Origin of the sequence: Bacillus sp. FDAARGOS_1420 (assembly GCF_019344915.1) — a bacterium.
Taxonomy (GTDB): Bacteria; Bacillota; Bacilli; order Bacillales; family Bacillaceae_G; genus Bacillus_A; species Bacillus_A mycoides.
The window spans coordinates 870,001-920,000 of sequence record NZ_JAHWJB010000001.1; the positions used below are offsets into that span (position 1 = coordinate 870,001).

50 protein-coding genes, 2 tRNA genes and 2 rRNA genes (2 of these 54 only partly in view) are annotated in these 50,000 nt (G+C 37.0%); 1 reads left to right on the top strand and 53 read right to left on the bottom strand.

The features are described from left to right. The 42 genes from lysS to metG form a co-directional block, all read right to left on the bottom strand. Nucleotides 1-1,116 carry the 5' portion of a lysine--tRNA ligase gene (gene lysS / locus I6L50_RS04635; protein WP_002009709.1) on the bottom strand. 384 nt of this gene lie to the left of the window's left edge, so 1,116 of the gene's 1,500 nt are visible here — the first part of the coding sequence; the start codon lies at nucleotides 1,114-1,116; its stop codon lies beyond the left edge, outside the window. A gap of 160 nt (nucleotides 1,117-1,276) precedes the next feature. Continuing rightward, complete coding sequence (dusB, locus tag I6L50_RS04640; protein WP_219300679.1) at nucleotides 1,277-2,275, bottom strand: tRNA dihydrouridine synthase DusB; 999 nt, start codon at nucleotides 2,273-2,275, stop codon at nucleotides 1,277-1,279. 23 nt (nucleotides 2,276-2,298) lie between these two features. Further along, nucleotides 2,299-2,502, bottom strand: a complete 204-nt coding sequence (locus tag I6L50_RS04645) for a helix-turn-helix domain-containing protein (RefSeq protein ID WP_219300681.1) — start codon at nucleotides 2,500-2,502, stop codon at nucleotides 2,299-2,301. Next, a complete protein-coding gene (gene folK, locus I6L50_RS04650) occupies nucleotides 2,454-2,969 on the bottom strand; it encodes a 2-amino-4-hydroxy-6-hydroxymethyldihydropteridine diphosphokinase (protein ID WP_002138868.1) in 516 nt (171 codons plus the stop codon). The genes I6L50_RS04645 and folK overlap by 49 nt, the downstream gene beginning before the upstream one ends. Continuing rightward, nucleotides 2,966-3,328 (bottom strand): dihydroneopterin aldolase, encoded by a 363-nt coding sequence (gene folB / locus I6L50_RS04655; protein ID WP_000358063.1) that lies wholly within the window; start codon nucleotides 3,326-3,328, stop codon nucleotides 2,966-2,968. The genes folK and folB overlap by 4 nt, the downstream gene beginning before the upstream one ends. Beyond that, on the bottom strand, nucleotides 3,329-4,189 hold the full coding sequence (gene folP, locus I6L50_RS04660) for a dihydropteroate synthase (RefSeq protein WP_113938516.1): 861 nt from the start codon (nucleotides 4,187-4,189) through the stop codon (nucleotides 3,329-3,331). Beyond that, the gene (gene pabC / locus I6L50_RS04665) at nucleotides 4,164-5,036 is read right to left on the bottom strand and encodes an aminodeoxychorismate lyase (protein ID WP_219300683.1); all 873 of its coding nucleotides are present in this window, start codon (nucleotides 5,034-5,036) and stop codon (nucleotides 4,164-4,166) included. Before pabC ends, folP begins: the two co-directional genes overlap by 26 nt. After that, nucleotides 5,030-5,617 carry an aminodeoxychorismate/anthranilate synthase component II gene (pabA, locus tag I6L50_RS04670; RefSeq protein WP_002113273.1) on the bottom strand — a complete coding sequence of 196 codons (588 nt, stop codon included), beginning with the start codon at nucleotides 5,615-5,617 and terminating at the stop codon, nucleotides 5,030-5,032. Before pabA ends, pabC begins: the two co-directional genes overlap by 7 nt. Before the next feature lie 5 nt (nucleotides 5,618-5,622). Then, nucleotides 5,623-7,020: an anthranilate synthase component I gene (gene trpE, locus I6L50_RS04675; protein WP_219300685.1), complete on the bottom strand. Its 1,398-nt coding sequence runs from the start codon at nucleotides 7,018-7,020 to the stop codon at nucleotides 5,623-5,625. Nucleotides 7,021-7,243: 223 nt separating this feature from the next. Next, the gene (gene cysK, locus I6L50_RS04680) at nucleotides 7,244-8,167 is read right to left on the bottom strand and encodes a cysteine synthase A (protein WP_219300687.1); all 924 of its coding nucleotides are present in this window, start codon (nucleotides 8,165-8,167) and stop codon (nucleotides 7,244-7,246) included. 117 nt (nucleotides 8,168-8,284) lie between these two features. Beyond that, the gene (gene hslO / locus I6L50_RS04685) at nucleotides 8,285-9,160 is read right to left on the bottom strand and encodes a redox-regulated molecular chaperone HslO (RefSeq protein WP_002091564.1); all 876 of its coding nucleotides are present in this window, start codon (nucleotides 9,158-9,160) and stop codon (nucleotides 8,285-8,287) included. Nucleotides 9,161-9,166: 6 nt separating this feature from the next. Then, a complete protein-coding gene (locus I6L50_RS04690; protein ID WP_002009692.1) occupies nucleotides 9,167-9,955 on the bottom strand; it encodes a type III pantothenate kinase in 789 nt (262 codons plus the stop codon). A gap of 221 nt (nucleotides 9,956-10,176) precedes the next feature. Then, nucleotides 10,177-12,078 carry an ATP-dependent zinc metalloprotease FtsH gene (ftsH, locus tag I6L50_RS04695; protein WP_002091565.1) on the bottom strand — a complete coding sequence of 634 codons (1,902 nt, stop codon included), beginning with the start codon at nucleotides 12,076-12,078 and terminating at the stop codon, nucleotides 10,177-10,179. Nucleotides 12,079-12,163: 85 nt separating this feature from the next. Then, complete coding sequence (gene hpt, locus I6L50_RS04700) at nucleotides 12,164-12,706, bottom strand: hypoxanthine phosphoribosyltransferase (RefSeq protein ID WP_002124550.1); 543 nt, start codon at nucleotides 12,704-12,706, stop codon at nucleotides 12,164-12,166. Next, entirely contained in the window at nucleotides 12,703-14,133 is a 1,431-nt protein-coding gene (gene tilS, locus I6L50_RS04705; RefSeq protein ID WP_219300689.1) for a tRNA lysidine(34) synthetase TilS, read from the bottom strand. The genes hpt and tilS overlap by 4 nt, the downstream gene beginning before the upstream one ends. Nucleotides 14,134-14,336: 203 nt before the next feature. Next, nucleotides 14,337-16,808: a stage II sporulation protein E gene (gene spoIIE, locus I6L50_RS04710; protein WP_113710291.1), complete on the bottom strand. Its 2,472-nt coding sequence runs from the start codon at nucleotides 16,806-16,808 to the stop codon at nucleotides 14,337-14,339. A gap of 261 nt (nucleotides 16,809-17,069) precedes the next feature. Further along, nucleotides 17,070-17,141: transfer RNA gene (locus I6L50_RS04715), tRNA-Glu, on the bottom strand. Nucleotides 17,142-17,154: 13 nt separating this feature from the next. Continuing rightward, nucleotides 17,155-17,228: transfer RNA gene (locus I6L50_RS04720), tRNA-Met, on the bottom strand. Nucleotides 17,229-17,387: 159 nt separating this feature from the next. Then, nucleotides 17,388-17,876 (bottom strand): S1 domain-containing RNA-binding protein, encoded by a 489-nt coding sequence (locus tag I6L50_RS04725; RefSeq protein WP_002063394.1) that lies wholly within the window; start codon nucleotides 17,874-17,876, stop codon nucleotides 17,388-17,390. 87 nt (nucleotides 17,877-17,963) lie between these two features. Next, nucleotides 17,964-18,323 (bottom strand): cell division protein DivIC, encoded by a 360-nt coding sequence (divIC, locus tag I6L50_RS04730; protein ID WP_002124547.1) that lies wholly within the window; start codon nucleotides 18,321-18,323, stop codon nucleotides 17,964-17,966. Further along, the gene (yabQ, locus tag I6L50_RS04735; protein WP_113938522.1) at nucleotides 18,320-18,973 is read right to left on the bottom strand and encodes a spore cortex biosynthesis protein YabQ; all 654 of its coding nucleotides are present in this window, start codon (nucleotides 18,971-18,973) and stop codon (nucleotides 18,320-18,322) included. Before yabQ ends, divIC begins: the two co-directional genes overlap by 4 nt. Further along, complete coding sequence (gene yabP / locus I6L50_RS04740) at nucleotides 18,970-19,278, bottom strand: sporulation protein YabP (protein ID WP_001059101.1); 309 nt, start codon at nucleotides 19,276-19,278, stop codon at nucleotides 18,970-18,972. The genes yabQ and yabP overlap by 4 nt, the downstream gene beginning before the upstream one ends. A 58-nt stretch (nucleotides 19,279-19,336) precedes the next feature. Next, on the bottom strand, nucleotides 19,337-19,612 hold the full coding sequence (locus I6L50_RS04745) for an RNA-binding S4 domain-containing protein (RefSeq protein ID WP_002009677.1): 276 nt from the start codon (nucleotides 19,610-19,612) through the stop codon (nucleotides 19,337-19,339). A gap of 14 nt (nucleotides 19,613-19,626) precedes the next feature. After that, nucleotides 19,627-21,087, bottom strand: a complete 1,461-nt coding sequence (yabN, locus tag I6L50_RS04750; protein WP_219300691.1) for a bifunctional methyltransferase/pyrophosphohydrolase YabN — start codon at nucleotides 21,085-21,087, stop codon at nucleotides 19,627-19,629. A gap of 12 nt (nucleotides 21,088-21,099) precedes the next feature. Beyond that, the gene (locus I6L50_RS04755; RefSeq protein WP_219300693.1) at nucleotides 21,100-22,701 is read right to left on the bottom strand and encodes a putative polysaccharide biosynthesis protein; all 1,602 of its coding nucleotides are present in this window, start codon (nucleotides 22,699-22,701) and stop codon (nucleotides 21,100-21,102) included. Between the two features lie 231 nt (nucleotides 22,702-22,932). Then, nucleotides 22,933-23,469 carry a stage V sporulation protein T gene (gene spoVT / locus I6L50_RS04760; RefSeq protein ID WP_002009670.1) on the bottom strand — a complete coding sequence of 179 codons (537 nt, stop codon included), beginning with the start codon at nucleotides 23,467-23,469 and terminating at the stop codon, nucleotides 22,933-22,935. 135 nt (nucleotides 23,470-23,604) lie between these two features. Next, nucleotides 23,605-27,135: a transcription-repair coupling factor gene (mfd, locus tag I6L50_RS04765; protein WP_219300695.1), complete on the bottom strand. Its 3,531-nt coding sequence runs from the start codon at nucleotides 27,133-27,135 to the stop codon at nucleotides 23,605-23,607. Between the two features lie 105 nt (nucleotides 27,136-27,240). Beyond that, nucleotides 27,241-27,465, bottom strand: coding sequence for an anti-sigma-F factor Fin family protein (locus tag I6L50_RS04770; protein WP_002091576.1), 225 nt, complete (start codon nucleotides 27,463-27,465; stop codon nucleotides 27,241-27,243). A 70-nt stretch (nucleotides 27,466-27,535) separates the two neighbouring features. Continuing rightward, a complete protein-coding gene (gene pth, locus I6L50_RS04775) occupies nucleotides 27,536-28,096 on the bottom strand; it encodes an aminoacyl-tRNA hydrolase (RefSeq protein WP_002144538.1) in 561 nt (186 codons plus the stop codon). Nucleotides 28,097-28,168: 72 nt separating this feature from the next. Beyond that, nucleotides 28,169-29,122 carry a ribose-phosphate diphosphokinase gene (locus I6L50_RS04780; protein ID WP_002091580.1) on the bottom strand — a complete coding sequence of 318 codons (954 nt, stop codon included), beginning with the start codon at nucleotides 29,120-29,122 and terminating at the stop codon, nucleotides 28,169-28,171. Between the two features lie 18 nt (nucleotides 29,123-29,140). Further along, nucleotides 29,141-30,520 (bottom strand): bifunctional UDP-N-acetylglucosamine diphosphorylase/glucosamine-1-phosphate N-acetyltransferase GlmU, encoded by a 1,380-nt coding sequence (gene glmU / locus I6L50_RS04785; RefSeq protein ID WP_002091584.1) that lies wholly within the window; start codon nucleotides 30,518-30,520, stop codon nucleotides 29,141-29,143. Nucleotides 30,521-30,847: 327 nt separating this feature from the next. Continuing rightward, entirely contained in the window at nucleotides 30,848-31,141 is a 294-nt protein-coding gene (gene spoVG / locus I6L50_RS04790; RefSeq protein WP_000454042.1) for a septation regulator SpoVG, read from the bottom strand. Nucleotides 31,142-31,293: 152 nt separating this feature from the next. Then, complete coding sequence (locus tag I6L50_RS04795) at nucleotides 31,294-31,668, bottom strand: RidA family protein (RefSeq protein ID WP_000869819.1); 375 nt, start codon at nucleotides 31,666-31,668, stop codon at nucleotides 31,294-31,296. Between the two features lie 123 nt (nucleotides 31,669-31,791). Continuing rightward, nucleotides 31,792-32,640: a pur operon repressor gene (purR, locus tag I6L50_RS04800; protein ID WP_002091587.1), complete on the bottom strand. Its 849-nt coding sequence runs from the start codon at nucleotides 32,638-32,640 to the stop codon at nucleotides 31,792-31,794. 54 nt (nucleotides 32,641-32,694) lie between these two features. Then, the gene (gene ispE / locus I6L50_RS04805) at nucleotides 32,695-33,564 is read right to left on the bottom strand and encodes a 4-(cytidine 5'-diphospho)-2-C-methyl-D-erythritol kinase (RefSeq protein WP_012260164.1); all 870 of its coding nucleotides are present in this window, start codon (nucleotides 33,562-33,564) and stop codon (nucleotides 32,695-32,697) included. A 196-nt stretch (nucleotides 33,565-33,760) separates the two neighbouring features. After that, nucleotides 33,761-33,940: an acid-soluble spore protein SspF gene (gene sspF / locus I6L50_RS04810; protein ID WP_002094215.1), complete on the bottom strand. Its 180-nt coding sequence runs from the start codon at nucleotides 33,938-33,940 to the stop codon at nucleotides 33,761-33,763. Nucleotides 33,941-34,032: 92 nt separating this feature from the next. After that, nucleotides 34,033-34,296 (bottom strand): biofilm formation stimulator Veg, encoded by a 264-nt coding sequence (gene veg / locus I6L50_RS04815; RefSeq protein WP_002009653.1) that lies wholly within the window; start codon nucleotides 34,294-34,296, stop codon nucleotides 34,033-34,035. A gap of 238 nt (nucleotides 34,297-34,534) precedes the next feature. Then, on the bottom strand, nucleotides 34,535-35,398 hold the full coding sequence (gene yabG, locus I6L50_RS04820; RefSeq protein ID WP_113938526.1) for a sporulation peptidase YabG: 864 nt from the start codon (nucleotides 35,396-35,398) through the stop codon (nucleotides 34,535-34,537). 117 nt (nucleotides 35,399-35,515) lie between these two features. Next, the gene (rsmA, locus tag I6L50_RS04825; RefSeq protein ID WP_002091590.1) at nucleotides 35,516-36,394 is read right to left on the bottom strand and encodes a 16S rRNA (adenine(1518)-N(6)/adenine(1519)-N(6))-dimethyltransferase RsmA; all 879 of its coding nucleotides are present in this window, start codon (nucleotides 36,392-36,394) and stop codon (nucleotides 35,516-35,518) included. Next, nucleotides 36,391-36,948 (bottom strand): ribonuclease M5, encoded by a 558-nt coding sequence (gene rnmV, locus I6L50_RS04830; protein WP_002029323.1) that lies wholly within the window; start codon nucleotides 36,946-36,948, stop codon nucleotides 36,391-36,393. The genes rsmA and rnmV overlap by 4 nt, the downstream gene beginning before the upstream one ends. A gap of 260 nt (nucleotides 36,949-37,208) precedes the next feature. Continuing rightward, nucleotides 37,209-37,976: a TatD family hydrolase gene (locus tag I6L50_RS04835; protein WP_002091591.1), complete on the bottom strand. Its 768-nt coding sequence runs from the start codon at nucleotides 37,974-37,976 to the stop codon at nucleotides 37,209-37,211. Nucleotides 37,977-38,141: 165 nt separating this feature from the next. Continuing rightward, on the bottom strand, nucleotides 38,142-40,151 hold the full coding sequence (gene metG / locus I6L50_RS04840; RefSeq protein ID WP_219300697.1) for a methionine--tRNA ligase: 2,010 nt from the start codon (nucleotides 40,149-40,151) through the stop codon (nucleotides 38,142-38,144). A gap of 493 nt (nucleotides 40,152-40,644) precedes the next feature. Between metG and I6L50_RS04845 the strand changes: the two genes are divergently transcribed. Next, the gene (locus tag I6L50_RS04845; RefSeq protein WP_000843037.1) at nucleotides 40,645-40,929 is read left to right on the top strand and encodes a transition state genes transcriptional regulator AbrB; all 285 of its coding nucleotides are present in this window, start codon (nucleotides 40,645-40,647) and stop codon (nucleotides 40,927-40,929) included. Between the two features lie 20 nt (nucleotides 40,930-40,949). On the opposite strand, the gene rsmI is transcribed toward I6L50_RS04845, so the two are convergent. The 11 genes from rsmI to I6L50_RS04900 all read right to left on the bottom strand — a co-directional run. Then, complete coding sequence (gene rsmI / locus I6L50_RS04850; protein WP_219300699.1) at nucleotides 40,950-41,825, bottom strand: 16S rRNA (cytidine(1402)-2'-O)-methyltransferase; 876 nt, start codon at nucleotides 41,823-41,825, stop codon at nucleotides 40,950-40,952. Next, nucleotides 41,794-42,084: a GIY-YIG nuclease family protein gene (locus I6L50_RS04855; protein ID WP_002130207.1), complete on the bottom strand. Its 291-nt coding sequence runs from the start codon at nucleotides 42,082-42,084 to the stop codon at nucleotides 41,794-41,796. The genes rsmI and I6L50_RS04855 overlap by 32 nt, the downstream gene beginning before the upstream one ends. Then, nucleotides 42,071-42,811, bottom strand: coding sequence for a tRNA1(Val) (adenine(37)-N6)-methyltransferase (locus I6L50_RS04860; protein ID WP_002138893.1), 741 nt, complete (start codon nucleotides 42,809-42,811; stop codon nucleotides 42,071-42,073). Before I6L50_RS04860 ends, I6L50_RS04855 begins: the two co-directional genes overlap by 14 nt. Before the next feature lie 120 nt (nucleotides 42,812-42,931). Continuing rightward, nucleotides 42,932-43,282, bottom strand: coding sequence for a DNA replication initiation control protein YabA (gene yabA / locus I6L50_RS04865; protein WP_002009639.1), 351 nt, complete (start codon nucleotides 43,280-43,282; stop codon nucleotides 42,932-42,934). A 14-nt stretch (nucleotides 43,283-43,296) separates the two neighbouring features. Then, nucleotides 43,297-44,124: a PSP1 domain-containing protein gene (locus I6L50_RS04870; RefSeq protein ID WP_002009637.1), complete on the bottom strand. Its 828-nt coding sequence runs from the start codon at nucleotides 44,122-44,124 to the stop codon at nucleotides 43,297-43,299. Between the two features lie 5 nt (nucleotides 44,125-44,129). Then, nucleotides 44,130-45,113 (bottom strand): DNA polymerase III subunit delta', encoded by a 984-nt coding sequence (gene holB, locus I6L50_RS04875; RefSeq protein WP_113938530.1) that lies wholly within the window; start codon nucleotides 45,111-45,113, stop codon nucleotides 44,130-44,132. 35 nt (nucleotides 45,114-45,148) lie between these two features. Further along, on the bottom strand, nucleotides 45,149-45,775 hold the full coding sequence (tmk, locus tag I6L50_RS04880; protein WP_002009634.1) for a dTMP kinase: 627 nt from the start codon (nucleotides 45,773-45,775) through the stop codon (nucleotides 45,149-45,151). Between the two features lies 1 nt (nucleotide 45,776). Further along, complete coding sequence (locus I6L50_RS04885) at nucleotides 45,777-47,198, bottom strand: aminotransferase class I/II-fold pyridoxal phosphate-dependent enzyme (protein ID WP_219300701.1); 1,422 nt, start codon at nucleotides 47,196-47,198, stop codon at nucleotides 45,777-45,779. Nucleotides 47,199-47,277: 79 nt separating this feature from the next. Continuing rightward, nucleotides 47,278-47,457 (bottom strand): sigma factor G inhibitor Gin, encoded by a 180-nt coding sequence (locus I6L50_RS04890; protein WP_002091596.1) that lies wholly within the window; start codon nucleotides 47,455-47,457, stop codon nucleotides 47,278-47,280. A 199-nt stretch (nucleotides 47,458-47,656) separates the two neighbouring features. Next, nucleotides 47,657-47,772, bottom strand: a 5S ribosomal RNA gene (gene rrf / locus I6L50_RS04895). Nucleotides 47,773-47,821: 49 nt separating this feature from the next. After that, nucleotides 47,822-50,000 (bottom strand): 23S ribosomal RNA (locus tag I6L50_RS04900) (it continues 743 nt past the right edge of the window).

Here is a 50,000-nt window from a genome sequence, read left to right on the forward strand (position 1 = left end):
TTTTTGTTCGAAGAACTCATTAATAATATGACCAACTTCCATTGTATTCTTAATTTCCACATTATGTTCTTTTGCAAGTTCACGCGCTTCTTCTACACTCATTGGATTCCAGAAATCTGCTCCAGAGTGTTGCTTAATTGCATCTACCATATGAAGACGTGTCCATTCTGGCTCTAAATTAATTTCATAATCACCATATTGGATTGTTGTTGTACCCAATACTTTTTTCGCGATATGAGCAACCATATTTTCTGTCAGTTTCATAATATCATTATAATCAGCGTACGCTTCATATAATTCAATCATCGTAAACTCAGGGTTATGACGAGTTGATACACCCTCATTACGGAATACACGGCCGATCTCATAAACCTTTTCTAATCCACCCACAATAAGACGTTTTAAATGAAGTTCAATTGCGATACGCATATATAATTCCATATCTAACGCATTATGGTGTGTAGTGAAAGGACGAGCAGACGCTCCACCTGCAATCGCGTGCATCATAGGCGTTTCTACTTCAAGATAACCGTTGTCATCTAAATATCTTCTCATTTCACGAATGATTTTACTACGGGTAACGAACGTTTCACGGCTTTCCATACTTGTAATTAAGTCCAAGTAACGTTGACGATAGCGTTGTTCAACATCTTTTAATCCATGGTATTTATCCGGTAATGGACGAAGGGATTTCGTTAAAAGTGTAAATCCTATTGCTTTTACTGAAAGTTCTCCAACGTTTGTTTTGAACACTTTACCTTCAATACCTACTAAGTCACCTAAATCTGCTGTCGTAAATAACTCGTACTCTTCATCTCCAACAGTATCTTTACGAACATAAATTTGAACTTGCCCCTGTAAATCTTGAATATGCGCAAATCCTGCTTTTCCTTTACCGCGTTTTGTCATAATACGACCAGCGATAGAAACAGTGATTTCTTTCTCTTCTAATTCTTCTTTAGAGAATTCTCCATATAGACTTACTAAGTCAGTTGTTGAATTTGTGCGTTCAAATCGTTTACCGAACGGATCGATTCCTTGCTCACGCAAATTATGTAGCTTTTCACGACGAACAAGCAATTGGTCGTTTAATTCTTCGTGGTTCATGTTATCCATGATATTAATATCACTCCAGCTCTATTAATTTTTACAATATATACAGTATAGCATTTTCTACTCAACTAGAAAAACTGCCAGCAACTAACTGGCAGTTCTTCTTTCTTTCACGTAATTATAGGAAGTGTATAGAAGAATGTCAATCTCCTATGCCCCCTTATTAACCAACATAAATTGTTTGTTGTTTCGCTTCTACTTCTTCTACAAATGCACCTAATACATTCGCAAGGTCTTCACGTGTGTCGCAAGTATTGATACCATTACGCACACCCGCATTACCACGAACACCTTTTAAATACCAAGCTGCATGCTTTCTCATCTCTCTTACGGCAACATTTTCGTTCTTTAAATCGATAAGACGATCTAGATGCAACATACATACATCAATTTTCTCACGCACTGTTGGTTCCGGCATTAACTCACCTGTCTCTAAATACTTTACCGTACGATAAATCATCCACGGATCTCCAAGAGCAGCGCGACCAATCATAACACCATCTACACCAATTTCATCAAGCATACGCTTTGCATCTTGTGGTGTTTCGACATCACCATTTCCGATAACCGGAATATTTACAGCCTGCTTTACTTGTTTAATAATATTCCAATCCGCTTTACCTTCATACATTTGTACTCGTGTACGCCCATGAACCGCTATCGCTTGTCCACCAGCACGCTCAACAGCTCTAGCATTTTCTATTGCGAAAATATGTTCTTCATCCCAACCAATACGCATTTTAACTGTAACTGGCTTTTCAACAGCATCTACAACCGCCGCTACCATCTCATATATTTTATTCGGGTCTAAAAGCCACTTTGCTCCTGCATCACACTTAGTGATTTTCGGTACTGGGCACCCCATATTAATATCAATAATGTCTGCTGTCGTATATTTATCTACGTATTTCGCAGCATCCACAAGAGTTTCTTTCTCTCCACCAAAAATTTGCAAGCTTAATGGCTTTTCTCTCTCATCGATATATAGCATATCTAATGTTCTTTTGTTATTAAGTAATATTGCCTTATCACTTACCATTTCGGCACAAACTAAACCTGCACCAAATTCTTTTACTGTCAAACGGAATGCAGAGTTACACACTCCCGCCATCGGTGCTAATACAACCGGATTTTTCATCTCAATATTTGCAATCTTTAACACTCGATTTACTCCTTCCTTCATAGTCACTTCGGCATTAGTTCATCTATCGAGACCTTTAATGCTCTAGCAACTTCTACTACAAAATCTTGGGAAGGCGATCGATTCCCTCTCTCAACTTCACCTAAAACAGATACAGATACCCCTAATTCTTTCGCAAAACCTTCTTGTGTATAGCCTTTTAGCTTTCGAAAAGCACGAATGCGTCTTCCCCATTTTTCTGCTTCCATACCGTTACTCCCTCTCGCCTTTTCATTTCTTCTACTTGTGAACGTGAAATGTCTTGTTTTATATCTTGATTGATTTCTAACAACGGAACGATAACAAAAGCTCTTTCGAACATCCGCGGATGCGGAACAATAAGATTCTCTGCTTCAATATTTTCTTGATTATATAGTAAAATGTCAAGGTCGATGGTCCTCGGGCCCCATCTAATTTCCCTTTTTCTTCCTAGGTCATTCTCTACCCTTTGTGTTACTTTCAATAATTCTTGCGGTGATAAATTGGTAGAAATTTTTATAACTAAATTTAAAAAGCAATTTTGGTCAGTATAGCCAACCGGATCGGTTTCATATACAGACGAAACATCATCAACTTGGATATGCTGGTTTTTATTTAAAAACTGAATTGCTTCAGTTAAATAAGTATAACGCTCCCCAATATTGGAACCTAATGCAATGTACGCTATATTATTCATGGACGCTCTCTCGTAATTTCTACCGCTACAGCACGATAATGTCCTGGTATCGGCGGATCCGGTTTAATTACCTTAATTGTACACCGTGAAATACTCTCATATTGTTTCAATATATCTGTAGCGATATTTTCAGCGATACTCTCTACAAGCTTATACGTTCTATCTTCAACAACTTTTCTACACAGCTCAAAAAGTTCCCCGTAATTGACAGAATGCTCTAAGTCGTCACTTTCTCCTGCGCGTTTTAAATCCAACTCCACCGTTAAATCTACTTTAAATCTCTGACCTAATTTATTCTCTTCTGGGAATACACCATGATAACCGTAAAACTCCATATCATGGATATAAATTTTATCCAATTACTTTACCCCCTTACCAATCATCGCATCCATCATCTTAGCCATACGCGCCATTTCTTTCACATCATGAACACGGATAAATTCACAGCCCTTTTCAATACCAAGACAAACGGTAGCACCCGTTCCTTCAAGACGCTCCTCCACTGGCAAATCTAATACATGACCAATAAAGGACTTTCTTGAAGTACCTAAGAGGACTGGATAACCCAGTACATTTAACTGTTCTAAATTACGCATCGCTTCTAAATTTTGTTCAGGTGTTTTCGCAAAACCGATACCTGGGTCTAAAATAATATTCTCATCTCGTACACCAGCATCTTTAGCAATTTTAATACTTTCATACAAATCAGCAATCATATCAGCCATTAAGTTGCGATAGTTCATATTATCTCGGTTATGCATTAAGATAATAGGTACATCATAATAGGCTGCAACTTCAGCAATCTTCGGTTCCGCCTTCGCTCCCCAAATATCATTAATAATATGAGCACCAGCTTCAATCGCTTGTTTTGCAACTTCAGCTTTATACGTATCGATAGAAATAGGTAATTTCGCTTCTTTCGAAACCGCCTGAATCATCGGAACGACTCGCTTTATTTCTTCTTCTACCGAAACTTTAGCAAAACCCGGGCGGGTAGATTCGCCGCCAATATCAATAATATGAGCACCTTCATTTTTCATTTCTTTCGCATGTCGCACCGCAGCATCTACTTCGTTGTAACTCCCACCATCAGAAAATGAATCTGGCGTTACATTTAAAATCCCCATAATTAATGTCTTTTCATTTAAGTTCAATGTATATTCGCCGCAGCGCAAATCATAATCCCACTTCAAACTACACATCTCCTCTTCGCAATTCATTTCTGCTCCACAATTTCTCTCTCTGCACTCCATAAAGATCCATAAGTCTTTTTGTAACCACTGCCACTTTACCCGGGAAATCTTTCTCCTCTATACGATAAAGGGGGACAATCTCTTGAATAGAGTTCGTTACGAACACTTCATCCGCTGAAAGCAATTCATCTTTTGTAAAGAAACCTTCCTTTACTTCTATATCTAGCTCTTCAGCAGCCTTTATAATAAACGCACGAGTGATTCCGTTTAAAATCCCTGTTTCTAATGAAGGAGTATATAAAATACCTCCTTTAACAAAAAAGAGATTCGAAACAATACCCTCTGCAACATAACCTGTTTCGGTAAGAAAAATACCTTCCTTATTCACAACATTTCCAATTTCGCGTTTCCCTAAAATATTATTTAAATAATGATGGGACTTCAAGCGAAATGCACCCTCAGGTGTATTTCTCACTTGCTTTAAAATAACTCCTTCTTTTTCCACTACATTCCCTGGAGCTGCTAAAGGTTTTATAAAAACAATAACAGACGGTTCTTCATATACTTCCGTTTGTAATCCTATTTCATCTATACCCGCCGATACATTTAAGCGCACATACGCATGCTTTAACTCATTCTTAACAAGTAGATTCTTTAAAATAAGCATCACTTCATCTTTTGTCATTGTCCATTTGATTTGCAATATATCGAGCGCATCCATTAAGCGTTCATAATGATCATCCAATAAAAAGGGATGACCATTATAAATACGAAATGTCTCAAAAACCCCAAGCCCATATAGGTAACCGTGGTCATAAGGAGAAATTTTCGCTTCACTTGCTTCTACATACGCGCCATTTACGTAAATTAACACGATGTCACACTTGGGCTATATTTGCGAATGAAATTCTGTAGCAACTCTTTCCCATGAGAAGTCATAATAGATTCCGGATGGAATTGTACCCCTTCAATCGGCAACGTTTTATGACGAAGCGCCATAATTTCACCTTCTTCAGTCCAAGATGTTATCTCTAAACAATTCGGTAACGTCTCTTTTTTAACGATAAGAGAGTGATAACGTGTCGCGGTAAATGGATTTGGGATATCAGAAAAAATCGTCTGCCCATCATGATGCATTAAAGATGTTTTTCCATGCATCAAACGCTCTGCCCTGACAACATCCCCTCCAAATACTTGTGCAATTGATTGATGTCCAAGACAGACCCCAAAAATCGGAAGCTTACCTGCAAAATATTTAATAACATCCATACTGATTCCCGCCTCATTAGGACTACATGGACCTGGCGAAATCATTAAAAAATCTGGTTTCATATTCTCAATATCCGAAATAGTCACTTCATCATTACGCTTAACAACAAGCTCTTGTCCAAGTTCTCCAAGAAATTGCACTAAATTAAACGTAAAAGAATCATAATTATCAATCATTAATATCATTTCTCTCACCTAACCGTTTCTTCGCTACTTTCTTTTGCACGCCATAAAGCGATTGCTTTTTTTAACGACTCTTTATATTCATCTTTTGGATTTGAATCAATTACAATACCCGCTCCAGCTTGCACATGCGCTTGTCCATCTTTAGCAAGTAGTGTTCGGATTACAATATTCAATTCCGTATCTCCAGAATAACCAATCCAACCAATTGAACCCGTATAAATTCCTCGGCGAACAGGTTCTAATTCTTCAATAATTTCCATCGTACGTATTTTCGGGGCGCCAGTAATTGTCCCACCAGGAAATACAGCCTTCACCAAATCGAAAGCATCTTTATCTGCTTCCACCTCACCACGCACATTAGAAACAATATGCATAACGTGTGAGTATTTTTCAATTACCATAAATTCATCTACTTCAACAGTGCCATATTTACAAACCCGACCCAAGTCATTTCGTTCTAAATCCACAAGCATTACATGCTCTGCTCTTTCCTTTTCATTTTCAATTAATTCTTTCGCTAATTCTTCATCCTCTTGCTCACTTGCTCCTCGAGAGCGCGTACCAGCAATCGGTCTTGTACTCACTTCTTTCCCTTGCTTTTTAATTAGCAATTCAGGCGAAGCACTAACAATTTGAAAATCTCCAAACTCCAAGTAACCCATATATGGAGATGGATTAATTTCACGAAGACTTGTATATATTTCTAATGGATGTGTTTGTAATGTTCTTTCTTGTCTTGTCGACAAGTTTACTTGAAACACATCACCCGCTCCAATATATTCTTGAATACGTTCAACGGCCTTCATAAAGCCCTCTTCCGTAAAAGCGACTGCTTCATTTTTCTTTTCAGGACATTCAAACGGCATAGTCACTTCGGGGGCTTCTTTCATCCAAAGACCCTTCCATTCATTTAATCGTTCTTCTGCCTCTTCACACTCATCTACATAATGCGTAATAATCCATAATACTCTCTCCTGTTGATCATACACAAACACGTCATCAAATAACAAAAAGAATATGTCAGGTATATTAATATCATCCTTCGCAAGAGAAGAAAGTTTTTCAATATAACGGATACAATCATAACTAAAGTATCCAATTGCCCCACCCTGAAAAGGTGGGTACTCCGGATTATAATCCGTTTTCCATTTCTCCATATACGCTTGCATTAAATCTAATGGATTCCCTCGCTCTATTGTTTCCTTACCACTTTCACTTATATGTAACGTCTCATTCTTACCCTGAATTACCGCTACTGGATCCAGCCCAACAATGTTATAACGACCACCACGTCCACTTTCTAACAAAATATGTTGCGGCTTATCCTGAGAAAGAAATTTATATTGCTTAAAGAAATCTAACTGATATGGAATAGAAAGCGCTAAAGATTTTCTTCGTTGCATATCAACACCCCGTCTTCTGTTATCCCACCCTCTTAAGCCAATCAACTCAAACTACATAAAATTATTTATATAGAGAATGATTATACTTGAGGGCTAGTGAAAATAAATTAATTATACTACTTCTTATTTTACATGAAGTTTTCTAGTCATTCACTCTTTTCCTTTTTCCAATCAAAAAGAAAAAGCATCCTTTTTTAAGGATGCTTTTTCAAATCACATTCAATTATGACTCAAATTGATAAAGCGGTGTACTTAAATAACGTTCACCGTTACTTGGGATAATAACAAGTACCTTTTTCCCTTTACCTAATTTCTTCGCAACTTCTGTCGCTGCGTAAACGACCGCTCCTGAAGAGATACCCACTAAAATACCTTCTTCTTTAGCCACTCTTCTCGCATATTCGAACACTTGTTCTGTTTTCACTTGGATAATTTCATCATATACCTTTACATCCAATGTCTCCGGAACAAACCCCGCTCCAATTCCTTGGATCTTATGTGGCCCTGGCTTTCCACCAGATAATACTGGTGAATCCGCAGGTTCTACCGCGTAAATTTTGATATCTTTATAAGCTTCTTTCAGTACTTCACCGGCACCTGTAATTGTTCCACCTGTACCAATACCTGCAATAAACGCATCTAATTGATCCCCCATCTGTTCAACAATTTCTGGACCTGTTGTTATACGATGGATTTCTGGATTCGCTTGATTTTGGAACTGTTGTGGTATAAAGTACCCATGTTCTTCTGCTAATTCAGTTGCCTTTCGAATTGCTCCGCCCATTCCTTCAGGTCCTGGAGTCAATACTAATTCAGCACCGTAAGCGCGTAATAAATTACGACGCTCAATACTCATTGTTTCTGGCATTACTAAAATTGCCTTATATCCTTTAGCAGCTGCTACCATCGCTAAGCCAATACCTGTGTTACCACTTGTCGGCTCAATGATTGTATCGCCCTCTTTTAATAATCCTTTATTTTCAGCATCTTCAATCATAGCTAACGCGATACGATCTTTAACACTGCTCCCCGGATTCATAAATTCTAATTTTAAGTATACATCTGCGCTGTCTGATTCTACGATGCGGTTCAACTTAACGATCGGCGTTTTCCCGATTAATTCTGAAACTGATTGTGCCACTCGCATTCCTGTCACTCCTAACACCGAGTATTTTTATTGGTTTTATCTATATTTAGATTTTGTCAGAAAATTCCCTGTTTGTCAATCTATTCGGGTGGCTGATTCTCCGCCTAATCTTCTTTATTACAGGTTCTCAATTAGACTTGTAATATCTTCTTTAGCGAATTTATGTCGTTCATTACAGAAGTGACAGTGAACTTCCGTCTCTTCTTCTTCTGCACGAATTTGTTCTAGCTCCGCTTTCCCTAAACTAATTAGCACACTTTCAATACGCTCACGTGAACATGTACAATTAAATTGAACATCCATTGTTTCTAGCACTTTCACTTTATCTTCTCCAAGCACTTCATACAGTAATTCTTCTGGAGAAAGACCTTGTTCGATTAATTGTGATACTGGCGGGATTTGTTGAAGACGCTCTTCAATAAATGAAATTGTCTCTTCCTGCGCACCTGGCATAATTTGAAGAATGAATCCACCCGCCGCTAATACGCTATCATCTCCATTTACAAGAACACCAACACCTACAGAAGAAGGTGTCTGCTCAGAAACCGCGAAATAATATGTGAAATCTTCCCCTAGTTCTCCTGAAACAATTGGAGATTGACCAATAAACGGTTCACGCATACCGATATCTTTAATTACCGTTACAAATCCTTCTGTACCTACCGCTTGATATACACGTAATTTTCCTTGTTCCGTTCCTTCAAAATCAACATGTGGATTCGTTACATAACCACGTACATCCCCATTTGCATGAGCATCGACTAAGATAGGACCAATCGGGCCGTTACCCTCTACTTTAATCGTTAACTTCTGCTCGCCTTTTAACATAGCACCCATCATTGTACCCGCAGTTAAAGAACGACCAAGTGCCGCTGAAGCTGTTCTCCATGTATCATGACGCTTTTGCGCCTCACTTACTGTATTTGTTGTACGTACACTATAAGCACGAACCTCTCCATTAAACGCTAACGCTTTTACTAAATAATCTTTCATACTTATTTATTCACCCTTCTCATGTTGTAAATTTGCATTACGCTCATATAACATATACAAACCTTTTAACGTTAAAAACGGATCTACAATATCAATTACATTTGATTCTTCTGAAATTAATTTTGCCAATCCACCTGTTGCAATAACTTTCGGTTCTTGCTTAGCTTCTTCCTTCATACGCTTAACAATACCTTCCACTTGTCCAACGTATCCATAAAGAATACCTGATTGCATTGCACTTACTGTATTCTTCCCGATAACACTGCCCGGTTTTGTAATTTCAATACGAGGAAGCTTTGCTGCCCTGCTATATAAAGCCTCTGCCGAAATCATAATTCCTGGCGTAATAACGCCACCCATATAATGCTTCTCTTCGTTAATATAACAATATGTAGTAGCCGTACCAAAATCAACAATAATAAGCGGACTTCCATATAAGTGGATTCCTGCTACTGCATTTACAATTCGGTCCGCGCCTACTTCACGTGGATTTTCATATTTAATATTCAAGCCAGTTTTTATCCCAGGCCCCACTACAAGCGGTTTAATTTTAAAATACTTTTCACACATACGCTCTAAAGCGAACATAATTGGCGGTACGACTGAAGACACAATAATACCTTTCACATCTTCAAAAGAAAGACCTTCATGCTCAAGTAACTGCTTTACAAGCATCCCATACTCATCTTCTGTTTTATGACGATCTGTTTCCATGCGCCAATGCTGACGAAGTTCCCCCTCTTCAAACACACCTAGTACCGCATTTGTGTTCCCTACATCCAATACAAAAATCATATTCTCACCACTTATCTTATTTAATCTATATTTGCGCAGTATGTATAAAACTTATAAAAACATCATATCACACATACTTATATAATCAGTTTTTCTATACTCATCATTGTACAAAAAGATTACTCTCTATTTCAATTTTTAATAATAGTTTCATTCAATTTTTTTTGCCACTTAAATTCATTCCACAAAAAAAGGAGTGACTATTGTCACTCCTTCGTTTCTTACTTATCTTCTGTATCTTCATCGTCTTTCTTCATATTGATGTTTACTTTCACATCATCTGAAGATGTTGGTCGCTCAGGTAATCTGCCATAATCATATAAATGATTAATTTGCTCTGCATCTAATGTTTCTACTTCAAGTAACGTTTTCGCGATAATATCAAGCTTATCTCGTTTTTCAGTAAGAATTTGTTTCGCACGAGCATAACAGTCTTTAATAATTATTTGCATTTCCACATCAATTTCATGCGCGATTGCATCACTGTAGTTTTGTTCTGAATGGAAGTCTCTTCCTAAGAATACCTGACCACCTTGTGAGCTACCAAATTGCATCGGTCCAAGCTTATCACTCATTCCGAATTCTGTAACCATACGTCTTGCAATACCAGTCGCACGTTGGAAGTCGTTGTGAGCACCTGTACTTGCTTCACCAAATACAATCTCCTCAGCTACTCGACCACCAAGTAAACCAGTGATTTTATCAAGTAACTCTGGTTTTGTCATGAAGTAACGATCTTCCTTCGGAAGCATTACCGCATATCCACCAGCTTGACCACGAGGGACAATTGTTACTTTATGAACGATATCTGCTTCATCAAGGACAACACCAATTACAGTATGGCCAGCCTCATGGAATGCAACGATATTACGTTCTTTTTCAGAGATAACGCGACTTTTCTTAGCTGGACCTGCAATAACACGATCCGTCGCTTCATCGATGTCACTCATATCAATTTTCTTCTTATCTTGACGCGCAGCTACTAAAGCAGCTTCGTTTAATAAGTTTTCAAGATCGGCACCAGAGAATCCTGGTGTACGAGTTGCAATTGCTCTTAAGTTGACATTCTCATCAAGCGGTTTATTACGAGCGTGTACCTTAAGTACAGCTTCACGACCATTTACATCTGGACGATCTACTGTAATTTGACGGTCAAAACGACCTGGACGTAATAACGCTGGATCAAGAATATCAGGACGGTTTGTCGCAGCGATGATAATAATACCTTCGTTTGCACCGAATCCATCCATTTCAACAAGCAATTGGTTCAACGTTTGTTCACGCTCATCATGACCACCGCCAAGACCCGCGCCACGTTGACGTCCTACTGCATCAATTTCATCAATGAAAATGATACAAGGAGCATTTTTCTTTGCATTTTCAAATAAATCACGTACACGGGATGCACCGACACCGACGAACATCTCTACGAAGTCAGAACCACTAATAGAGAAGAACGGAACGCCTGCTTCACCTGCAACAGCACGTGCTAGTAAAGTTTTACCTGTACCTGGAGGTCCCACTAATAGAACACCCTTCGGAATACGGGCACCAACTTCAGCGAACTTACGAGGGTCTTTCAAGAATTCAACTACCTCAACAAGTTCTTGTTTCTCTTCATCCGCTCCAGCAACATCTCTGAAACGAATTTTTTTCTTTTCATCATTGTATAGCTTCGCCTTACTTTTCCCGAAGTTCATAACACGGCTACCGCCGCCCTGAGCTTGGTTTAATAAGAAGAAGAATAAAATGAAGATAATGACAAACGGAATGATAGAAGTAAAGAACGTTACCCAAGCACTTGTTTCTTCTGCTGGTTGATACTTAACTTCAGCCCCTTGCGCTTTATCATTAATTTTCTTTTGTAATTCCTCAGTATTTGGTGCATAAGTAACAAATTGTTCTCCTTGGCTAGAAGTCTTGAATTGTCCCTTTACCTCAAACACACCATTTTTCGGTTGAAGCTGCACATTACGCACTTCACCTTTTTCAAGTTGAGTAATGAATTTATCGTAGCTAACTGATGTCGTTTTTTGCGTCGAACCATTAAAATAGCTCACGATTCCAATTACTACTAAGAATATCAGTAAATAAAAGATGGTATTACGGAAGATACGATTCATTCCTAACCTCCTCTCACGGCATAAACACTATAGTAAATCGTAACATAAAAAAAATTTCCTATACAATTGTAACGCCTATATTTAATTAATTTGAGTAAACACTTGGTTTTAATACTCCTACATAAGGAAGATTACGGTACTGCTCTTTATAATCTAATCCATATCCTACAACAAATTCATGAGGAACAGTAAATCCAACATAATCTGCTTTCAGATCAACCTTACGGCCTGTTGGCTTATCTAATAAAGTAACAATTTTTACAGATTTCGCTTTACGATATTTAAACAGGTCCACTAAATAGCTTAGTGTAAGACCGCTATCAATAATATCTTCAACGATTAAAATATCGCGACCTTCTACCGAAGTATCAAGATCTTTTAAGATTTTTACTTCGCCTGTCGAAACTGTAGAGTGACCGTAGCTAGATACAGCCATAAAATCCATTTCAAGATATGTATCTGTTCTCTTTAATAAATCTGCCATAAATGGCATTGCACCCTTTAGTACACCAATCGCAAGAGGTACTGTATTTTTGTAATCCTCTGCAATAACTGCACCTAGTTCGTGTACCTTTTCTTGTATTTGTTCTTCAGAAATTAATACTTTTTCGATATCTTGATTCATCATTTCATTATCCTCCCGGAAGACTCCTTGCTTTTGTAGTGAATAATCATGTATTTACCCTTCTTTGCTAGCTCTTTCGAAGTAGCAAACGCAGATCGTTTCAACAAGGGTACCCAAATAATATTTCCACTTGCGTCACAAACGATCGGCCATTCTTCTCTTTTTTCTTTTGGTACTTTTGCTTCGATAAAAACAGCTTTTATCTTTTTTGTACCATCCATACCTTGCATTGACATGCGATCTCCATTTTCCCTAGACCGAATACGAAGTGGATACGATATATCATTATACTTAGCAACAAATACTGTTTCATTCATGTTACTCGGTATATCTTCGCTCACCTCTGTTACAAGTTTATCCCCATTCGGCAATATAATTGTCCCAGGTACTGATAAATCTTGCGAAAAAGGAGAAACAATTTCTTGTTTAAATCCAAAACCACATTCTTCGTATGTGCGAACAATTTTCAAACCACCTGGAAAATCTAGTGAACCTGAAGGTTGTGCCCGCTTAAAAAATTCAATCACCTTGTCAATATGTATAGAAGAAAGCGAAGATGGAATCTTATATTCATAAAGATAGTTTAATATTAGTTGAATCCCTCTTCTTTGTAAAGGCATAGACATGGATTCAAAGGCAGGAATTGATAAGCTAATTTGTTTATCGCTTTTTTTTGTAATTACTTTATTCATTTTCTCAAAAGCTAATTCCTGCAAATAAGCCTCATCCTCTTGCATCTGCACGCTAAATTTTTGAAATTTCTCATGCATTTGTGGATTTTCTTCTTTCAAATAAGGAAGGACATATTTACGTAATCGATTCCTTGTATATACTTCTTTTTTATTACTCGGATCTATACGCGGAATAACTTTTAATTTATTACAGTAATCAACAATTTCTTCCTTAGTTACCCCAAGTAACGGCCTAATTAAATATCCATTATGAAAAGATCGCTTCAATGCAATTCCTGCGTATCCTTTCGGAGTACTCCCTCGTACAAGGCGCATTAAAATCGTCTCTACTTGATCATCTCCATGGTGACCAAGAGCTACATATCTCGCATCATATTTCTTCATTATTCTTTCCAAAAATGCATATCTGCATTCTCTAGCTGCAACTTGTGCATTCATTCCATATTGCTGTTGATATTGCGACACATTAATCCTTAGCGTTTCACAAATAACTCCTAGCTCTTTGCAAAGACCCTGTACAAACTGTAAATCCTCATAAGATTCATTACCTCTAAGCATATGGTCCACATGTGCTACTACAATTTCTAGCTGTTTTTCTGCCCTTTTTTCTAACAAATAATATAAAAGAGCCAAAGAGTCAGGACCACCAGAAACCCCTACAACAATTGTTGAATGTTTCTTTAATACATCATGCTGCTTTACAAAGTCATCTACTTTTTCAACAAATGCATCTTTCAACTTCGCAATCACCTTTCATTAAACAAGAACAACAACATTAGTTACCTTGTATATAATGGTACAACTTTTACAAACATTGTGCAAAAAAAAGATGTACAAAATCCATATTTTTATCTTACATCCCTCCTGTATATTTAACAAAGTAATCACATTACCTTTTTAATCAAAAAAACCTAGGCATCTACCTAGGTTTTTTGATTATTTTATTGCGCCTGCATTCCTACTATTGGAATCGTAGCCCACTTCGGCATATTTTTCTTTACTTTCGCCACCACAATAGTCATATCATCATTTATATAACCATCACCAGAGCGAATTACTTCTTCCATAATAATATCAGCGATTTCCTGTGGGTCCTCTGTTTGTAGTTCTTTAATTTTACGTTTTATCCATAATTCGTGATTCTCCACATGTTGCGCTCCCTCAAAGATGCCGTCACTCATCATGATAAGAAGATCACCCGTTTTTAATTGCTCACCAACCACATCAACTTCAACATCTTCAATGATTCCCATCGGCAAATTACTTGCCTCAATTTTCAAAATATTATTTCCGCGTTTAACAAAGCTCGGCGTCGATCCAATCTTTAAAAACTTCGCACTCGCATCCCTTAAATCTACCATAGCCAAGTCAAGCGTTGTATACATCTCCTCTGTCGTCCTTAAAGAAAGAATCGAATTGATGGACTTAATCGCTATTTCTTCATCAATACCTGATTGAAGTATCTTTTGTAATAATTTTACCGTTTCCCTGCTCTCCATATGAGCCCTTTGTCCATTTCCCATACCATCACTAATCGCAAGTGCATATTTACCAACGCTCAAATCCATCATCGCGTAGGAATCACCTGAAATAAACCCACCACCTTTTGCAGCTGTGGCCAATCCTGTATCAAGAGAATACGTCTTCGCTGAACCAAATGATATTAAACTGTGCCCATTTGGATATGAGGATTTCTCTTCATGCTTAACGACGATATTCTCTTTTAAAATATCTGAAAGCATTGGAGCAACCAACTTCTCACATTCCCCATGTTCATTAGATGCAGCCGGAATCAACATTTCAATATCAATACTTCCTCTATCTAAACAATAAATATCAACATGCTCCACTTCGACACCAAAATCACGAAACGCTTGTAAAATTTGCTCCTCCTGCGCTTGATGGTTCTCTCTTTCTCGTTGTATCTCCTTAGCGAAATCCTCCATCACTTTTGATACACCTAGTAATTGCTCCGCTACAATTCTACGATTTTCCTTCATTTGTTTTCTTAATTTCTGCCCCTCATAGAAGTGATCTAATTCACCCGCTACTAAATCCGTTACTTTCTTCCCTCTCACACAATGCTTGTCCCATTCACGAACTAACTTCCGATTATGCTGCAGCGTTCCTTCTTCTGTTTCACTCATTATTTGTTTCATATAATCGTATGTTTTATCAAAATTAACTACCCAACATTGATCCTTCTTAAAGCATGTTTGACATGTTTTTGCAGTAATTGTACTTAAAAATAAATCAGCTTCTGTTTCTTTATCTTCTTCCTCCACATACCCGTATACAGAAAAGCTATTAGACAAAGCAGCAAATACATTAGCAAATTGATTGATTTTGTTTGCTGTAACATCGCGCACTCTTCTTAAATATTGTTGTTGATCCTGTGAATGTTCCTGTGTACCCGGCATAAATTTAGCAATACGATCCATAATAAGCTTCGGTGTTAATAAGAAAAAAACAATTGCTACACCAGATTCAATTAAAGTTGTTACAATACTTGTTTGCTTGTCTACATATAATGTAATTAAGCTTGTACCAATTAATAAACCTAAACTAACTCCTATACGCTTCCCTTCTTTTAACAATCCCCCAAGCAACCCTGAAAAGGCAAGGAGACTAAGTTGAGACAAGCTCGCCACATTTGCTAAACTTAATATTAACCCAGTGACAACTCCTACCGTGGACCCTGTAGCTGCCCCTGCAATAAAGGCAAATACTAATACTAAATATCTAGTGAAAATATGTTGAATAGAAGCATCATAAACAAACCAATCCGTTGTGCCCGTTAAAACAGATGCTAGTAATATAATTAAACAAACAATTTCTTCTGTTTCTAACGCTTGTTGCTTCCCTTTCCTTTCCACTAAAAGCGGAACACTTTGTAAAAATATCATCGTTAATACGAAGCTAAGCCCCGCTTCGATCGTACTGACGAGCAGATCATACATGGTGACGGTTTGCTGTGCAAAATATACAACAACTAAATGTGCGGTTAATGCGGAGATAAATACTTGGAATGGTACAAGTCCAACAGTTTTACGTGTAAACCGACTAAAGAAGATATTATAAATAAAGAAGGTAAAGATAGATGCAAAAGTAAAAAATAAATTATCTATTGAAACTGAAAGTGCTCCCCCCATTAGGGCTAAGAACGCGAGCGGCATTTTATCTCGCTTCATAACATAAACAGCAGCAAAAAACGGCAATGCAAACGGTAAAATGTTTGTTAATATATATGCTCGTCCCAAAAGAAAACCAATAACAGCAATAATGAATCCCCATCTAAAGAAAACTTTTTCAAACTTCATTCGCAACTTACTCGTCCACTTTATTGTTCCAAGCTGACTTTCATTCATCGCCAATGCACTTGTATTCATAGTATTCCTTCCTGCTTTAGGCATATTTTTAACACCACCTGCATAGTTTAATTACTGTTATTATAAAAGATGATTATTGGTTTTTTTGTCAAAACAACAGTTTTGACTTTTATAATCGTTCGACTTTTTATTCGAAATAAATCTACATATATACATAGTATTTAATTTATTTAAAGTGAGTTAAAAGAATGTTCAGAAAATATAGGGTGATTTTGTAGAAGTATTGTACGTCTTAATTTATATTTAACAAAAAAAGATCATGCAAATTTGCATGATCTTTTTAGATGACCCGTACGGGATTCGAACCCGTGTTACCGCCGTGAAAGGGCGGTGTCTTAACCACTTGACCAACGGGCCGTTAAATTAAATATAGCGGCGGAGGGGATCGAACCCCCGACCTCACGGGTATGAACCGTACGCTCTAGCCAGCTGAGCTACACCGCCATGTCGTCGTATTTAACGGACAATTAGTATATTACATCAGATATATTTTAAAGTCAATACATCTCAAAAACTTTTTTAAAAATATATTCTCTCACATAAAAAAGTACCCGAGTAATTACTCTGGGTACCTCTCTATATGTTAAGAATTAAACGGACTTATTATCCGCGACGTGCGCCACGGCCACCACGTTTAGATTCTGTGTTACGCTTTAAAGAAGTTAAACGATCTTCACTATCTTTTAAAAAGCGTGCCATCTTTTGCTCAAATGTTTCTTTTGGAGCTCGTTCGTTACCGCCACCGCGGTTATCTCTGTTGGAAGAACGATTATTATTACGTTGTGGACGTCCAGAACGTTGTTGATCACCACCACGTTGGTATTCACCACGCGGACGATCTCCTTCTGTTTTTTCACGTTCTTTCGCTTTCTTAATAGATAGGCCAATTTTGCCATCTTTTTCAACATTGATAACTTTTACTTCTACTTGGTCGCCTACTTTTAAGTGATCGTTAATATCTTTCACATAATTATCAGCAACTTCACTAATATGAACAAGACCTGTTAAGCCTTCTGGCAGCTCCACAAAAGCCCCAAAATTTGTAATACCTGTTACTTTACCCTGTAACTTGCTGCCTACCTCGATTGACATAAAAAAAATGCTCCTCCTTAGTGGTTAAAAAGTCAAATTTTACTTTATTATATATAATCCTAAAATGTAGTGTCAATAAGACATACTCTACTTAGAAACAGGAAAAATTATCTCCCCTTTTCCGGAGAAGAAATAATCCCTTCTAGCAATCTTTAAAACGTACTCTTCATCATTCAACTTTTGAACTTCATCTTTTAGATTCTTTTCTTTTTTCGTTAATGAATCCAGTTCTTTTTTCATGTCCTTAACTTTTGCTTCTTTTGCTTTAATGGAACTGTTTTGTTGATAAAACGTCACACTAATACTAGCAATAATTGTAAAAGCAAAGACAAGAAAAACCGCTAAACGGCGATAAAGTCGCTTCCTGTTCTCATCCGTTTGTATTATATGTTCTTTAACAGGATTTGGACTCTGTTTTTCGATTGTTCTTTGTCTCAGTTCCCTCATTTCCGAGGTCCCCCTAACTTCTTTTTTATACGCACCCATAATTGGAAGATATGTCCCTTCAATTTTGCTACATATTGCAGGAACCCTACATGCTTCATTATAAAAAGTTTAACACGATTAGGGAGAAGTTTCCATATGAGCGAAGCAATAAACCGAACAGGCGAGAAAAAAACTTTCCATATGAAAAGTAATATCCAAATCACCATTTTCCATAACACATGTCCAATTGAAAGCAGTATACGAAATAAGAATAATATAAATGCAATAAATAGCTGTGCTATAATAATAACAGGTTTTATCATGAGTAGCTGTATAATTCGAACAAAAAATTGTGTTGTTTGTACAAAAATATAGATGAGAAAATTTAACATCTTCATGTATAGTACTTTCAATAAGCTTTGATATGCTGCAAAACCACATAGTAACGCCAAAAATACATATATACGTAGTTCGGCTTCATTTACACGCAGTAATACATAAAAAACGAATAATGCTTGGACAATCCAAAATAGTATATCATGTATAAATACAAGCCAACGTTTACGCTCTTGGCGTTTTAAAAACCGTTGGTATGTATCTAAAGAAGCACCAATCCAAGCACCCATTCCAATCATCGAAAGCATTGTATACAACTGAATTGTTAGGCTCATTTAAACAGCTTACTAAAGAAGCCTTTAGTTTTCTCCCCTTGGTTCTCATCAATATACAACATTTCATGAACTTTCCCTTTAATTGATACAACACCCTTTTCTACATCTAAATTCTTCATTTGCAAATTTTGACCACGAATTGTTAAAAAACCCATTACAGTCTCGAGTAAAAACTCTTCGCTATCAAAACTCTCTACTTGCTTTACACCAGTAATATCGATTACACGCCTGCCACGCATGATAATATCATGCTCTACAGAAACATTTTGTTGATTAGAAGACATAGGTGAGTAACCATTATTCACGAAAATCCCCCCATAGCTTTATACTAGCTAATAGTAATGTATGAAGGGCTAACCTATTTTAGAACAAGCCTTCTTCCGCTTTCACTTTTTCCTCACGAACAAGACTATACATGTTTGCTGCATCTTCTTTTTTAGTTGTTTCTTTCAATTCATTTACTTTCACAGTTACTATTTTTTGCCCGAAACGAATTGTTAATTCATCCTCTACCTTCACATCTGAACTCGCTTTTGCCACTTGGCCATTAATCGAAATTCTTCCTTGGTCAGACACTTCTTTTGCTAATGTTCTTCTTTTAATTAAACGTGATACTTTCAAAAATTTATCTAGACGCATATCAAATCCCCCTATTAACGCTCTGTTTGTTTTGCCTCTTCCCATAAAACATCTAACTGTTCTAATGATAAATCTTGCATTTCCTTATTCATTTCAGCTACTTTTGCTTCCATGTATAAAAAGCGAGCCATAAATTTCTCATTAGTTGAACGTAACGCTTCTTCTGGATCTAATTTATAATGACGAGCTATATTAACAAATGCAAATAGTAAATCACCAAATTCACCTAGCATCTTTTTCTCATCCATGTTTACAACTTCTTGTTGGAATTCTTGCCATTCTTCTAAGGCCTTCTCTATCATCGGCTGCACATCAACCCAATCAAATCCAACCTTTCCAGCTTTCTTCTGAATTTCATAAGCACGCATTAGTTGTGGCAAGCTTTTTGGAATACCCGCTAAAACAGATTCTTTCACGAATCCCTTTTCTTGTTTTTTAATTTCTTCCCAATTTGCAATCACTTCATCAGCATTATTTACATCCGTATCCCCAAACACATGCGGATGACGACGAACCATTTTCTCAGCTAAAGTCCGAATAATGTCATCTATAGAGAACCAACCTTCATCCTCTCCAATTTGGGCATGAAGCATAACTTGTAATAATATATCACCTAGTTCTTCTACTAAATGATCATCATCCTCTTCATCAATTGCTTCTAGCACTTCATACGCTTCTTCAATTAAGTATTTCTTTAAAGATTGATGAGTTTGCTTTTTATCCCATGGGCAACCATTCGGTCCACGAAGATCAGCAATAATTGCTCTAAGCACATCAAACTGCTGATATAAGGACGCACGTTCCTTAACCGGCGGTACATACACACTCGTTAAATTATTTAATTCTGTTTCGTGATCTAACATGTATAACGATACCTTTTTCACTTGCTCGAATGAAGTCCCTGCAGCTGTTACGATATACACTTCGTAATCATCTGGCAAAATCTCCATTAACGTTAGCTTCACATCTGAAGCAACGAATGCATCATACACTTGGCAAAAGATTAAATGTTGACGTAATTCTAATTGCCCTCTTTCAAATGATGTAGCATCAATTAATTGGAACCCTTCGATCGGATCAATTTTTAGACTTGCAAACATCGGATCAAGGAAACTTTGTCCACCTTCAATTCGCACTTCAATATTTGCTGCTTCTCCTTTTTCCAAAAGTAGCTGAACTGTTCTTTCTGCTACAAGCGGATGACCTGGAACAGCATAAATAATTTCTGCGCCTTTAGCTTGTTCTAGCAATGTATTCGCGATTGTTTCATATACGATTTCAAATGTATCATGTGCCTCATATACATTATCAAAGGCCGTATACTTTATAGCTTCTTTCTCCAATTCTTCTATAACTGGGTGTTCCTTCGTTCTAACAAACATATGGTCTGCTTCTTTTATCTTTCGATATACACCCATCGTTAACTGATCTAACTCACCAGCACCTAATCCTAAAACAGTAATGATTCCACTCACAACCAGTCACCTCTATCCACTCTTCTTCAATGAACCTTCTTTTTTCTCTTGTTTCATAACGGTTCCTAATTCTTCTTTTGTAAATACACGTAATTTTAAAATTAAAAACATATATGCTAATCCGCCGATAGCTACACCTAGCAGCGCTTCAAGCGTCGCAATTCCTCTATGTCCTGTATCAATTACTAATCCAGACATTCGCAACACACGCATAAAGATTATTAATACAAACCCCATACAGATACCACTAATAACTACACCTAACATATTCCGCTTATCAATAAGCGGATCTGATACAGCTCGCATAAGCAACACACTATTTAGCAAGGCAATTACAATAAGCGCAACTAAAGTTGCAATTGCAGCTCCCTTCACACCAAAATAAGGCATTAATATATAGTTTAAAGCTAGCTTCAAACAACCTCCAAATACAACGAATATTGCTGGTTTTAATGTTTGTCCCAACCCTTGCAAAATAGAAGCAGTTGTAATTGACAATGAGCTAAATAAAATAGATAAAGATAAAATCGATAACACATCTGATCCATCACTATTTTCAAACAACATAATATTTGTAGGTTGAATAATACAAGTTAATCCAATAGCAGCTGCAAATCCAATAACGAATGTTATTTTCATTGCTAACTTTACCTTTTCTTGAATAAAAGAAAGATCTCCTCTTTCTTTCGCCGCTGTAATAATAGGAATAAGTGACAATGAGAAAGAAGTTGTCACAACAGTACCTAATTGCATAAGCGGGATACTTCTATCATAAACACCTTTTAGTACCTTTGCATTTTCAACTTGCTCTCCCGCACGAATAAGCAAAGTATACAAGGAAATAGAATCCGCCATTTGTATAAAAATAAGGACTAAATTACTAACACAAATCGCTAATCCCTGCCAAAAAAGGATTCGAACAATCCCTTTTTTATTTCTAATTCCCTTCCATCCTTTGAAGAAAATAGCATGGAAATCATGACGCATATAAAGTAAAAGTACGATAATCCCAATAAGCCCGCCTGCAATTGAACCTAGCATGGCACCCGCACCAACTGTATATAAATCAAATCCATGAGCAATAAGGAATAGTGATAAAAATACAATAATAGAAACACGAATCGTTTGTTCAATTACTTGCGAAACAGCCGTCGGCATCATATTATTGAAACCTTGAAAATATCCTCTCGCTACAGATAAAAATGGCATTAGTAGGAATGAAAACGAAATAACACGTAATAATTTATCTAAATGTATATCGCCCATAGCCGATGCAATTGTTTTGGCCCCAAAGAATAATGTGAAAAATCCTATAAAGCCAATTCCTAATAAAAACCAAAAAGATACACAAATAATTTCTTCTGCTTCTTTTTGCTTTCCTCGTTCTAATCTTTCTGCGACCATTTTTGAAATAATAATGGGAAACCCATAAGTAGCTAAAATCAAACAAAATCCATAAAACGGATAAATTTGTTGGTAAATATAAAAACCAACATCACCCGCTATATTTTGATATGGAATACGGTAAAAAGCGCTTAATACCTTCGTAACAAAACTTGCGATTGTTAATATAATAGCCCCACGCCAAAAGGCTTGGTACTTCTTCGCTTCCATACAAGAAAACTCCTTTTTCTATTCTCACCCCTCGTATTATATCACAAAGAAAAACTGGCTCTCCTTCATATTCCTTACATTCACTGACTTCTTTCAACAGCAAAAATATTCAATGAAAAAAGGTAGCAAAGCGCTACCTTCGTTCAATATACTTATATCTCCAAATAGTTAATTTCTCAAATAGAAATATCATAATTAGGAAAGATTGCTACTTATAGAAATTACACTTCGCTACTGCTCCATTTGTTTCGCTAAAAAGCTTGCAGCTGTATTTACTGATTTATGCTCTACTTCACTTATAATAGCCTCTTTAGAGAAGATAACGACAGCTCCGATTGGATCTCCATTTGCAATAATCGAGCCAATTGTATAAGAGCTCACTTTTTCTGTTACTCCATCAATAATTGAAATTTCGCTTTCATCTGTCATAATTACAGACTTACGCTCTTCCATTGTCTTCTCAATTAAATCGCCAACACTTTTATTTAAGTATTCTTTTTTAGATGCGCCTGCTACTGCGATAATAGAATCACGATCGCATACAAGCACATTATGTCCTAAGCTATCGTATAAAGCTTCCGTATATTCCTTTGCAAAATTACCTAGTTCACTAATTGGAGAATATTTTTTCAAAATCACTTCTCCATCGCGATCAACAAATATTTCTAGTGGATCTCCCTCACGAATACGTAAAGTTCTACGAATTTCCTTCGGAATTACTACCCTGCCTAAATCATCAATTCGACGTACGATTCCAGTTGCTTTCATTCTAATGCTGCCTCACTTTCTACTGATGATCAAAGTGGTGAATTTACCTGTTCATGTAAAAATCACCAACTATTAAACATAGTATTTTACACATTAGTTCTTCTATGCACGTCGAATTGTATTTTTTATCTTATATTAGGCATTTATTACTTCTTTTTTTACATCTGGCAAGCCTTTTAATAAATTTTCAGCAATTGTTAACCATTTCGACGTCTCTAATCCATTCGTTTTCATCACAATTTTCAATTGTGACCCCTCCATACCAAGACCGATCATACGGCCAAAACTACTTCCTAGCATGAATAATTTCCCACCATCTATATTTTGGCTCGCTTGTTCAGAAAACAGGAATGTTACTTCAAATTTATTTTGCTTAATTAACTCAATTTGTTCTTTCATTGCCAACACTTTAATGTTTGCAATTTGTAATAAATAACCAACTTCTTGTGGATAATCACCAAATCTGTCGATCATCTCTTCCTGCAACTCTTCAATATCTTCAATTGCAGAAATACCTCTAAATTGTTTATACATCATAATTTTTTGTTTACTATCTGAAATGTACGCATCCGGTAAATATGCATCTACTTCTAAATCAATTTCAACATTAACGGTATTTTCAACTCCGTCTGTTCCTCTACGTTGCTCAATTGCATCTTTTAACATTTGAGAATATAGATCAAATCCAACAGAATCAATAAATCCATGTTGTTCTGCCCCTAACAAATTACCCGCACCACGAATTGATAAGTCTCTCATCGCAATTTTGAAACCAGATCCAAGCTCTGTAAACTCTTTAATTGCTTGCAGACGCCTCTCTGCAACTTCCGATAACACTTTATCACGTTTGTATGCAAAGTATGCATACGCGACGCGATTAGAACGTCCAACACGACCACGAAGCTGATACAACTGTGATAATCCCATACGATCTGCATCAAATACAATTAATGTATTTACATTCGGAATATCTACACCCGTCTCAATAATTGTTGTACTTACAAGAACATCATGCTGCCCTTCTAAAAACGATAGCATAACAGACTCTAATTCACCTTCATTCATTTTCCCATGTGCGTATGTTACACGAGCATCTGGAACCAACATCGAAATTTCATCTGCTTTTCTTTCAATATCCTCCACACGGTTATATAGGAAGTAAATTTGACCGCCTCTTGCCAACTCTCGCTCTATCGCTTCTCGCATTAACGCCGGATTATACTCTACTACATATGTTTGTACTGGGAAACGATTCTCTGGTGGTGTCTCAATAACAGATAAATCGCGCACACCAAGCATAGACATATGAAGTGTACGTGGAATCGGAGTTGCCGTTAATGTTAACACGTCAACATTTGCTTTCAATTGTTTAATTTTTTCTTTATGTGTAACGCCGAATCTCTGTTCTTCATCAATAATAAGAAGTCCTAAATCTTTATAAGTAACATCTTTAGATAAAATACGATGCGTTCCGATTACAATATCCACCGTTCCATCTTTTAAACCTTTAATCGTTTCATTTTGTTGTTTTCGTGTGCGGAATCTACTTAGTAACCCTATATTAATCGGGTAATCTTGAAAACGCTCTCGAATTGTTTCATAGTGTTGTTGTGCAAGGATTGTTGTTGGTACTAAAATCGCAACTTGTTTTTCATCCATAATTGCTTTAAATGCCGCACGAATAGCTACTTCAGTCTTTCCATATCCTACGTCACCACAAAGAAGCCTATCCATCGGACGTCCGTGTTCCATATCTTTCTTAATCTCTTCAATAGAACGTAATTGATCCTCTGTCTCTTGATATGGGAATAAAGATTCAAACTCTTGTTGCTCTGCCGTATCTGGTGTATATGCATAACCTTTTGAGGCTTCACGCTCGGCATATAATTTAATTAGGTCATCTGCAATGTCTTGTACAGATTTTTCAACTTTCGTTTTGACCTTCTTCCAATCATTTCCGCCTAATTTATAAACTTTTGGTTCCTTACCTTCAGACCCTACGTATTTTTGCACTTGATCAATTTGTTCAATTGGAACGTATAACTTATCATTACCTTGATATTTAATATTTAAATAATCTTTATGAACACCATTAATCTCTAATGTCTCAATACCTAAAAATTTACCTATACCATGATTTACATGAACTACATGGTCTCCAACTTTTAATTCCGAATAACTTTTAATACGTTCAGCGTTAGATAACTTTTGCTTACGTTGTGATTTTTTAACCTTCTTATGAAAAAGCTCCTTTTCAGTAATGACAACAAACTTTTGCATCGGCATTTCAAAGCCTGCATGTAAATCACCTACAGCAATTTGTAACCTTCCAGGCAATAAGATATCTGTCGCCTCTACAATGTCTGCATCAATATCATAATCACTTAAAATATGTTGTAGTTTTTTTACACGTTCATCATCTGTTCCAAGCACAACGGTCGTAAAATTACCTTCATTCCATCTATCAATTTCAGTTTTTAACAAATGCATCTGTCCGTGGAAATCTTGCATCGTTTTACATGTCACATTCACAATATTTTGAGGATGTGTGTGTGCTATATGGCGTAAGAATAACGTTAAATATACAAAACTTCTTTTTTTATTATGAAGAAACTCCTCAAACGAGTGGGAGAAAGATAAATCCTGAATAATTGTTCCTTCGCCAAGAAGTGAGATATACCATTCCGCTTCTTCTGTTTCAAGATGTGATGCTGTTTCTTGAATACGGGAAATCTCATCTAAAATCACAACACCATTTTCTGGTAAATAATCTATCAGACTAGCAGGTTCTTTATAGAAAATAGATAAATATTTAAACATTTGTTCTATACTTTGCCCGTTTTTCAACATTTCAAGTTCATGACTAACCGTCTCAAGCACAGTAGTCTTTAATTTATCATCGGAAAGCTTTTGCATCGTCTTAGTCAAACCTTCTTCAAGATGCTTAATTCCCGATTTCAATTCTTCCTGTGAAAATAAAAACTCTGTTGCCGGACCAAAACGAACACTTTCCCTTTTATCTTGAGAGCGCTGTTCTTCCACATCAAATAATCGAATAGAATCAACCTGTGTATCAAAGAATTCAATACGAAATGGTAATTCTTCAGTTAATGGGTAAATATCTAATATTCCCCCGCGTAGACTAAAATCTCCTGGAGCTTCTACCATCGACTTACGCTCATAACCAATATGATGTAAGGTATGCAAGAGTGCATCTAAATCAATCTCTTGCCCTAGATTGATTTCAATTTGCCTTTGCTTCCATAATTCTTTTATTGGTAAAAACCTACGCAGCCCTGCAACTGGCGCTACAATAATCCCATTCTCTCCTGCAGCTAAGCGATTTAACACTTCAATACGCTGTGCCTTCAATTCTGGACTTGCAACACCAACCTCCGATGCTATCAATTCATTTACCGGATATAGCCAAACATCTTTTTCACCAAGTAACGCCACTAAATCTTCATGTACTTTTTGTGCTTGGTATAAATTGTGCGTCACGATAAGTTGTGATTGCTTTGTCTTTTTATATAAAGCTGCCATTAATAATGAACGAGAGGATGTTGCCATACCCGATACAAGTTGTTCTTTCAACCCATCTTCTAGCCCATTAATAACCGATTGTATTTCTTCATTTTTATAAAATTGCTCTAATAAACCTATCATTTTCAAAACTCCTCTCAACATAAAGAGCAAGTTACTATATTTTATGCAAATATTTTGGAAAAAGAAAACAGAAAAATGCTTTGGACACGCCAAAGCGACAACATTTTATTGCAGAAATTTTTCATATTCATAATACTCAGGATAAGATGCGAGCGTTTCTTGACACGATTCACAAATCGTTTTTATATATATATTTCCATTCTCATGAAAATGAATCATATCCACTACTTCTTGCTCTGTTAGTTGAAACAAAACGTCGCTATATACTTTTTCTGCGATAATGGAGCCCACATTACTTCCACAATGTCTACAGTAATAATAACCTTCCATACTAGCCTCCTAAATATCCAATTGCTACTAGTATGGGATAAAACAAAATAAAATATTCCAGATTGTGCGCTTAACTATTAAAAGTATTCATGATTTGGAGAAAAGGTTTATTTAACCATTCCTCACATGCATCTGCTGCATTTTCAATGGATTGATTAACGCCAGATATTTCTTCAGATGTAAAACGTCCTAATACGTAATCCACTACTTTCATCCCATTTTTCGGACGATCGATTCCCATGCGGATACGTTGAAATTCTTGTGTTCCTAAATGTGAAATTGTTGATTTCACACCATTATGTCCACCCGCACTACCTTTCATGCGAAGGCGTAATTTACCTACAGGAATATCTAAATCATCGTACATAACAATGAAGTCCTCGACATCAATTTTATAATAATCCATGAGCGGACGGATACTTTCCCCAGATAAATTCATATATGTAAGTGGCTTTAGTAAGATTACTTTTTCCCCATTAACAAAGCCTGCGCCAAATACCCCTTTAAACTTTTGTTCATTCAAAGAAATACTCCAACGTTTTGCAAGTTCATCGATTGCCATAAATCCAATATTATGCCTTGTTAATTCATATTCTCTACCTGGGTTCCCAAGTCCTACTATTAATTTCATTCTTGTACCACTACTTTCTTTTTTCGATACGAAAAGACGTAACCAAGCTTGGTTACGTCTCATTATATCCAATTAATTGAATAATACACTTACAGATTCTTCTTCGTATACACGAATGATTGCTTCTCCGATTAATGGAGCAACTGAAAGTTCATGTACTTTATCAATTTTCTTCTCTTCTGGTAATACGATAGAGTTCGTTACAACTAACTCTTTAATATTCGAATTTTGAATACGCTCAATTGCTGGACCAGATAATACTGGGTGTGTACAGCAAGCATATACTTCAGAAGCACCGTTCTCAACAAGAGCGTTTGCCGCTAATGTAATTGTACCAGCTGTATCAATGATGTCATCAATTAAAATTGCTGTTTTGCCTTCGATGTTACCGATAATGTTCATTACCTCAGATACATTCGGACGAGGGCGACGCTTATCAATAATAGCGATTGGCGCTTTTAGGCGATCCGCCATTTTTCTAGCACGCGTTACACCACCGTGATCAGGAGATACGATTACGATATCTTTAAGGCCTTTTGCTTCAAAGTAGTCTGAAAGAATCGGTACACCCATTAAGTGGTCGATCGGGATATCAAAGAATCCTTGAATTTGCGGAGCATGTAAATCTAGAGTGATTACACGAGTTGCACCTGCTGTTTCAAGCAAGTTTGCTACAAGTTTCGATGTAATTGGTTCACGAGAACGCGCTTTACGGTCTTGACGCGCATAACCATAGTAAGGAATAACAATATTAATTGTTTTTGCAGATGCACGTTTTAATGCATCAATCATAATAAGTAATTCCATGATATGTTCGTTTACTGGGAAGCTTGTAGATTGAATAATGAATACATCGCAACCACGGATACTTTCTTCAATGTTAATTTGAACTTCTCCATCACTAAAACGATCAACAGAACATTTTCCTAGTCCTACTCCAATATGCTTTGCGATTTGCTCAGCAAGTTCCTTATTAGAGTTTAAAGAGAATACTTTCAAATTAGAATTTAGATATTGAGTCGACATCTAGATTAACCCTCCACATTATGATTTTTTCTTATTCAGCAATTGATCAACATAGTCTTCTTTGTTAACTTGACGTGCACGTGCTACTGATAATGCTTTTGATGGAACATTCTCTGTTATTGTAGAGCCTGCTGCCACATAAGCACCATCTTCAACTGTTACAGGAGCAACAAGGTTTGAATTACATCCAATAAATACCCCGTTACCAATTACAGTTTTAAATTTATTCTTGCCGTCGTAGTTCACCGTAATTGAACCACAACCAAGATTCACGTCTTCTCCAACTTGTGCATCCCCGATATAACTTAAGTGTGAAGCTTTACTTCTATTACCAAAAACAGTTTTTTTGATTTCTACGAAGTTTCCAACGCGCACTTCATCTCCAATAACTGAATCTGGGCGAATATGTGCAAATGGACCAACTGATACTTCTGTACCAAGTTTGCTGTCATGTACAGTAGATTGACGAATTACCGTACGATCTCCAATTTCACTATCGCGAATTACTGTATGCGGTCCAATTTCACAATCAGAACCAATTACAGTGTTCCCCTCAATAACCGTTCCTGGGTGAAGAACTGTATCACTACCAATAATTGCATCCGCAGAAATGTATGTGTTACTTGGATCAATAATTGTAACACCATTTACCATGTTCTTTCTGTTGATACGATTTTTCATAATAATTTCCGCTTGCGATAGAGCGACTCTGTCGTTAACACCTAACGTTTCATCGAAGTGCTCTGTTTGATAAGCTGATACAATATGACCTTCATTTTTTAAAATTTCAATAACGTCCGGAAGGTAATATTCGCCCTGTACATTATCATTTGAAACTTTAGAAAGTGAAGCAAATAAAGCTTTATTATCAAAACAATACGTACCTGTATTGATTTCTTTAATAGCTAATTCTTTTTCATTCGCATCCTTATGCTCAACAATCTTTTCAACATGACCATTCTCATTACGAACGATACGGCCATATCCAGCAGGCTCTTCTATGTACGCTGTTAGTACCGTCGCCATTGCTCCCGCTTCTTCGTGTTGCTGAAGTAATGCTTCCATCGTTTCAGCAGTTATTAGAGGTGTATCACCACAAATAACTAAAGTTGTTCCCTCTTCATTTGCAAGTACACTTGCAGCTTGATCGACAGCATGAGCTGTACCAAGTTGTTCTGCTTGTAATGCAAACTCACTTACGTTTCCTAGCTGTTCTTGTACCTTTTCAGCACCATGTCCAACGACTGTTACAAGTTTCTGCAATCCTAATTGAGATACTTCATTGACTACATGTTGTACCATTGGTTTTCCACATACAGGATGCAGCACTTTGTATAGCTTGGACTTCATACGTGTGCCTTTACCTGCAGCTAGAATCACTGCAAATCTGTTTGACATATAGACCCTCCATCGCAACCTATTTATCCATTAACGATATTATCCTAAATCATCATATATTTCAAGAAACACATTATAACTATTAAATTTTACCATAATTCTTATAAGATGTTTTACTCTTTAGTATCTTTTTTAAGGAATAAGCTATACTATTTTAAATAAAGATGAAAAAATTAGAAGTTTTTCATCTTTATTTTTTCAAAATATGAATTTTTATAATTAGAAACGTGTATTATTCAAAAAAAAAAAACAAACTCCTGTAAATGCTTACAGGAGTTTGCTACAAAATTATAAGACTTTCTTTCAAAAGCCCTTTTCATTCGAATTTTACGAAGCGCCTGCTTCTTCAAACTCAACCTCTTCTAACTCGCCTAAACGATGATACTCTGTTAAAACCGCATCTTGAATTTTAGAGCGTGTATTAGAATTAATTGGATGTGCAATGTCACGGAATTCTCCATCTGGAGTACGTTTACTTGGCATTGCTACAAATAATCCATTATTACCATCAATTACACGAATATCATGAACAACAAATTCATGGTCTAGAGTAATAGAGGCAATTGCTCTCATGCGGCCTTCTGTGTTTACGCGGCGTAATCTTACGTCAGTCACTTCCATCTTGTGTTCACCACCCTTTTCTAAATAAGCGATATATTTGTATAAATTCCACAAATTTTCTATTTTCCCTTTAATTTTTTAAAAATTTTTAAGATAAAAATTTTTATTGTAGTTGAATATAAGGATTAGTAGAGGTTATCGCTTACAAAGAGTTACTTAACTAGGGCAATTACTTCGATTTCAACAGAAACATCTTTCGGTAATTTTGCTACTTGTACACAAGAACGCGCTGGTTTATGAGTAGAGAAATAAGAACCGTATACTTCATTAACAGCATTAAAATCATCCATATCCTTCAAGAATACTGTTGTTTTTACCACTGTATCAAATGAAGCACCTGCTTCTGCTAATACCGCTTGTAAATTTTCAAATACTTGCTCTGTTTGTACTGTTACATCTCCTGTTACAAGTTCTCCACTTGCCGTTAACGGAATTTGTCCTGAACTATAGAACATATTATTTACAATAATCCCTTGTGAATATGGTCCGATTGCCTGTGGTGCTTTGCTTGTTTGAACAACTTTCATACTTTTCACCCTTTTATTATTTATTTTTACTCTTTAAAAATAGTGTACCAAAGGCAGTTTGTCCATCTATTTTGTAATTTATAAATAGGAATAAAAAAAGGTAAAGCTATCTGCTTTACCTTTTTACTCAGCCTCTACAAGCCCTTTATCAAATGGTGCAAGTGCATAATTCCCCTTTTCCACTTGAATCGCTTTTTCTTTCACATCAACTTCTGACAAACGAATTAATGATACAAAGTTATTAATAAGTCTTTCTTCAATATCCGTAGACTCTACTAATACGCCAATCCCAACAACATTAGCTTTAAACTCTTCTAGCATGCTCATCATACCTTGAATGGTTCCGCCAGCTTTCATAAAGTCATCAATAATTAAAACATTGGACCCTTCTGGAAGGCTACGCTTTGCTAAAGTCATCGTTTGGATTCGCTTAGAGGAACCTGATACATAGTTAATACTAACAGTGGGTCCCTCTGTTACCTTATTATCTTTTCTCGCAATTACTACCGGTACATCTAAGTAGTTCGCTACTGCATAAGCAAGCGGAATTCCTTTTGTCGCTACCGTCATAACCGCATCAATTGGTTGCCTAGCAAAAACAGAAGCAAATAAACGACCTGCGCCATTAATCTGGCGAGGATTACTTAAAAGATCCGTCATATATAAGTAACCGCCAGGCAAAATACGGTCTGGGTTTTCAAATAAGCTACAAAGCTCGTTAATAATCAGATTTGCCTCTTCTTCACTTATATAGGGAATATATTTCACTCCTCCTGCTGCTCCTGGTACCGTTTGCAATGTGCCGACACCTTGTTGTTCAAACGTTTGCTTAATTATAACCAAATCTTCACTAATGGAAGATTTAGCCGATTGATACCTTTCAGCAAAAAAAGTGAGAGAAACTAGCTGACGAGGATTTTGTAACAAGTAATACGTCAGATCGACCAATCTTGTACTTCGTCTAATTTTCATACTCTCACCTCAAATCACGAATATTCTAAACAAATCATAACGTATTATACGTCTTTATTCAAGCGTTTCTCGCTCTCCTAATAAACGCACTGCATATACTTGCTCGCAAAATCCTTTTAACCCGTTATATATGCGGTGCATTCGCGAATCATGGTGTACAAGACCAAATACAGTTGGGCCACTTCCACTCATTAATACGGCATCTGCCCCAAAGCGTTTCATCTGTGATTTAATACGTGCAACCTCGGGATGCATCGCAAACGTCACATCTTCTAAAACGTTACCAACAGTATCACAAATTCCTTTATAATCGCCATGGTTAATGACTTCAACCATTTTATCTACATTTGGATGAGTAACACGATTTAATTTTAAATTTCCGTACACGTCAGCAGTAGATACACCAATGTGGGGCTTTGCTAAAACAACCCAACAAGAAGGCGGAGTCTTTATATGTTCAATTTCTTCTCCTCTTCCAGTGGCAATAGCAGTTCCACCATATACACAGAACGATACATCTGACCCAATTTCTGCGCCAAGCTTTGCTAATTCATCGATTGTTAGCCCTAAATTCCATAACTTATTAAGGCCACGTAATGTCGCTGCTGCATCACTACTTCCACCTGCTAATCCAGCGGCTACTGGAATCGTTTTTTCAATAGTAATAGACACACCTTTTTTTACATTAAACTTCACTTTTAATAATTTCGCTGCTTGATAAGCTAAATTGCGTTGGTCGTCTGGGACATACCGATTATGAGACAAAATTTCAATACGGTCTTCTGCTAATTCCGTTAGCTCTAAACGATCTGCCAAGTCGATTGTTGTCATAATCATTTTCACTTCATGATATCCATCTTGTCTTTTTCCCAGTACATCTAACGACAGATTAATCTTTGCTGGTGCTTTCACTAGTAGCTTCAATCTATTCACCCACTCTATGTACTCAATCTTTTATCGTTTATTTTACCATAAATTTATAGTAAGACGATGACACTTCCCTAATTATATCGAAAAGCATTCAGAATGAAACTACTTATGTCAAATGATGGCACCTTTTAGCGTGCAAAAAGCCGAGGAATCTCTCCTCGGCTACCGTAGCATAGAAAGTATCTTACAACTACTGGTTTCGTTTCATTAATTGCTGTTCTGCAATTTCTATAGCACGTTTCACCATATTACCAGCATCTTTCGCACGAATTCCGCCCCATCCTTCTTTCTGAACAACATCATAAAAGCCAAGCTCTTTTGCAAGCTCTTCTTTAAATTGATTTGACATGACTCCTCTTCGTCTACTCAATGCAGAGTCCCTCCTTATTTTGCTACGGTATAATTAGTATGCAAAATAATATAGCTTTTCATTCATGGGAATATATGTAACAAAAAAATACATTAATTATAAAATACTTCATTTTGAGATTCATCGTAAAATGTTAGCTCTACTGTCTCTGTTAAAACATCTGCATAACTATAAGATACACGTTGCAATGCATCTTCTTGCTGGTCTAATTGTACAACAAACACAGAACGATACGTTTCTGCAAGTACACCTGATTGCTCCACAGTTTTTCTTCTCCCACTATTTGCCTTTAACATAAGTCGCTGTCCAAGATGGTGATCTAATTCGCTTTTAATTTCATCTAAACGTTTTGACATATACTTTGCTACACCTCGCTGTAATTTAGATTGAACACTTAAAACACGATATATCTATCCCAATTATTAACCGCAATTCACAGACAATATCATTATAAAAGCATCATGCGTTCAAATAGATAGAAGAAATACTATATTCTAAAAGTATCATTGTATAGTCTGCACGTTCTTGACGCTTTTTATCCAGACTCATTTAAATCATTTCCACATAAAAAAGCAAGATACGTATGTACCTTGCTCATTCGTCATAATGTTGAAAGGGCAATCCTGTTCGTAAAATCCCTCTTGTTTCAATTCCGCCTAGTCCCTTTTCGCCAGTAATTGTATTACGCACAACGTCCCATACATTTACTCTTTCCATAAATGAAGTGAAACTAATTTTGCCAACTACATATACAGGATCTAGAGCATGAATATTAATTCTAGACGGTGAACTAGCAAAATTAGCACCTGCTCGAATCAACGCCTCAAAGTGTGATTGACACGCTCCAGCAAAAATAACGAGTTGATCCAATGATGGATATTTTTTTCGCACTTCTCGAACAGCCTGTACAAAATGTCTAGAATGTCTATATGCCGCTAAATCTCCCATAACTCCTTTTGACTTTGTATATGCATCATGTCCTGTAATAACTAAAATGTCTGGGCGAAAATGATCTATTAAGTCTACTACCTTTTCATGCATCTCCGTTTCCTTACAATGAATACCTTGAACAGGAACGCCTATTTTATTATATAAATCTAAGCACTTGCGCAAATATAAAGGATCTCCATCTATATGCAATACACGTCCTGGCATTTGAAAATAATTCACTTCACTTGTATATCCACCAGTTGAAGTATGTTCATGTCTTTGTTTCATCAACACGTAATCTTGCTGAAACAACCGGTAAGTACGCTCCATCGTTTCTGTTTCACGCTTCACTCTATTTTTATGTTCTCGTTGATCTATACTAACTAAATCTGCAAGTGGTGCATCCGCCACAAGTCTAATTTCCTCTCCAAATAATATTGCCATATCGCCTTTTATTTCTATAATACGAAAAAGAATATCCCTATTATGAGAATATCGTTCAACTAATTCTCCAACATGTAAAGCCATTCTCCTACCTCCAAACTCCAAACTCGTTAGGCCATCTTACCTGTTTTTAAAGTATGAATTTAGGAAAGGAAAGGTGACAAAAGGGACAGCTCAAGTTGAACTGTCCCTTTCATATTCTTATGACAATTTATGAAGAATTAATGCATTACTTAATGTTGCAAACTCTTCGATAGATAGCGTTTCGCCTCGTCGCTTCGGATCAATTCCTACTTCTGTCAAAATTCGATCCAACAGCTCTTTATCTTTCGGGAAACCATTTAAATTATTTGATAAATTATTCATTAAAGTTTTACGACGCTGTGCGAAACTTGCTCGTACTACTTCAAAGAAGAAAGTTTCATCTGTCACTTCTACAACTGGTTTAGGACGCTTTAGAAGACGGATAATCGCAGAATCAACATTTGGTTGTGGCACAAACACTGTACGCGGTACAGTCATAACTGTTTCTACCTCTGTATAATACTGAATGGCAATTGATAAAGAACCATACTCTTTCGTTCCTGGTTTAGCAGCTAAACGATCCCCAACTTCTTTTTGCATCATAACAACAAATCCACGAACCGGTAATTTTTCTTCGAGCAATTTAAATAAAATTGGCGTTGTAATATAGTATGGTAAGTTAGCTACTACCATTACATCTTGTCCTTCTTCAAATTGCTCACTAAACACTTCATGTACATCTGCTTTTAGTACATCTTTATTTATAACTGTAACGTTGCTATATGGAGCTAACGTCTCGTCTAAAATTGGTAATAATCTCTGATCAATTTCAAAAGCCACTACTTTTTTAGCACGCTTCGCCAATTGCTCTGTTAACGCACCGATACCTGGTCCAATTTCAATTGCGCCACTTTCTGAACCGATTTCTGCGTGATCAACGATACGATTTAATACATTCGTATCAATTAAAAAATTTTGTCCTAAACTTTTTTTAAATGAAAATCCATACTTTTCAACAATGTCTTTCGTACGATTTGGCGTTGCGATATCCTTCATTTTTTTTCCTCCTGTATTACTTGCTTATAAGCTTCTGCAAATGATTCCTTTGAAACCTGAAACATTTGTAAACGTTTATGTAACTGTTTTGCGTTTGTATAACCAATCTTTAATAGCTTACCCACTCTTTCTCTGCGACTCTTTGCCATTTCTCCGCCCACTAAGCCCGCATCGACTAGATCACTCCAACTAATTTCACTTGTGTAAGCTTCCATTTCTTCATGTATATTCTCTAAAGCACGGCGAATCGACTCATTAGAAGCATGTTCGATTCCAACACCTTTTTTCCTTTTAGCAAGTGCTTCTTCCTTCGTTAAAAAAGCATGCTTACATCCAGGAACCTTGTCAGAAATAATTTTTCGAATACGCTCTCCAGGATAATCCGGATCTGTGAAAATAATAACGCCTCGTTTTTGCTGCGCTAATTTAACTTGCTCAATAACGTGATCACCGATTGCTGAACCGTTCGTTTCGATTGTATCCGCATCAACAGCACGTTTAATCGCAACTGTATCATCTTTACCTTCTACAACGATAATCTCTTTAATTTTCATGCTTGCCTCCACACTCTTTTCATCTCTACTTAGTAAAACAAAAAAATGACGACTTTTCCATTATTATTTTCCCAATCTTACATTTTAAAAAGTAGAAGAGAAAAATCTTTGTTCACTATCCTTATTGTAACACTTCTATCTCCATCTTAATTTATCCGCAGTATTTCTACACTTATGTTATGCGTAAATAGTGGGTTCTTATCACTTCTATTATCTCTCTTCTCAAAAAACAAAAAAAGAATGGGACTCCCCATTCTTTTTTATTCAACACCAAATAAGGCCTTGGCATTCTTTGTTGTTACTTGTGCTACTTCGTCATAAGAAATTCCTTTTAAATTCGCAATTTCTTCTGCTACCAGTTTTACATAACTAGGTTCATTTCGTTTCCCTCGAAATGGATGTGGTGTTAAATACGGGCAATCTGTCTCTATCAATAATTTTTCTAACGGAATCTCCATAGCAACTTCTTTCGGTTTCTTGGCATTTTTAAATGTTACTGGCCCACCTAATGAAATTAAAAAGTTCATATCGACACATCGCTGCGCTACTTCTACACTACCGCTAAAGCAATGCATAATGCCCCCTACTTCAGCTGCATTCTCTTCCTCTAGGATATCAACAATATCTTGAGTTGCATCGCGGTTATGTATAATAATCGGTAATTTCACCTTTTTCGCTAATGCAATTTGTTTACGGAATACTTCCTTCTGTATTTCTTTTGGAGACTTATCCCAGTGATAATCTAATCCCATTTCCCCAATTGCAACTACTTTAGGATGAGCCGCTAATTCTTCTAACCAAGCTAAATGTTCTTCTTTCATATCAATTGCATCAACAGGATGCCATCCAACTGCAGCGTAAATAAAATCATAAGCCTCTGCTAATTCAATTGCTTTCTTTATCGTTACTTCATCAAATCCAACAACAACTGTATATGTAACTCCCGCTTCTTTCATTCTCGCGATAACTTCTTGTAAATCTTCTTCAAATTGCTCTGCATTTAAATGTGAATGTGTATCAAACAACATAATAAATAACTCCTTTTATATTGAAATCAATTCTCTCATAGAAAAACTACACTCTTTCTAACTTAACGATAACAATACTTCAATTTTAATGCAAAAAACGGAATGTAAAAAGAAAAAAGACGCTTCACCAATGTTACACGTGAAACATCTCTTTTCTTGTCTCAATTACTTGATTTTTGTACCGTTTGGTAAATTTTGGTCAATTGATGTTAATGACAATACGCCATTCTCTTCACCTGCTAAAATCATACCTTGTGATAATTCACCACGTAATTTTACAGGTTTTAAATTCGTTACACAAATAACCTTTTTACCTTTTAGTTCTTCTGGGGAATAGAATTTAGCAATCCCAGAAACCACTTGGCGCTTCTCTGTACCTAAATCAAGCTGAATTTTTAACAACTTATCTGCTTTTTTCACAGGTTCAGCGGATATTACTTCAGCTACTCGTAATTCTACTTTAAAGAAATCATCAATTGTAATTTCTTCTGCCTTTGGTTCTTCTGCTTTTTTCTCTTCTACTTTAGGAGCAGAACCTTGCATTTGTTCTTTAATATATCCCACTTCTACTTCCATTCCCAAACGAGGGAAAATTGGGTTTCCTTTTTCTACTTTTGTTCCAGCTGGAATACATCCAATTGTAGATAGGCTTTCCCAAGATTTATGCGCCTCTTCAGTAAGTCCAAGTTGAGCAAACATCTTACTTGGTGCTACTGTTAGGAATGGCATAAGCATAATACCTGTTTGACGAAGTACCTCAGCTAAGTGGGACATTACAGACGCAAGTTTTTCACGATCATTCTCATCCTTCGCTAATACCCACGGCTGCGTTTCATCAATATATTTGTTCGTACGGCTAACTAATTGCCAAATGGAACTTAGCGCTACAGAGAATTCCATATTCTCCATTGCCTCTTCTACTTTTTTCAATGTATCTTCGGCAAATGTCACTAACGTTTCATCGAACTCAGTTACATTTGCTTTAAATGCAGGGATTTCCCCGTTAAAGTATTTATCAATCATAGCTACTGTACGATTTAATAAGTTACCTAAATCATTCGCTAAATCAAAGTTGATTCGTTCAACAAATCCTTCTGGTGTGAATACTCCATCAGATCCAAATGGAACTTCGCGAAGTAAGTAGTAACGCAATGCATCTAATCCGTAACGATCAATTAATGTAACTGGATCTACTACGTTTCCTTTTGACTTACTCATTTTTCCATCCTTCATTAAAATCCAGCCATGAGCAAAGACTTTCTTCGGAAGTGGTAAATCTAAAGCCATTAAAATAATTGGCCAATAAATTGTGTGGAAACGAACGATTTCTTTCCCAACTAAATGGACATCTGCTGGCCAGAATTTTTTATACTTCTCTTCATTTTCTGTTCCATATCCTAATGCAGTAATGTAATTAGACAACGCATCTACCCATACGTAAATAACGTGTTTGGGGTTACCTGGAACACGAACTCCCCAGTCAAATGAAGTACGAGAAACCGCTAAATCTTCTAATCCTGGTTTAATGAAGTTATTAATCATTTCATTTTTACGGGACTCCGGCTGAATGAAATGAGGGTTATCTTCATAGAACTTTAATAGTCGGTCTACATATTTACCCATTCTAAAGAAATAAGACTCTTCGCGAACAAGTTCTACAGCGTGACCACTATCTGGGCTTTTTCCACCAACTACTTTGTCACCTTCCATAATTGGATCTACTAATTGATGCGCTGTATAGAATGTTTCATCTTGTACAGAATACCAACCTTCATATTCATCAAGATAAATATCGCCTTGATCTACTAGCTGCTTGAAGATTTTCTCAACAACATCTTTATGACGATCTTCAGTTGTACGAATAAAATCATCATAAGAGATATCCATATTCTCCCAAAGTTCTTTAATCCCTGATACAATGTTATCCACATATGCCTGTGGTGTAACATTTAGTTCTTCTGCTTTCTTTTGGATCTTCTGTCCATGCTCATCAGTTCCTGTTAAATAATGAACATTGTATCCTTGCATACGCTTATATCGTGCCATCGCATCTCCTGCTACTGTCGTATAAGCATGTCCAATGTGTAACTTTCCACTTGGATAATAAATTGGGGTAGTAATATAAAAGGACTTATTTTCCTCTTTCATCGTTTTGGACCTCCCGAATAACCTCATATGTATTTATAAACAGTATATCAAAAACTCATATATAAAGTGAAACTTTAATCCGTGGAGAGGGTTCATCCCCCATGGATTATTAGCCCACACCAATCGGGCTTTTACGAGCAGCCCGACTCCCACTTAACTTCTTTGCTCCGGCTAAATTTTGAAGTGGGAGTCTTACTGCTCGCAAATAGCGGGATAAAAACGAGTTAATGCTCGATATCTTTATCATCTATTACTCATATTCAAAAAAATATACAATATATTTCCCGAAAAGTATAAACATTACAAAAAACAATACAAAACAATTGTAGAAATGACTTACATTCTATCATATATAAGAAGTATAAAAATCTATAAATCTTTTTTTAAAATATAGAATTTAATAATTGACGGAAATGTAAATGATTGGTATCATATGTCCATAGGGTATTTTGTCGAAAAATGACGAATCAAAAAAATAGACTCGAAACTTATAAACTATTTATTTAGGAGGAAAAGAATTATGAAATCTACTGGTATCGTTCGTAAAGTTGATGAATTGGGTCGTGTAGTAATTCCAATCGAATTACGCCGTACTTTAGGTATTGCAGAAAAGGATGCTCTTGAAATCTACGTTGATGATGAAAAAATCATCTTAAAGAAATATAAACCAAACATGACTTGCCAAGTAACTGGTGAAGTATCTGATGGTAACCTATCTTTAGCTGAAGGTAAAATTATCTTAAGTAAAGAAGGCGCTGAACAAGTCTTAAACGAACTTCAAGATTATATCGAAACAGCAAAATAAGCTTCTCAATTATGAGAAGCTTATTTTTTATCCACATGATAGATTTGATATACGTCTCGTTTCGACAAATCTCGGTCTTTAGCGACTGTTTTTATCGCTTCTTTTGAATTCATACCTTTTTCATTTATATAATGTTCAATATGATTATATACTGAAATAGCTTCCCACCATTTTTCTTCTGGAGTAGGCTCTTCTGTTGAACCTGCTACTAAAATACAAAACTCACCACGAACTTCATTTTGCTTCGTCCACTCAATCGCTTCTTCAATTGTTCCACGAATAAACTCTTCAAATTTTTTCGTTAGCTCACGACATAATACGATTTCCCTATTTCCTAATACTTCTTGCATAGAGATTAAAGTATCATCTAAACGATGTGGCGCCTCATAAAACATCATTGTAGTTGGAATATAGCGTAGTTTTTCTAATTCAAGCTTACGTCCCTTTTTATTTCTTTGCAGGAAACCATAGAAATAAAAATGTTTTGTCTCAAGTCCTGATGCAATCAATGCTGTAAGGGCTGCATTTGCCCCAGGAAGCGGGATAACATGATATTGTTCTGCTACAGCCTCTACAACGATATCATAACCAGGATCTGAAATACATGGCATACCTGCATCGCTCACAATGGCTACAGTCTTACCTTCTTCTAACTTATCTAAAATTTTCCGTCCACTTACTCCTTTATTATGCTCATGATAACTCATAACTGGTGTTTCAATTTCAAAGTAATTACAAAGTTTCTTCGTTTGCCTTGTATCTTCCGCTGCAATAATGTCTGCCTCTTTTAAAATTCGGATTGCACGAAATGTCATATCCTCTAAATTTCCGATTGGAGTCGGTACTAAATATAAAACTCCCTTTTCATTTTGCTGAAAGCTTTTTTGCTGCCACATAGCGTTCTCCTTTTTGCATATATTCTTCTTTTTTTTTCCTCGTTAACTGCTTAAAGTGATACTCAGCTTGCATAGCCGTTCGTTTATCCTCGTGATCCTCTACATATTTTAAAACAACTGGAAGTCTAGCGCGTGTATATCTAGCACCTTTTCCACTATTATGGGTCTGAATCCGTTTTTCTATATGATTCGTGTATCCAGCATAATAACTTCCATCAGAACACTCCACCACATAAAAACAATGCTTATTCTTCTCCATATAAAATTGAACGAAGCTCCTTTGTATATTCATTGTTTTCTTCATATACAAAAAGAGGTGGTAAGATTTTTAAATCTGCATTCCCATCCTTAATTCCTTCAATTAACAATGTATTCGCTTCTTTACCAGCCTTAGGATAAACAAATCGCACACGTTTCGGTTCAATTTTGTATTTACGCATTAATGTGACGATGTCGAGCAGACGACCTGGACGATGCACAAATGCTACTTTCCCACCCTGTTTTACTAGCTGGCTACTTGCGTATACAACATCTTCTAGTGTGCACATAATTTCATGACGAGCTATCGCTAAATGTTCATTCATATTCTTCTCAGAAGTTTGTGGTGTTTGAAAATAAGGAGGATTACATGTTACAACATCATATTGATGACGTCCAAGTTTCTCCGGCATATCTTTCAAATCTCCATGGATTAAATGAATTCTTTCTTCTAAATTATTGTATTGAACGCTTCTTATTCCCATATCATATAAGCGCTCTTGAATTTCTACACCTGTAATTTTCCCTTTTGTCCTTGTACTTAATAAAAGAGGGATAACTGCGTTACCTGTACACAAATCAAGTAAATTACCCTTTTGAATTGGCACCCAAGCAAAATCTGCAAGTAAAACAGCATCCAAAGAAAAATTAAATACTGATGGACTTTGTACAATCTTCATATCTTGCGCTAATAAGTAATCTAAACGCTCATCTTCATATAAATTCATATATTGCTCCCTTTCTTACACTTAACCTATCCTATTTCATCTTCTATTAATGTAAAAATAAATTTCATTCTACTCTCATGTATAAAAAATTACCTTTCCAATTATATTGGAAAGGTAATCTCACTTTTTATTTAAAAATGACAGACAGAATAAACAATCTCCCTCTTTACGTACACTTCCATAATGTAGATTGCAAATATGAAAACCTTCTTGATATAGTCTCGCTAGATTATCGTAGCCTTCACCAATATCTGTCTTCGCCTTCATTTCTTTGCGTTTTTGAGTTTTTTGTTTTTCCTTGTTCTGCACTTCTTCAAAACGATGTCGCAAATTTTCATTTTCCATTTTTATATGTTGGTTTTCTTCCAATAATTCTGCAAGATGTTGTTTTAATTCCCCCAACTGTTTGTATAAATGTCCAATTTGCTCTTCCATACTAGAAACCGATGCAAAAATATCCTTTTTCTCCACAAGCACCCACCTCATTAATCTGTGGTTTGACTCGAAACGACCCCTTTATTCATTAATTCATCTAACGTATATTCTACTATCCGTTCCTTGTCTACTAGTTCCACTTGAATTAATCTTTCTAAAATATTTAATCCGATAACACGGCCAGTACCGTGCGGTGTTTGTATACGTTGATCTAAATCAGGAAGTTGTTCCTTTGCTGCCTCATATTCATCATTCTCATATTTTAAGCAACACATTAAGCGACCACATAAACCAGAGATTTTTGCAGGATTTAATGATAAATTTTGATCCTTTGCCATTTTAATGGATACAGGTTCAAAATCTCCTAAAAAAGTAGAACAACAAAGCATACGACCACATGGACCAATACCACCAAGCATTTTTGCTTCGTCACGAACGCCGATCTGTCTCAGCTCAATTCTTGTCCTAAAAATTGCCGCTAAGTCTTTCACTAGTTCCCGGAAATCAATCCGGCCATCCGCAGTAAAGTAAAAAATAATCTTATTACGATCGAACGTATACTCTACATCTACAAGCTTCATATCAAGATTATGTTCTCCTACCTTTTGTTGACAAACTTGATATGCTTCTTTCGCAGCATGCCTATTCTCTTCAACAATGGTACGATCATTTTCATTTGCAATACGAATAACTTTTTTTAGCGGTAATACAACGTCATTTTCATCAACTTGCTTTTTGGTAATAACTACTTTTCCGTACTCAATACCTCTTACCGTTTCTACAATTACAAACTCATTTTCTGAGATATCGAACTGATTTGGATCAAAGTAATATACCTTTCCGGCCTTCTTAAAGCGAACACCTACTACATCATACAAAACGGTCATCCCTCCTGCAACCGCAACACTAACTGTTCGAACACAAGCTGCGCATTTACATTAGCGTTGATTCTATTTTTTGCCTCTAATATATTAAAGAGAGCTGATACAATGCGCTTCTGAGCATAAGAAAAGGATTCAAACATCTCTTTCTGCTCATGAAAAACAAGACGATCTTCTTCTCCAAGTTGAACATATAATAAATCCTTATAAATAAGGAGTAACATATCTAAGCCTTGCTGTAATTGTTCTTTCTCTCCAAAGTGCTTCCCCCATTTTTCTTGTACAAAAAAAATAGAGGCCTTATCTTTTTCGAGCGCTTCACATAATTTTATCACTAAAGCTCTCGCTTGTGCAAACCATTCATCATTACACATTAATAAAGCTTCTTCAAAACTATTTGTAAGCTGCGCAGCAAGTGTAGATAAAGAAACTGTAATACCTTCTTCCTCTAACCTCTTAATTAAAGATTCTGTAGGCAACGGCCTAAACGTAACAACTTGACACCGAGATAAGATTGTATTTAAAATCTGATGACTTTGTTCAGTAAGTAAAATAGCTGTTGTATCACTACTTGGTTCTTCTAAAAACTTTAAGAGCGTATTCGCTGCATTTGCTGTCATACGATCTGCATGCTCAATAATATATACTTTTTTATTTGCTTCTAATCCTGTTTTTGAAAACTCTTCTTGTAAATCATGAATTTGCTGTTTTTTAATAGATAATCCATCTGGTTTTACAATATGTAAGTTTGGGTAGTTACCTGAATCAATTCGGCGACAATTCGTACATACATGACAAGGCTCTACACCATTTCTTTGTGAACAGAGAAAACTTTTTGCCATTTGAATTGCTGTGGCGAACTTCCCAGTCCCTTTCCCTCCCTCTAACAAGTAAGCGTGGGATATACGCTCTTTTGCAATGCTATTCATCAACATTTTGACACCGATGGGCTGTATAACAGAAAGCTGCTCCCACGTATTTATCATACTGCATACCTCACTTATTTCATTCTTTCCTTCTATTATAACAATTTATCTTCTATAATCTGAACAACTTCTTCTATAAGTTTTTTCATTGGTTGATCAGCATTTACTAATACAATGCGATTAGAGAAACGCTCTACAACTTGTAAATATCCTTCACGCACACGTTTATGGAAAGAGATATCTTCCATATCTAGTCGATTTACTTCACGTCCTGCATCTTTTCCAATTCGTGCTAAACCTACCTCTGGCTCAATATCTAAATAGATTGTTAAACTAGGCATACAATCTTCCGTTGCGAAACGATTAATTTCAAATACTTTATCCATACCTAAGCCCCTTGCATATCCTTGATATGCTAAAGAGCTATCTATAAAACGATCACATAGTACAAGATAGTTTTCCTCAAGTGCTGGCATAACTTTTTCCACTAAATGTTGTCTACGTGCAGCAGCATATAAGAGCGCCTCTGTACGTGCTTCCATCATTGTATACTCTTGTTTATGTAAAATTGTTCTAATATCTTCAGAAATTGCAATACCACCCGGTTCTCTGGTCGCCATTACCTTTTGTTCCTTTTGCTCAAAATATGGTAATAAACTTTTAATTAATGTTGTTTTACCCGAACCTTCTGGCCCTTCAATTGTTACAAATAATCCCTTCATCCTAAAACCTACTTTCTATATCATACACGTTCATATATTTCGTACTACCTTGAAAACGAGCCCCTGTTTTCTCTAAATGAGTAATTTGCTTTGTATGTTCTTGAGTAATTCTCTCTCCATACATGATCAATGGAATTCCAGGTGGATACGGAATCACCATTTCTGCAGCTATCATACCAACGGCTTCTTCTATAGATACTAACTTCGTTTCGTATCTCTCTAATTGTTTATACGTATACGGTAAAGAGGAAATCTCCCCTTTATAAGTATAACGAATTGATGCTGTCTTGTCTTTTACCTTATATTGCTGCATAGCTAATCGAATGATCTCTATAGCTTTCATATACCCCTCATTTACTTGTAACGGCAATATAAGTAGGACGTTATATGGATCTGCCATTTCCGTATATATACCGACTTTTTCAAATACAGACTGTAATTCATACCCCGATAACTGACAGCGAGTTTGCACCGTAACTTTTAATTCATCTTGCGATGGATATTGCAAAATGGCTATTTGTGGGATAGATCGCAATCCTTCTTTAAATCGGCGTAAAAACTCAACGATTTCATCATGACCCTCTTCCTTTATAACTGCTATTGCAAAACGTGCTATATCAAGAGAAGCCATAATTGGATACGATGGGCTACTAGATTGTAGCATACTTAAATAGGAGGAAACTTTTTCTTCGCTCACCAAACGGCTATTTATATGTAAATAAGATCCCATTGTCATCGCAGGTAATGTTTTATGTGCGGAATGAACCACAATATCCGCACCATAAACTAATGCTGACTTCGGGAAGGGGTCCCCTATACAAAAATGCGCCCCATGGGCTTCATCTACTAGAACAGGAATTTTATGTGCATGTGCGTAAGCGATACTTGCCTCTAAATCAATGCCCATACCATAGTAATTAGGATGTGTTAAAATAAGTGCTTTTGCATTTGGATACTTTGTAATTGCCTCCTTAATAACTTCATCACGAACACCTACTGGTACGTTATATACTTCATCAATCCATGGATTTAAAAAGACCGGATTCGCCCCTGCTAATTTCAAACCATTAATGATCGATTTATGACAATTTCTTTGTACGAGGACAATATCATGTTCGCCGCAGCAAGATAAAATCATTGCTAAATTTCCAACTGTTGAACCATTAATTAAAAAATAACTTTTGTGCACGCCGTATACTTCAGCTAATAATTGCTGTGCTTCATCTATACATTCAAACGGGCTATGTAAATCATCTAATCCTGTTAACTCTGTTACATCAATTGATAATATGTCCTTAAACCCCCCTGAAGCTTTCTGAGGGAAGTTTAAACCATTCTTATGACCCGGAACATGAAAAGATAGTAGTCGCCTTTCTTTAAATTCCATTAGCGCCTCATATAAAGGCATACGATTTTGATTCATATATATCTCTTCCTTATTATTCATTGTGTATCTATTATACAGATATTAGGGCAAAAAAAATAATAGGCATAATGCCTATTTAAAAATATGATACTTCTAATTTTCGCAGTTGTTTTAAATAATGTATATACTTCGGGTCATTTGTCTCAGTATTCACCAGATTTCTTTCGCACTCGTAACATATTAAATTATTATATACATATATTCCTTCCCCTCTTTTTGTCTCACAAACGATGCAAATTTCACTTGGTAATTTCATAATCTTTCCTCCCTTTTTAAATAAACATATTATATACCTCTATTCCTTAACAAATTTCTGGAAAATATACATCAATTTCTTATATAATATGATTTATTCTTGGGCAACGTGTTTGTATTACTTATGTATTCCCTTTACTTCTTTCATGTACCGTTTAAAAACAAAAAAACACAAGTCAAAAGACTTGTGTTTTTATCTTGCTTGGCGACGTCCTACTCTCACAGGGACAAGGTCCCAACTACCATCGGCGCTAGAGAGCTTAACTTCCGTGTTCGGTATGGGAACGGGTGTGACCTCTCTGCCATCATCACCAAACTGATGAAGGTATATTCCTTCAAAACTAGATAACATTGCTTCATATTATATGGTTAAGTCCTCGATCTATTAGTATTCGTCAGCTCCACATGTCACCATGCTTCCACCTCGAACCTATCAACCTGATCATCTTTCAGGGATCTTACTAGCTTACGCTATGGGAAATCTCATCTTGAGGGGGGCTTCATGCTTAGATGCTTTCAGCACTTATCCCTTCCGCACATAGCTACCCAGCTATGCCCTTGGCAGAACAACTGGTACACCAGCGGTGCGTCCATCCCGGTCCTCTCGTACTAAGGACAGCTCCTCTCAAATTTCCTGCGCCCACGACGGATAGGGACCGAACTGTCTCACGACGTTCTGAACCCAGCTCGCGTACCGCTTTAATGGGCGAACAGCCCAACCCTTGGGACCGACTACAGCCCCAGGATGCGATGAGCCGACATCGAGGTGCCAAACCTCCCCGTCGATGTGGACTCTTGGGGGAGATAAGCCTGTTATCCCCGGGGTAGCTTTTATCCGTTGAGCGATGGCCCTTCCATGCGGAACCACCGGATCACTAAGCCCGACTTTCGTCCCTGCTCGACTTGTAGGTCTCGCAGTCAAGCTCCCTTATGCCTTTGCACTCTACGAATGATTTCCAACCATTCTGAGGGAACCTTTGGGCGCCTCCGTTACACTTTAGGAGGCGACCGCCCCAGTCAAACTGCCCACCTGACACTGTCTCCCGGGTCGATGAGACCCGTAGGTTAGAATTTCAATACAGTCAGGGCGGTATCCCACCAGCGCCTCCACCGAAGCTAGCGCTCCGGTTTCAATGGCTCCCGCCTATCCTGTACAAACTGTACCAAAATTCAATATCAGGCTACAGTAAAGCTCCACGGGGTCTTTCCGTCCTGTCGCGGGTAACCTGCATCTTCACAGGTACTATAATTTCACCGAGTCTCTGGTTGAGACAGTGCCCAAATCGTTACACCTTTCGTGCGGGTCGGAACTTACCCGACAAGGAATTTCGCTACCTTAGGACCGTTATAGTTACGGCCGCCGTTTACTGGGGCTTCAGTTCAGAGCTTCGCTTACGCTAACCCCTCTCCTTAACCTTCCAGCACCGGGCAGGTGTCAGCCCCTATACTTCGCCTTACGGCTTCGCAGAGACCTGTGTTTTTGCTAAACAGTCGCTTGGGCCTATTCACTGCGGCTTTCCGTTAAGAAAGCACCCCTTCTCCCGAAGTTACGGGGTCATTTTGCCGAGTTCCTTAACCAGAGTTCTCTCGCACACCTTAGGATTCTCTCCTCGCCTACCTGTGTCGGTTTGCGGTACAGGCACCTTTTATCTCGCTAGAAGCTTTTCTTGGCAGCGGGGAATCAAAGACTTCGCTCCATAAGGAGCTTCCCCATCACAGCTCAGCCTTTACGATAAGCGGATTTGCCTACTTATCAGCCTAACTGCTTGGACGTGCACAACCAATCGCACGCTTCTTCTATCCTTCTGCGTCCCTCCATTGCTCAAACGATAAAGAGGTGGTACAGGAATATCAACCTGTTGTCCATCGCCTACGCCTGTCGGCCTCGGCTTAGGTCCTGACTAACCCTGAGCGGACGAGCCTTCCTCAGGAAACCTTAGGCATTCGGTGGACGGGATTCTCACCCGTCTTTCGCTACTCATACCGGCATTCTCACTTCTAAGCGCTCCACCAGTCCTTCCGGTCTGACTTCACTGCACTTAGAACGCTCCCCTACCACTGATACCATTGGTATCAATTCGCAGCTTCGGTGGTGTATTTAGCCCCGGTACATTTTCGGCGCAGAGTCACTCGACTAGTGAGCTATTACGCACTCTTTAAATGGTGGCTGCTTCTGAGCCAACATCCTAGTTGTCTAAGCAACTCCACATCCTTTTCCACTTAATACACACTTTGGGACCTTAGCTGGCGATCTGGGCTGTTTCCCTCTTGACTACGGATCTTATCACTCGCAGTCTGACTCCTAAGGATAAGTCATTGGCATTCGGAGTTTGACTGAATTCGGTAATCCGATGAGGACCCCTAGTTCAATCAGTGCTCTACCTCCAAGACTCTTACACTTAAGGCTAGCCCTAAAGCTATTTCGGGGAGAACCAGCTATCTCCAGGTTCGATTGGAATTTCTCCGCTACCCACACCTCATCCCCGCACTTTTCAACGTGCGTGGGTTCGGGCCTCCATTCAGTGTTACCTGAACTTCACCCTG

Excerpts from the sequence above, each read along its gene's own strand:
- I6L50_RS04645 (WP_219300681.1), bottom strand. The coding sequence starts at position 2,502 with ATGGAAGCAGAAAAATGGGGAAGACGCATTCGTGCTTTTCGAAAGCTA.
- I6L50_RS04845 (WP_000843037.1), top strand. The coding sequence starts at position 40,645 with ATGAAATCTACTGGTATCGTTCGTAAAGTTGATGAATTGGGTCGTGTA.
- rnmV (WP_002029323.1), bottom strand. The coding sequence starts at position 36,948 with ATGAAAATTAAAGAGATTATCGTTGTAGAAGGTAAAGATGATACAGTT.
- pabA (WP_002113273.1), bottom strand. The coding sequence starts at position 5,617 with ATGATATTAATGATTGATAATTATGATTCTTTTACGTTTAATTTAGTG.
- yabG (WP_113938526.1), bottom strand. The coding sequence starts at position 35,398 with ATGGCTTTACATGTTGGAGAATTAGTTGAACGATATTCTCATAATAGG.
- purR (WP_002091587.1), bottom strand. The coding sequence starts at position 32,640 with ATGAAAATTAGACGAAGTACAAGATTGGTCGATCTGACGTATTACTTG.
- holB (WP_113938530.1), bottom strand. The coding sequence starts at position 45,113 with ATGATAAATACGTGGGAGCAGCTTTCTGTTATACAGCCCATCGGTGTC.
- spoVG (WP_000454042.1), bottom strand. The coding sequence starts at position 31,141 with ATGGAAGTGACTGACGTAAGATTACGCCGCGTAAACACAGAAGGCCGC.
- I6L50_RS04755 (WP_219300693.1), bottom strand. The coding sequence starts at position 22,701 with ATGGAAGCGAAGAAGTACCAAGCCTTTTGGCGTGGGGCTATTATATTA.
- I6L50_RS04835 (WP_002091591.1), bottom strand. The coding sequence starts at position 37,976 with ATGTTGTTTGATACACATTCACATTTAAATGCAGAGCAATTTGAAGAA.
- veg (WP_002009653.1), bottom strand. The coding sequence starts at position 34,296 with ATGTCAAAACGTTTAGATGAAATTAAAAGCGAATTAGATCACCATCTT.
- metG (WP_219300697.1), bottom strand. The coding sequence starts at position 40,151 with ATGAGGTTATTCGGGAGGTCCAAAACGATGAAAGAGGAAAATAAGTCC.
- I6L50_RS04725 (WP_002063394.1), bottom strand. The coding sequence starts at position 17,876 with ATGTCAATCGAGGTAGGCAGCAAGTTACAGGGTAAAGTAACAGGTATT.
- rsmI (WP_219300699.1), bottom strand. The coding sequence starts at position 41,825 with ATGTGGCAGCAAAAAAGCTTTCAGCAAAATGAAAAGGGAGTTTTATAT.
- pth (WP_002144538.1), bottom strand. The coding sequence starts at position 28,096 with ATGAAATTAATAGTAGGACTTGGGAACCCAGGTAGAGAATATGAATTA.
- I6L50_RS04770 (WP_002091576.1), bottom strand. The coding sequence starts at position 27,465 with ATGGAAGGTTATTATTACTGTAGACATTGTGGAAGTAATGTGGGCTCC.
- trpE (WP_219300685.1), bottom strand. The coding sequence starts at position 7,020 with ATGCAACGAAGAAAATCTTTAGCGCTTTCTATTCCATATCAGTTAGAT.
- cysK (WP_219300687.1), bottom strand. The coding sequence starts at position 8,167 with ATGCGAGTGGCACAATCAGTTTCAGAATTAATCGGGAAAACGCCGATC.
- spoVT (WP_002009670.1), bottom strand. The coding sequence starts at position 23,469 with ATGAAAGCAACTGGAATCGTACGTCGAATTGATGATTTAGGCAGGGTA.
- I6L50_RS04855 (WP_002130207.1), bottom strand. The coding sequence starts at position 42,084 with ATGGAGAAGAATAAGCATTGTTTTTATGTGGTGGAGTGTTCTGATGGA.
- yabQ (WP_113938522.1), bottom strand. The coding sequence starts at position 18,973 with ATGAGCCTAACAATTCAGTTGTATACAATGCTTTCGATGATTGGAATG.
- I6L50_RS04780 (WP_002091580.1), bottom strand. The coding sequence starts at position 29,122 with ATGTCGACTCAATATCTAAATTCTAATTTGAAAGTATTCTCTTTAAAC.
- folK (WP_002138868.1), bottom strand. The coding sequence starts at position 2,969 with ATGAATAATATAGCGTACATTGCATTAGGTTCCAATATTGGGGAGCGT.
- I6L50_RS04795 (WP_000869819.1), bottom strand. The coding sequence starts at position 31,668 with ATGAAAGTTGTTCAAACAAGCAAAGCACCACAGGCAATCGGACCATAT.
- rsmA (WP_002091590.1), bottom strand. The coding sequence starts at position 36,394 with ATGAAGGATATCGCAACGCCAAATCGTACGAAAGACATTGTTGAAAAG.
- hslO (WP_002091564.1), bottom strand. The coding sequence starts at position 9,160 with ATGAAAGATTATTTAGTAAAAGCGTTAGCGTTTAATGGAGAGGTTCGT.
- tmk (WP_002009634.1), bottom strand. The coding sequence starts at position 45,775 with ATGAAGGGATTATTTGTAACAATTGAAGGGCCAGAAGGTTCGGGTAAA.
- I6L50_RS04745 (WP_002009677.1), bottom strand. The coding sequence starts at position 19,612 with ATGCGTCTAGATAAATTTTTGAAAGTATCACGTTTAATTAAAAGAAGA.
- folP (WP_113938516.1), bottom strand. The coding sequence starts at position 4,189 with ATGAATTGCGAAGAGGAGATGTGTAGTTTGAAGTGGGATTATGATTTG.
- divIC (WP_002124547.1), bottom strand. The coding sequence starts at position 18,323 with ATGAGGGAACTGAGACAAAGAACAATCGAAAAACAGAGTCCAAATCCT.
- hpt (WP_002124550.1), bottom strand. The coding sequence starts at position 12,706 with ATGATGAATCAAGATATCGAAAAAGTATTAATTTCTGAAGAACAAATA.
- I6L50_RS04890 (WP_002091596.1), bottom strand. The coding sequence starts at position 47,457 with ATGAAATTACCAAGTGAAATTTGCATCGTTTGTGAGACAAAAAGAGGG.
- mfd (WP_219300695.1), bottom strand. The coding sequence starts at position 27,135 with ATGATAGGTTTATTAGAGCAATTTTATAAAAATGAAGAAATACAATCG.
- ftsH (WP_002091565.1), bottom strand. The coding sequence starts at position 12,078 with ATGAATCGTATCTTCCGTAATACCATCTTTTATTTACTGATATTCTTA.
- spoIIE (WP_113710291.1), bottom strand. The coding sequence starts at position 16,808 with ATGCCTAAAGCAGGAAGGAATACTATGAATACAAGTGCATTGGCGATG.
- I6L50_RS04690 (WP_002009692.1), bottom strand. The coding sequence starts at position 9,955 with ATGATTTTTGTATTGGATGTAGGGAACACAAATGCGGTACTAGGTGTG.
- glmU (WP_002091584.1), bottom strand. The coding sequence starts at position 30,520 with ATGTCAAACAGATTTGCAGTGATTCTAGCTGCAGGTAAAGGCACACGT.
- I6L50_RS04860 (WP_002138893.1), bottom strand. The coding sequence starts at position 42,811 with ATGAATTTATATGAAGATGAGCGTTTAGATTACTTATTAGCGCAAGAT.
- I6L50_RS04885 (WP_219300701.1), bottom strand. The coding sequence starts at position 47,198 with ATGAATCAAAATCGTATGCCTTTATATGAGGCGCTAATGGAATTTAAA.